General features: G+C 67.1%; 60 protein-coding genes (2 of these 60 running past the window's edge). 32 read left to right on the top strand and 28 right to left on the bottom strand.

Features of this window, described 5'->3' with window-relative positions:
- Nucleotides 1-828, bottom strand: partial view of a [protein-PII] uridylyltransferase gene (locus ILT42_RS13495; RefSeq protein ID WP_204216130.1) — the beginning only. 1,920 nt of this gene lie to the left of the window's left edge; the window shows 828 of its 2,748 coding nt (coding positions 1-828); the start codon lies at nucleotides 826-828; its stop codon lies beyond the left edge, outside the window.
- A gap of 372 nt (nucleotides 829-1,200) precedes the next feature.
- Between ILT42_RS13495 and ILT42_RS13490 the strand changes: the two genes are divergently transcribed.
- From ILT42_RS13490 to ILT42_RS13470, 5 genes are all read left to right on the top strand, one after another.
- Nucleotides 1,201-2,166: an aliphatic sulfonate ABC transporter substrate-binding protein gene (locus ILT42_RS13490; protein ID WP_204216129.1), complete on the top strand. Its 966-nt coding sequence runs from the start codon at nucleotides 1,201-1,203 to the stop codon at nucleotides 2,164-2,166.
- 90 nt (nucleotides 2,167-2,256) lie between these two features.
- Nucleotides 2,257-3,123: an ABC transporter permease gene (locus ILT42_RS13485; protein ID WP_204216128.1), complete on the top strand. Its 867-nt coding sequence runs from the start codon at nucleotides 2,257-2,259 to the stop codon at nucleotides 3,121-3,123.
- Nucleotides 3,124-3,290: 167 nt separating this feature from the next.
- Entirely contained in the window at nucleotides 3,291-3,461 is a 171-nt protein-coding gene (locus ILT42_RS13480) for a hypothetical protein (protein ID WP_204216127.1), read from the top strand.
- Nucleotides 3,455-4,240, top strand: coding sequence for an ABC transporter ATP-binding protein (locus ILT42_RS13475; RefSeq protein WP_204216126.1), 786 nt, complete (start codon nucleotides 3,455-3,457; stop codon nucleotides 4,238-4,240). The genes ILT42_RS13480 and ILT42_RS13475 overlap by 7 nt, the downstream gene beginning before the upstream one ends.
- Nucleotides 4,241-4,257: 17 nt before the next feature.
- Nucleotides 4,258-4,767, top strand: a complete 510-nt coding sequence (locus ILT42_RS13470) for an OsmC family protein (protein ID WP_204216125.1) — start codon at nucleotides 4,258-4,260, stop codon at nucleotides 4,765-4,767.
- On the opposite strand, the gene ILT42_RS13465 is transcribed toward ILT42_RS13470, so the two are convergent.
- Both ILT42_RS13465 and ILT42_RS13460 read right to left on the bottom strand, forming a co-directional pair.
- The gene (locus ILT42_RS13465; protein WP_204216124.1) at nucleotides 4,764-6,005 is read right to left on the bottom strand and encodes a DUF2254 domain-containing protein; all 1,242 of its coding nucleotides are present in this window, start codon (nucleotides 6,003-6,005) and stop codon (nucleotides 4,764-4,766) included. The genes ILT42_RS13470 and ILT42_RS13465 overlap by 4 nt on opposite strands.
- Before the next feature lie 70 nt (nucleotides 6,006-6,075).
- Nucleotides 6,076-7,374 carry a penicillin-binding protein activator gene (locus tag ILT42_RS13460; RefSeq protein WP_407664572.1) on the bottom strand — a complete coding sequence of 433 codons (1,299 nt, stop codon included), beginning with the start codon at nucleotides 7,372-7,374 and terminating at the stop codon, nucleotides 6,076-6,078.
- Nucleotides 7,375-7,573: 199 nt separating this feature from the next.
- On the opposite strand from ILT42_RS13460, the gene rsmI reads away from it, so the two are divergent.
- Entirely contained in the window at nucleotides 7,574-8,518 is a 945-nt protein-coding gene (rsmI, locus tag ILT42_RS13455) for a 16S rRNA (cytidine(1402)-2'-O)-methyltransferase (RefSeq protein WP_204216122.1), read from the top strand.
- Nucleotides 8,515-8,892, top strand: coding sequence for a YraN family protein (locus ILT42_RS13450; protein WP_204216121.1), 378 nt, complete (start codon nucleotides 8,515-8,517; stop codon nucleotides 8,890-8,892). The genes rsmI and ILT42_RS13450 overlap by 4 nt, the downstream gene beginning before the upstream one ends.
- A 228-nt stretch (nucleotides 8,893-9,120) precedes the next feature.
- Here the strand turns inward: ILT42_RS13450 and ILT42_RS13445 are convergent, their stop codons facing one another.
- Entirely contained in the window at nucleotides 9,121-9,993 is an 873-nt protein-coding gene (locus ILT42_RS13445) for a LysR family transcriptional regulator (RefSeq protein WP_204216120.1), read from the bottom strand.
- Nucleotides 9,994-10,093: 100 nt separating this feature from the next.
- Here ILT42_RS13445 and ILT42_RS13440 point away from each other — a divergent pair, with 100 nt between their 5' ends.
- Entirely contained in the window at nucleotides 10,094-10,252 is a 159-nt protein-coding gene (locus ILT42_RS13440; RefSeq protein WP_204216119.1) for a DUF1127 domain-containing protein, read from the top strand.
- On the opposite strand, the gene ILT42_RS13435 is transcribed toward ILT42_RS13440, so the two are convergent.
- Complete coding sequence (locus ILT42_RS13435) at nucleotides 10,246-11,124, bottom strand: lipid kinase (protein WP_204216118.1); 879 nt, start codon at nucleotides 11,122-11,124, stop codon at nucleotides 10,246-10,248. The genes ILT42_RS13440 and ILT42_RS13435 overlap by 7 nt on opposite strands.
- Nucleotides 11,125-11,308: 184 nt before the next feature.
- On the opposite strand from ILT42_RS13435, the gene gshB reads away from it, so the two are divergent.
- Nucleotides 11,309-12,253, top strand: a complete 945-nt coding sequence (gene gshB, locus ILT42_RS13430; protein WP_204216117.1) for a glutathione synthase — start codon at nucleotides 11,309-11,311, stop codon at nucleotides 12,251-12,253.
- Nucleotides 12,254-12,354: 101 nt separating this feature from the next.
- Here the strand turns inward: gshB and hemW are convergent, their stop codons facing one another.
- Nucleotides 12,355-13,518 carry a radical SAM family heme chaperone HemW gene (gene hemW / locus ILT42_RS13425; RefSeq protein ID WP_204216116.1) on the bottom strand — a complete coding sequence of 388 codons (1,164 nt, stop codon included), beginning with the start codon at nucleotides 13,516-13,518 and terminating at the stop codon, nucleotides 12,355-12,357.
- 131 nt (nucleotides 13,519-13,649) lie between these two features.
- Between hemW and ILT42_RS13420 the strand changes: the two genes are divergently transcribed.
- Nucleotides 13,650-14,297 carry a TetR/AcrR family transcriptional regulator gene (locus tag ILT42_RS13420; protein WP_204216115.1) on the top strand — a complete coding sequence of 216 codons (648 nt, stop codon included), beginning with the start codon at nucleotides 13,650-13,652 and terminating at the stop codon, nucleotides 14,295-14,297.
- Nucleotides 14,298-14,735: 438 nt separating this feature from the next.
- On the top strand, nucleotides 14,736-15,221 hold the full coding sequence (locus ILT42_RS13415; protein WP_204216114.1) for a DUF2852 domain-containing protein: 486 nt from the start codon (nucleotides 14,736-14,738) through the stop codon (nucleotides 15,219-15,221).
- A 121-nt stretch (nucleotides 15,222-15,342) separates the two neighbouring features.
- Here the strand turns inward: ILT42_RS13415 and ILT42_RS13410 are convergent, their stop codons facing one another.
- Nucleotides 15,343-15,990, bottom strand: a complete 648-nt coding sequence (locus tag ILT42_RS13410; RefSeq protein ID WP_204216113.1) for a non-canonical purine NTP pyrophosphatase — start codon at nucleotides 15,988-15,990, stop codon at nucleotides 15,343-15,345.
- A 236-nt stretch (nucleotides 15,991-16,226) separates the two neighbouring features.
- Nucleotides 16,227-16,940, bottom strand: a complete 714-nt coding sequence (gene rph, locus ILT42_RS13405) for a ribonuclease PH (protein ID WP_204216112.1) — start codon at nucleotides 16,938-16,940, stop codon at nucleotides 16,227-16,229.
- Nucleotides 16,941-17,104: 164 nt separating this feature from the next.
- Between rph and hrcA the strand changes: the two genes are divergently transcribed.
- On the top strand, nucleotides 17,105-18,184 hold the full coding sequence (hrcA, locus tag ILT42_RS13400) for a heat-inducible transcriptional repressor HrcA (protein WP_204216111.1): 1,080 nt from the start codon (nucleotides 17,105-17,107) through the stop codon (nucleotides 18,182-18,184).
- A 160-nt stretch (nucleotides 18,185-18,344) separates the two neighbouring features.
- Here hrcA and ILT42_RS13395 read toward each other — a convergent pair whose 3' ends face one another.
- Nucleotides 18,345-18,881, bottom strand: coding sequence for a Dps family protein (locus ILT42_RS13395; protein ID WP_204216110.1), 537 nt, complete (start codon nucleotides 18,879-18,881; stop codon nucleotides 18,345-18,347).
- A gap of 208 nt (nucleotides 18,882-19,089) precedes the next feature.
- On the opposite strand from ILT42_RS13395, the gene lepA reads away from it, so the two are divergent.
- Complete coding sequence (gene lepA, locus ILT42_RS13390) at nucleotides 19,090-20,895, top strand: translation elongation factor 4 (RefSeq protein WP_204216109.1); 1,806 nt, start codon at nucleotides 19,090-19,092, stop codon at nucleotides 20,893-20,895.
- Between the two features lie 21 nt (nucleotides 20,896-20,916).
- On the opposite strand, the gene ILT42_RS13385 is transcribed toward lepA, so the two are convergent.
- Together ILT42_RS13385 and ILT42_RS13380 are read right to left on the bottom strand one after the other, a co-directional pair.
- Nucleotides 20,917-21,285, bottom strand: a complete 369-nt coding sequence (locus ILT42_RS13385) for a cell division protein ZapA (protein WP_204216108.1) — start codon at nucleotides 21,283-21,285, stop codon at nucleotides 20,917-20,919.
- Between the two features lie 11 nt (nucleotides 21,286-21,296).
- Entirely contained in the window at nucleotides 21,297-21,617 is a 321-nt protein-coding gene (locus ILT42_RS13380; protein ID WP_204216107.1) for a DUF4164 domain-containing protein, read from the bottom strand.
- Between the two features lie 222 nt (nucleotides 21,618-21,839).
- Here ILT42_RS13380 and tkt point away from each other — a divergent pair, with 222 nt between their 5' ends.
- The 9 genes from tkt to ILT42_RS13335 all read left to right on the top strand — a co-directional run bounded on the left by tkt (nucleotide 21,840) and on the right by ILT42_RS13335 (nucleotide 32,027).
- Entirely contained in the window at nucleotides 21,840-23,774 is a 1,935-nt protein-coding gene (gene tkt / locus ILT42_RS13375; RefSeq protein WP_229428658.1) for a transketolase, read from the top strand.
- 47 nt (nucleotides 23,775-23,821) lie between these two features.
- A complete protein-coding gene (gene gap, locus ILT42_RS13370; protein ID WP_204216106.1) occupies nucleotides 23,822-24,829 on the top strand; it encodes a type I glyceraldehyde-3-phosphate dehydrogenase in 1,008 nt (335 codons plus the stop codon).
- Between the two features lie 38 nt (nucleotides 24,830-24,867).
- Nucleotides 24,868-26,064, top strand: a complete 1,197-nt coding sequence (locus tag ILT42_RS13365; protein ID WP_204216105.1) for a phosphoglycerate kinase — start codon at nucleotides 24,868-24,870, stop codon at nucleotides 26,062-26,064.
- Nucleotides 26,065-26,118: 54 nt separating this feature from the next.
- The gene (fba, locus tag ILT42_RS13360) at nucleotides 26,119-27,207 is read left to right on the top strand and encodes a class II fructose-bisphosphate aldolase (protein WP_204216104.1); all 1,089 of its coding nucleotides are present in this window, start codon (nucleotides 26,119-26,121) and stop codon (nucleotides 27,205-27,207) included.
- 287 nt (nucleotides 27,208-27,494) lie between these two features.
- On the top strand, nucleotides 27,495-28,145 hold the full coding sequence (locus ILT42_RS13355; RefSeq protein WP_204216103.1) for a thiamine phosphate synthase: 651 nt from the start codon (nucleotides 27,495-27,497) through the stop codon (nucleotides 28,143-28,145).
- Nucleotides 28,145-29,044, top strand: coding sequence for a tetratricopeptide repeat protein (locus tag ILT42_RS13350; protein WP_204216102.1), 900 nt, complete (start codon nucleotides 28,145-28,147; stop codon nucleotides 29,042-29,044). Before ILT42_RS13355 ends, ILT42_RS13350 begins: the two co-directional genes overlap by 1 nt.
- An 85-nt stretch (nucleotides 29,045-29,129) precedes the next feature.
- A complete protein-coding gene (locus tag ILT42_RS13345) occupies nucleotides 29,130-29,924 on the top strand; it encodes an inositol monophosphatase family protein (protein WP_204216101.1) in 795 nt (264 codons plus the stop codon).
- Nucleotides 29,925-30,039: 115 nt separating this feature from the next.
- Entirely contained in the window at nucleotides 30,040-31,002 is a 963-nt protein-coding gene (locus ILT42_RS13340) for a hypothetical protein (RefSeq protein WP_204216100.1), read from the top strand.
- Between the two features lie 5 nt (nucleotides 31,003-31,007).
- A complete protein-coding gene (locus ILT42_RS13335) occupies nucleotides 31,008-32,027 on the top strand; it encodes a peptidoglycan -binding protein (RefSeq protein ID WP_229428657.1) in 1,020 nt (339 codons plus the stop codon).
- A 140-nt stretch (nucleotides 32,028-32,167) separates the two neighbouring features.
- Here ILT42_RS13335 and ILT42_RS13330 read toward each other — a convergent pair whose 3' ends face one another.
- Both ILT42_RS13330 and ILT42_RS13325 read right to left on the bottom strand, forming a co-directional pair.
- Complete coding sequence (locus ILT42_RS13330; RefSeq protein ID WP_204216098.1) at nucleotides 32,168-32,347, bottom strand: DUF3606 domain-containing protein; 180 nt, start codon at nucleotides 32,345-32,347, stop codon at nucleotides 32,168-32,170.
- Nucleotides 32,348-32,430: 83 nt separating this feature from the next.
- On the bottom strand, nucleotides 32,431-34,230 hold the full coding sequence (locus ILT42_RS13325; RefSeq protein ID WP_204216097.1) for an ABC transporter transmembrane domain-containing protein: 1,800 nt from the start codon (nucleotides 34,228-34,230) through the stop codon (nucleotides 32,431-32,433).
- A gap of 160 nt (nucleotides 34,231-34,390) precedes the next feature.
- On the opposite strand from ILT42_RS13325, the gene rpmE reads away from it, so the two are divergent.
- Nucleotides 34,391-34,627, top strand: a complete 237-nt coding sequence (gene rpmE, locus ILT42_RS13320; protein ID WP_204216096.1) for a 50S ribosomal protein L31 — start codon at nucleotides 34,391-34,393, stop codon at nucleotides 34,625-34,627.
- An 81-nt stretch (nucleotides 34,628-34,708) separates the two neighbouring features.
- On the opposite strand, the gene rcdA is transcribed toward rpmE, so the two are convergent.
- Together rcdA and ILT42_RS13310 are read right to left on the bottom strand one after the other, a co-directional pair.
- Nucleotides 34,709-35,257 carry a protease adaptor protein RcdA gene (gene rcdA, locus ILT42_RS13315; RefSeq protein ID WP_324617735.1) on the bottom strand — a complete coding sequence of 183 codons (549 nt, stop codon included), beginning with the start codon at nucleotides 35,255-35,257 and terminating at the stop codon, nucleotides 34,709-34,711.
- Between the two features lie 130 nt (nucleotides 35,258-35,387).
- Nucleotides 35,388-35,594, bottom strand: coding sequence for a DUF1192 domain-containing protein (locus ILT42_RS13310; protein ID WP_204216095.1), 207 nt, complete (start codon nucleotides 35,592-35,594; stop codon nucleotides 35,388-35,390).
- Between the two features lie 151 nt (nucleotides 35,595-35,745).
- On the opposite strand from ILT42_RS13310, the gene ILT42_RS13305 reads away from it, so the two are divergent.
- Nucleotides 35,746-36,744, top strand: coding sequence for an NAD(P)H-quinone oxidoreductase (locus ILT42_RS13305; RefSeq protein ID WP_204216094.1), 999 nt, complete (start codon nucleotides 35,746-35,748; stop codon nucleotides 36,742-36,744).
- Nucleotides 36,745-36,909: 165 nt separating this feature from the next.
- Nucleotides 36,910-37,629, top strand: a complete 720-nt coding sequence (locus tag ILT42_RS13300; protein ID WP_204216093.1) for a DUF1013 domain-containing protein — start codon at nucleotides 36,910-36,912, stop codon at nucleotides 37,627-37,629.
- A gap of 55 nt (nucleotides 37,630-37,684) precedes the next feature.
- Here ILT42_RS13300 and ILT42_RS13295 read toward each other — a convergent pair whose 3' ends face one another.
- On the bottom strand, nucleotides 37,685-39,595 hold the full coding sequence (locus ILT42_RS13295) for a propionyl-CoA synthetase (RefSeq protein ID WP_204216092.1): 1,911 nt from the start codon (nucleotides 39,593-39,595) through the stop codon (nucleotides 37,685-37,687).
- 61 nt (nucleotides 39,596-39,656) lie between these two features.
- On the opposite strand from ILT42_RS13295, the gene ILT42_RS13290 reads away from it, so the two are divergent.
- Complete coding sequence (locus ILT42_RS13290) at nucleotides 39,657-40,478, top strand: sulfite exporter TauE/SafE family protein (RefSeq protein ID WP_204216091.1); 822 nt, start codon at nucleotides 39,657-39,659, stop codon at nucleotides 40,476-40,478.
- 82 nt (nucleotides 40,479-40,560) lie between these two features.
- Here ILT42_RS13290 and ILT42_RS13285 read toward each other — a convergent pair whose 3' ends face one another.
- Nucleotides 40,561-40,746 carry a YdcH family protein gene (locus tag ILT42_RS13285; protein ID WP_204216090.1) on the bottom strand — a complete coding sequence of 62 codons (186 nt, stop codon included), beginning with the start codon at nucleotides 40,744-40,746 and terminating at the stop codon, nucleotides 40,561-40,563.
- Between the two features lie 196 nt (nucleotides 40,747-40,942).
- On the opposite strand from ILT42_RS13285, the gene ILT42_RS13280 reads away from it, so the two are divergent.
- From ILT42_RS13280 to ILT42_RS13255, 6 genes are all read left to right on the top strand, one after another.
- Nucleotides 40,943-41,143: a YdcH family protein gene (locus ILT42_RS13280; protein ID WP_324617734.1), complete on the top strand. Its 201-nt coding sequence runs from the start codon at nucleotides 40,943-40,945 to the stop codon at nucleotides 41,141-41,143.
- Between the two features lie 102 nt (nucleotides 41,144-41,245).
- Nucleotides 41,246-41,737, top strand: a complete 492-nt coding sequence (gene purE / locus ILT42_RS13275; RefSeq protein WP_204216088.1) for a 5-(carboxyamino)imidazole ribonucleotide mutase — start codon at nucleotides 41,246-41,248, stop codon at nucleotides 41,735-41,737.
- A gap of 4 nt (nucleotides 41,738-41,741) precedes the next feature.
- A complete protein-coding gene (locus ILT42_RS13270; RefSeq protein WP_204216087.1) occupies nucleotides 41,742-42,821 on the top strand; it encodes a 5-(carboxyamino)imidazole ribonucleotide synthase in 1,080 nt (359 codons plus the stop codon).
- Nucleotides 42,822-42,989: 168 nt separating this feature from the next.
- A complete protein-coding gene (gene rpsU, locus ILT42_RS13265) occupies nucleotides 42,990-43,256 on the top strand; it encodes a 30S ribosomal protein S21 (RefSeq protein ID WP_204216086.1) in 267 nt (88 codons plus the stop codon).
- A gap of 165 nt (nucleotides 43,257-43,421) precedes the next feature.
- Nucleotides 43,422-44,282 (top strand): tetratricopeptide repeat protein, encoded by an 861-nt coding sequence (locus ILT42_RS13260; protein WP_204216085.1) that lies wholly within the window; start codon nucleotides 43,422-43,424, stop codon nucleotides 44,280-44,282.
- 9 nt (nucleotides 44,283-44,291) lie between these two features.
- Nucleotides 44,292-44,846: a nucleotidyltransferase family protein gene (locus ILT42_RS13255; protein ID WP_204216084.1), complete on the top strand. Its 555-nt coding sequence runs from the start codon at nucleotides 44,292-44,294 to the stop codon at nucleotides 44,844-44,846.
- Nucleotides 44,847-44,861: 15 nt separating this feature from the next.
- Here ILT42_RS13255 and ILT42_RS13250 read toward each other — a convergent pair whose 3' ends face one another.
- The 11 genes from ILT42_RS13250 to ILT42_RS13200 form a co-directional block, all read right to left on the bottom strand.
- Nucleotides 44,862-45,353, bottom strand: coding sequence for a type II toxin-antitoxin system YhaV family toxin (locus ILT42_RS13250; RefSeq protein WP_204216083.1), 492 nt, complete (start codon nucleotides 45,351-45,353; stop codon nucleotides 44,862-44,864).
- A complete protein-coding gene (locus ILT42_RS13245; protein ID WP_204216082.1) occupies nucleotides 45,353-45,685 on the bottom strand; it encodes a type II toxin-antitoxin system PrlF family antitoxin in 333 nt (110 codons plus the stop codon). The genes ILT42_RS13250 and ILT42_RS13245 overlap by 1 nt, the downstream gene beginning before the upstream one ends.
- Nucleotides 45,686-45,760: 75 nt before the next feature.
- On the bottom strand, nucleotides 45,761-46,237 hold the full coding sequence (locus tag ILT42_RS13240) for a GNAT family N-acetyltransferase (protein ID WP_204216081.1): 477 nt from the start codon (nucleotides 46,235-46,237) through the stop codon (nucleotides 45,761-45,763).
- Nucleotides 46,238-46,307: 70 nt separating this feature from the next.
- The gene (locus ILT42_RS13235; RefSeq protein WP_204216080.1) at nucleotides 46,308-47,708 is read right to left on the bottom strand and encodes an NAD(P)(+) transhydrogenase (Re/Si-specific) subunit beta; all 1,401 of its coding nucleotides are present in this window, start codon (nucleotides 47,706-47,708) and stop codon (nucleotides 46,308-46,310) included.
- Between the two features lie 4 nt (nucleotides 47,709-47,712).
- Nucleotides 47,713-48,138 carry a proton-translocating transhydrogenase family protein gene (locus ILT42_RS13230; RefSeq protein WP_204216079.1) on the bottom strand — a complete coding sequence of 142 codons (426 nt, stop codon included), beginning with the start codon at nucleotides 48,136-48,138 and terminating at the stop codon, nucleotides 47,713-47,715.
- Nucleotides 48,139-48,159: 21 nt separating this feature from the next.
- Nucleotides 48,160-49,296: a Re/Si-specific NAD(P)(+) transhydrogenase subunit alpha gene (locus tag ILT42_RS13225; protein WP_204216078.1), complete on the bottom strand. Its 1,137-nt coding sequence runs from the start codon at nucleotides 49,294-49,296 to the stop codon at nucleotides 48,160-48,162.
- A gap of 138 nt (nucleotides 49,297-49,434) precedes the next feature.
- Nucleotides 49,435-49,725 (bottom strand): aa3-type cytochrome c oxidase subunit IV, encoded by a 291-nt coding sequence (locus tag ILT42_RS13220; RefSeq protein WP_204216077.1) that lies wholly within the window; start codon nucleotides 49,723-49,725, stop codon nucleotides 49,435-49,437.
- 126 nt (nucleotides 49,726-49,851) lie between these two features.
- Entirely contained in the window at nucleotides 49,852-51,072 is a 1,221-nt protein-coding gene (locus ILT42_RS13215) for a glycosyltransferase (RefSeq protein ID WP_204216076.1), read from the bottom strand.
- Nucleotides 51,073-51,185: 113 nt separating this feature from the next.
- A complete protein-coding gene (locus ILT42_RS13210; protein ID WP_204216075.1) occupies nucleotides 51,186-52,553 on the bottom strand; it encodes an ABC1 kinase family protein in 1,368 nt (455 codons plus the stop codon).
- A gap of 75 nt (nucleotides 52,554-52,628) precedes the next feature.
- Complete coding sequence (locus tag ILT42_RS13205) at nucleotides 52,629-53,951, bottom strand: adenylate/guanylate cyclase domain-containing protein (RefSeq protein ID WP_204216074.1); 1,323 nt, start codon at nucleotides 53,949-53,951, stop codon at nucleotides 52,629-52,631.
- Nucleotides 53,952-54,023: 72 nt separating this feature from the next.
- A protein-coding gene (locus tag ILT42_RS13200; RefSeq protein WP_204216073.1) for a M3 family oligoendopeptidase crosses the window boundary here: on the bottom strand, nucleotides 54,024-54,241 show its 3' end. Its footprint extends 1,639 nt past the window's final position; 218 of the gene's 1,857 nt are visible here — the last part of the coding sequence; its start codon lies beyond the right edge, outside the window — the gene reads right to left on this strand; it ends in the stop codon at nucleotides 54,024-54,026.

Genomic DNA, 54,241 nt, shown 5'->3' with positions numbered 1-54,241 from the left:
CACCCGCCACAGGAACTCCTCGCAGCGGGAGAACAGTTTCAGCTCCTCCGGCGTGAACAGGCCAGCCTTGACGAGCTGCTCCGGCTGCCGAACCCGGTAGACGTATTTGGCGATCCAGAACAGCGTGTTGAGGTCGCGCAAGCCTCCCTTGCCGTCCTTCACGTTGGGCTCGACCAGGTAGCGGGAGGCGCCGGCCTTCGTGACGCGCGCATCGCGCTCTTTCAGCTTCGCGTCCACGAACTCGGCGGGCGAAAGGGCGACGATTTCGGCATCGAAGCGCTTCATGAGGTCGTCGTAGAGCGTCCTTTCGCCGAAGAGGAAGCGCGCTTCCAGGACGGAGGTGCGAATCGTCATGTCGGCCTGGCTCTCGCGCAGGCACTCGTCCACTGAACGGGTGGCGTGGCCGACCTTCAGCTTGAGATCCCAGAGCACATACAGCATCGCCTCGACGACGCTCTCGCTCCAGGGCGTCTTCTTGTAGGGCAGCAGGAAGAGCAGGTCGACATCCGAGCCCGGCGCCATGGTCCCGCGCCCGTATCCGCCCGTGGCCACCACCGCCAGGCGCTCGCCGGAGGTTGGATTGTCCACCGGGTAGAGGTGGCGGATCACCGCCTCGTAGACGGCCCGCACCAGAGCATCCATCTGAGCCGACAGCCGCCGGGCGCAGGAGAGGCCGTTGCGTTTCTCCAGCAGGTGCAACTCCGCCGCCGCGTGCCCCTCTTCCAGGTAGGCTCTGAGACCCGGCACAAGGGCGGCCCGCAGGGCGGCGGGATCGCCGATGGGGCGCTCGCCAAGAGACTGGAGAAGGGCTTCGAGGGTTGGGGTCATGGATCAGTGTGCCGGTTTGCTGCCTTCCGCTTAGCACTTCCGGAGCAGCGCTCCTATGCGTCCGTTGGGCTGGGTTTCGGGGACCCTGCGGGGAGGCCTCAAGCGGCCGCAAGAGAATGTGCTGTACCTACAGGGGGTTGAGGGCTCGGAGAGAATAAAACACTCTCGATGCGAGATTCTGGAGATAAAAATCCCACGATCAGGCGTGGATTGAGTGTTCTTTCCTTCGCTCTTTATTTGACGCAACAAACGATGCGTTCTATAAAAAGGACACGCGCCGATTTGAGCATGCAGCTTGCGGGCGCGAAACAAGTGCAGCTAAAGCGCGGGGTGCCGGACGAAGCCCCATGCGCCCAACATGGGACGAACGATATGAGCCTTTCCCGCCGCCTTTTCCTGGCCGCCTCCCTTGCCGCCGGTCTCGTTTCCGCCACCGCCGCATCCGCGCAGGTGAAGGAGATCCGCATCGACTACGCGACCTACAACCCGGTCAGCCTCGTGCTGAAGGACCAGGGCTTCCTGGAAAAGGCGCTGGAGAAGGACGGCATCAAGGTCCGGTGGGTGCAGTCTTTGGGCTCCAACAAGGCGCTCGAGTTCCTGAATGCCGGTTCCCTCGACTTCGGCTCGACGGCGGGCGCCGCGGCCCTCATCGGCAAGATCAACGGCAACCCGATCAAGTCGATCTACGTCTATTCGCGGCCCGAATGGACCGCACTGGTGACCCGAAAGGACACGGGCATCGCGAAGGTCGAGAACCTGAAGGGCAAGCGCGTGGCCGTGACCCGCGGCACCGATCCGCACATCTTCCTGGTGCGCGCCCTGCAGGATGCCAAGCTCACCGAGAAGGACGTGAAATTGGTTCTCCTCCAGCATCCGGACGGCCGCACGGCGCTGGAGCGCGGCGACGTGGACGCCTGGGCGGGCCTCGATCCGCTGATGGCGGCCGCCGAGGTCGAGAGCGGCGCAACGCTCTTCTACCGCAATGCCGGGGCCAACACCTGGGGTGTCCTGAACGTCAGCGAGTCCTTCGCGAAGGACAACCCAGCCCTCGTCGGCACCGTGCTCAAGGCCTACGAGCAGGCCCGGGCCTATGCGCTCGCCAACCCGGCCGACCTCAAGAAAAGCCTCGTGACCTACACCAAGCTGCCGGAGCCCGTGATCGACCGCCAGCTCGAGCGCACTGAACTGACCCATTCGGCCATCGGGCAGCCGCAGGTGGACACCATCCTGGCCGCAGGCCTCGCGCTCCAGCAGGCCGGCGTGATCACGCCCGAGACGAACGTGAAGGCCGCCGTCGACGACCTCGTCGACCGCCGCTTCGCCACTGCGTCCCGCTGATCGAAGGCTCCGCTCGATGGTGATGTCTCGGTATCGAGCGGATAACCGCTTCTCCGGGCAGCAATGCCCGGTCTCGCACGGGAGAGCGCCGTGACAGGCCAAGCCTCGGGTCGCGCCGCGGGCGACGCCTGGTCCTCCCCTGAAGGTGCCGCCGCTCTCGCGGCGCCTCACTCGGCCGAGAAGCGCCGCGCGGTCGACCTGCGCGTCCTTCTCGGCCTTTTTCTTCCCGTGGCGATCGCGCTGATCTGGGAGGGCATCGTCTCGATCGGCTGGGCCCAAGGCCGTCTCGTACCGCCCCCGAGCCGCATCGTCGCGACGCTCTGGGGCCTGTCGGAGACGGGCGAACTCTGGACCCATGTCTGGGCGACCCTCTGGCGCGTGGCCGCAGGCTTTGCCATCGGGGCGGCCGCCGGAATCGTGCTCGGCGCACTCTCGGGGGCCAGCGACACGATCCGCCGCCTGCTCGACCCGACGCTCCAGGCCCTGCGCGCCATCCCGTCCATCGCCTGGGTGCCGCTCTTCATCCTCTGGCTTGGGATCTTCGAGGCCTCGAAGGTGGCTCTGATCGCGGTCGGCGTGTTCTTCCCGGTCTATCTCGGCATCGCGGGCGCGATCCTGTCGGTGGACCGCAAGCTCGTGGAGGTCGGACGCGTGTTTCGCCTCTCCCGCTTCAAGCTCGCCCGCCGCATCCTTTTGCCGGCCGTTCTGCCCGAAGCCGTCATCGCGCTCCGCTCGGGCCTCGGGCTCGGCTTCATGTTCGTGGTGGCGGCCGAGTTCATGGGCGCGTCCGAGGGGCTGGGTTACCTGCTCGTCGACGGCCAGCAGATGGGCAAGCCGGACCAGATCCTGGCCGCCATCATCGCCTTCGCGCTTCTCGGCAAGCTCGCCGACAGCCTTCTGATGCTCGGCACGAAGCCCCTCGTGCGCTGGCAGGACACGGTGCGGGAGCGACTGTGATGCGAGAGCCGACACCGTTCTCGCCCCCTCTCTGCCCTTATCCTGAGGGAACGGGACAGCCATTCGTCTCGAAGCCTCACCCTGAGGGGGCCGTTAGGCCCGTCTCGAAGGGTGCCTTCCGGGCTCTCTGGAACTTCCTTCGAGACGCGGCTGCACCGTTTCTCAGGATGAGGGCAGAGAGAGCGGCCGCCAGCAACCAGTCCCAAGTGCTGATGATCGATTGCGGATCGGAGATCAGGGGATTCCTGCCACTGGCGGATCCGGGTCCTGGTCCCGAGCCGCGCCCCGCCCACGAGCGCGACGGCATCGCCGCCCTGTGCTGGACCGTGCCATGCTGAATCTCGAACATCTGTCCAAAACCTACGCGGACGGCACGCGGGCACTCTCCGACATCAACCTGTCCGTCCGTGAGAGCGAGATCGTGGCGCTCATCGGCGGCTCGGGCTGCGGCAAGACCACGCTGCTGCGCCTCATCGCGGGCCTCGACCGGGCGAGCGCCGGCGCGATCCGCCTCGACGGCACGACGATCACCGAGCCCGACGCGGCCATCGGCATCGTGTTCCAGGAACCGCGCCTGCTGCCCTGGCTCACGGTCACCGACAACATCGCGTTCGGACTCGACGGGGTGGGCGCCGCCGAGCGCCGCGAGCGCGTCGGTCATGCCCTGGCGAAGGTTGGCCTCTCCGAACACGCGGATCGCTGGCCGCGCGATCTCTCGGGTGGCCAGCAACAGCGCGTGGCCATCGCGCGCGCCTTCGTGACGAACCCGAAGGTGCTGCTGTTGGACGAGCCCTTCTCGGCCCTCGATGCCTTCACCCGGGCCAGCCTGCACGAGCATCTGCTGGGCCTGTGGGAGGAGACGCGCCCCACCGTGGTGCTGGTCACCCACGACGTGCAGGAGGCCGTGACCCTCGCCGACCGGGCGGTCGTGATGCAGCCCAAGCCTGGGCGCATTTTCGACGAGCTGCCCTTGAGTCTGGCTCGCCCTCGTGACAAATCCGGTCCGTCGTTCGACTCGGCGGTTCGGCGGGTGCTTGCCGCGCTCGACCAGTCGCTCCAAACGCAACATGCGCCAAAGCGTGAGCAGGACCGTCAGGCCGCAGCGCTCTGGTGGTAGAACCCGAGGACAAGCCCATGGACGCCACGACTCTTCGCGCCACGCAGGCGCCGATCAAGGACCAGTACCGCGCCGATCCGGCCTCGGCCGTGATCACCCTCAAGGCGCATGGTACGCTGGACGACCAGCACATCGCCTGCAAGGTCGAGACGGGACGGGCGCTGGCCGTCGCGGGACTTCATCCGGCATCGGGCGGTTCGGGCGCGGAGCTGTGCTCCGGCGACATGCTGCTGGAGGCCCTCGTGGCCTGCGCGGGCGTGACCCTCAAGGCCGTGGCCACCGCCATCGAGGTGAACCTAAGGAGCGGCACGGTGCGGGCCGAAGGCGATCTCGATTTTCGCGGAACGCTCGGCGTCGACAAGGCAGCGCCGGTGGGATTCAAGGCCATCCGCCTGGATTTCGACATCGATACCGATGCGCCCCAGGAGAAGATCGATCAGCTCCTCAAGCTCACCGAACGCTACTGCGTGGTGTTCCAGACCCTCAACCACAAGCCCGAACTCAGCGCTCAGCTGACACGGGCTTAGAGTCCGCCCGGGGCCGTGGCGCTCTCGCGCCGGAGCCGTTCGCGGTCATCCGCATCCGAAAGCGCCGCCAACGCCCTCCGCAGGGCATGGTCAGCGTGGCGGCGAGCGGCCGTGCCGAAGAGCTCGGGCGACAGGGCGGCCAGCGAGGCCAGCGCCTTCTGGAGTCGGATGCCGACCTCGAGCGTTCCGGCCCCATAACGGGCGATGGGAGCGAAGAAGTCGTCGAACATGTCATCGATGCTCAACGGCGGGAGGCGTACATGCTCGTGCGTCACCTCACTCCCGTCGTCCCTTTCGCGCAGGACCGCGAACAGCCGGACGCCTGTTCCGATCACGTCGATGGCCGTCCCCGGGTCGTTGATGGCCGACGAGAGCGCTCGCGAGGCCACTTCGGCCAGCACCACGAAGCCGAAGCGGGGATCCTGCTCGAAGCTCCGCTGATCGCCGATCAGAAAGCAGTCGCACAGGCTTCCACGAACCTCATCCCCCGGCGCGCCTTGAAGGAATGCGATCGGGCGCGACGGATCGACGAAGGCGCCCGGCAACGCGTTCACGTCGATGACGAGCCCATGCTTCCGGGCCAGATCCTCACGCCGGGGCACGTCCACGTTCTGGAGATAGCCGATGGCCTCCGCTCGCAGCGCGAAGGGGCCTGCTGGCCCGGTCCGCCGGGCCGCGCCCTGGAAGGGTGACCGGCACCAGCGACGCAGGGAGTCGGAGGCCGCTTCCTCGACCCGGTCGACGGTCTGACCTACGCGGCCGAAAGAGGCGAGATGGTGGATCCATCGCAGGAGGGTCACCACCACGACGCAGATGACCAGCACCGTGGCGATCAGCAGCACGAGGCGACCCCGAGCCCCATAGATTCCCGTCGAAAGCGCGATGATTCCGACGATGCTGAACAGGAAGGCGCCGATGAAGGTGGCAAGCGCATTCTGGGCCGTGCTGTCCTGGGTCAGCAGCGTCGTCGCCCGCGGGGTGCCGCTGTTGCTGGCCGAGGTCAGGGCGGCCACCATGGTGGTCAAGGAAAACGTCGTGACGGCCAGCATGCTGGATGCCATCACGCCCAGGATGTTGCCGACCGAGTCGGCGCCGACGCGAACGGCGACGTCTTCGGAAATATAGGGCTGAAGCCGCGCCGCCAGCAGAGCGGCGGCGATCCCGGCCAGGCCGTAGATCGCGCTGCGCAGCCAGGCTTGACGCATCAGCCTGAGAAGGATGAATTTCCAGCGCTCCATCGACCCCGCCGCGACCTGATCACCTCGAAGGTGGTTCTGTGGCCAAGCGCGAGGCTGTCAAGGACGCACCCTATTGCGCCGCCGCGAGGGTGCGCGGCGAGGCGCTCACGATGGCGATCGTGCCGCCGCGAATCTCCTGTACGGCGAGACCCCGACTGTTGGTGCCGTCCGGGTTGAACCGGAACACGCCGTCCGCGCCCGCAAAGCCCGCCGGGTTGGTGATCACGTCCTCCTGGAAGCGGCGGGATCCTTGCGTGCGCGAGAGCGCCGCCGCGAGCGTGACGGCGTCGTAGGACAGCGTTGCGAGCCGCGTCGGGTCCATGTTGAAGCGCGCCCGATAGCGCTGGGAGAAGGCCTCGAACCCGCGTCCGTCCGGCGCCGCGAACCAGCCCCCCTGGAGCGCCGGGAGCGCGAAGACGCGGGGCTCGTTCCACACCCCCGTGCCGAGCGGCTTCACGCGCCCCGGATCGAAGCCGATGCCGGCGAGCGCCTGCGCCACGGTGGGCAGGCCGTCCCCGTTGTCGGGAATGAACAGGGCATCGGCCTGGGGCGACGCCCCACCGATGACGCCCGCCAGACGCCGGACCGCGGCGGCGGCCCCGCCGGAGGCATAGCGTTCGATGGCCACCACGCGCACGCCGTGGCGGCCCGCCGCCTCGCGGAAGGCGGCATCGACCACGCTGCCATAGGTCGTCTCCGGGATCAGGGCCGCGATGGAGCGCCGGTTCTGCGAGGCCGCATAGGAGACGATGCGCTCCACCTCCTCCTGCACCAGGAAGCTCAAAAGGTAGACGCCCCGGGCGGCCACGTTGGAATCCGACGAGAACGCCACCACGGGCCGGCCGGCCTGCCGCGCCACCCCTGCGGTGGCCTGGACCGAGCCCGCGTAGAGTGGACCGATGATGAGTTCCGCTCCCTCCGCGATGGCTTCGCCGGTCGCTTGGCGGGCCCCATCCGGGGTGCCGCGATCGTCCTTGACGAGGAGCTGCAGGTCCGAGCCCTGGAAATCGGTCAGCGCCAGATCGGCCGCGTTCCGCATGCTCTGGGCCGCCACGGCACCCTGGCCTGGCCCCGAGAGCGGAAGGATCAGCGCAACCTTCACCGAACCGGCACCGAGAGCGGCGCCCCCGACCGGCGCCCCCTGCCCCGGCACGGCATCGATGGGCTGCGCCGTAATGGAGCCCATGGGCGCGGGCGGGACGGAATCGCTCATCGGCGCGGAGCCGCCCCCGACTCGGCCCGGTGGCAACAGGCTGCCGGATCCGACGCAGGCGGCCAGAAGCAAAGGCAGTCCCAGGAGGACCAAGCCACGGAATCGGCTCTTGCGCCTTGCCGACCATTCAGACCCGGGCGAAATCGGACGCGCCATTCCCAAACTCTCCGTCGCAGCGCCCTTGACGCTGCGCAAGCTGCCGCTTGGCACACAGGCCGAGGATGGCTGCTAAAAGTAAATATTGTTTCTCAGCATCTTACGACGCGATCCGCCGTTCGCGCAGGAATGAGGCCGAATGATAATCCGCGCGTTCAGGCTTTCGTGATCGAGCGCCCTCGTGCGACAGTGACACTGCATGAACCAGAGAATCGACAACCGCACCCGACGCCGGGACCCCCAAGCTCGCAACGCCACCTTCACGGCCTTCGGGCTCGCCGCCGAGGCCAAGGCGCTATCGCCGGGGCTCTATGTCGTCGCCACCCCCATCGGCAACTTGCAGGACGTCTCGTTCCGGGCGCTGAGCGTGCTGGCGGCGGCGGACGCGGTGCTGGCGGAAGACACGCGGGTCACGAAGACGCTGCTCGCCCATTACGGCATCACCACGCCCCTCGTGGCCTATCACGAGCATTCCAACGACGCGGTGCGCGAACGCATGGTCCATCGCATCCGCGAGGGCCAGGCCCTGGCGCTGGTCTCGGACGCGGGCACGCCGCTCGTGTCGGATCCAGGCTACAGGCTGGTGCAGGTGGCCATCGAAGAAGGCCTGCCCGTCACGCCGATTCCGGGCCCGTCCGCCATCTTGACCGCGCTGGTGGTGTCGGGCTTGCCCACGGACAGCTTCTTCTTCGAAGGCTTCCTGCCTGCCAAAACGGGCGCGCGCCGGGCGCGGCTGGCGGAAATCGCGTCGATTCCCGGGACGCTCATGCTGTTCGAGGGGCCGCATCGCCTGCCCGACATGCTGGCGGACGCGGCCGAAGTCCTCGGCGAGCGCCAAGCCGTGGTGGCGCGGGAACTCACCAAGATGTTCGAGACCATCCGGCGCGGCTCGCTCGCGGACCTCGCCCGGCAATTCGCCGAGGAGGGTCCGCCCAAAGGCGAAATCGTGGTGCTGATCGGCCAGGCCTCCGGGGAAGCGCAAGCGGCGGAGGTCGACGCGGCTCTCGACGGCAAGCTCGAGGCCGCCCTCAAGGCACATTCCATCAAGGACGCGGCGGCTCTCGTGGCGGCGGAACTCGATCTGCCCAAGCGCGAGGTCTATGCCCGGGCGCTGGCCATCGCCAAGGACAGGCAGGCCGAGTGAGCATCGGCCTCGAACGCCGCCGCGCCACGTATCTGCGCGGCCACGCGGCCGAGCGGCGGGCGCTGCTGTTCCTGATGCTCAAGGGCTATCGGCCGCTCGCGCGCCGCTACAGCGCGGCCGGCGGCGAGATCGACCTGATCGTGAAGCGAGGGCAGACCATCGCGTTCGTGGAGGTGAAGGCCAGGGCCGCCATGGACGACGCGCTCACGGCCATCACGCCCGCCAAGCGCCGCCGCTTCTCCCGCGCGGCCCGCGCCTGGCTCTCGCGCAATCCCTGGGCGGGCGGCCTGACCTGGCGGGCGGACGCGGTGTTCATCGCGCCAGGGCGCTGGCCGCAACATCTGGTGGCAGCGTTCGAATTGGAGATGGGGTAGCGCCGCGCAGACTGAGCTTGAAGAAGGAAGCAGTTCAAAGCCTCATCCTGAGGGAGTTGTGAAGCAACTCGTCTCGAAGGATGGCTCATCCAGCACCGCAAGTACTCCGCTAGAGCCCTCCCTCGGATCAAGTCCGAGGGCAGGCTCTTCGAGACGGGCCTAACGGCCCTCCTCAGGATGAGGTCGAGGGGAGGACGGAGCCCTTCGCAGGGAGGGTGAAGGGTCTCATCAAGCCGCGATCCGGTGCCGGTCCGCCACCGCCTCGCGGATATGGCGGGCCATCTCCTGCACGATGTGGTCGCCGCCGTCCCGGGGCAGGTAGAGGTTGACCGTGAACGCCGGAAGCGGCGGCAGGCCGGATTCGCGGCCGAGTACGTCGAAGCCCTGCGGGACCGTGGAGGCCATCCAGGCCATGACGGCGATGTCGGCCGCGACCGTCGCCACCTGGGCGGTGGTGTTCGTGACCTCCGAGGTGGAACGCCAGGGGATGCCCGCCTCCTGCAGAACCTCGCGGATGGGCGCCCGGAAGGCGCAGTCGGAGCAGCCGATGGACACCGGCAGCGGACGCTGCCCCGCCGCCTCCCCGCCCTTGGCGCCGACCCAGACCAGCCTGTCCATGACGAGGTTCTCGCCCTCCGGGTCGCAGGACATCTCCGTGGCCAGAACGATATCGACCTTGCCGGCTTGAAGTTCTCGCCGCAGCTTGGCGCTCGATCCGCTATTCAAGGAAATCTGCACGCGCGGGTAACTCTTGGCGAAATCCTTCAGGAAGGTGGGCAGGTACGTGGTGATGATGTCGCTCGGAATGCCGAGGCGCACCTCGCCCTCGTATTCCGGCGTCGTCATCTCGGCCCAGATCTCGTCGTTGAGGGCGAGCATCCTCTTGGCCTTGGGAAACAGGCGTTCCCCGCCGCGCGTGAGCGTCATGCCGCGGCGGTCGCGGGTGATGAGCGTCTCGCCCAGCGTCTCTTCCAGGCGCTTGATCTGCTGGCTCACCGCCGCCTGGGTGAGGTTCAGGACGCCCGTCGCGGCGGTCATGCCGCCCGCATCGGCCACGGCTACGAAAGCCCGGAGAAGGCTGACGTCGAGATTGCGTGTCATGGTCGGCCTCGATCACGTTTCATTATCGAAGCAATAATGAACATTCGTTTCACTTATGCAAGGGGCAGACTTAGATTCTCGTCATCAGAGGAGTTCAGTCATGTCCCACAGCATCAAGGAGATTTTCGAAGCCTTCGTCCGCGAGTTTCGCGTCTGGCAAGCCATGCGCGAGGTCGGCACCCTGGACGACGGAGCGCTCCACGACATCGGCATCGACCGTGGCAACATCGAGGACGCCGTCCGGTGCGGCCGTCACTGATCGGAGGGCGCGAACACCGTCACGGCCCCGGGCCGGATGGAGAAATGGGCGGGCGTGTGGGTGACGATCTCACCGTCCGCGTTGATGGGCTTGGGTCTCCGGGTGCGGATATCGAATTCCTGAGCCCGCACGGCCCGCACCTCCCGCCAGGCGCCGTGCGCTCCGGCCCGGAAGGAGCGTGCCATGAAGGCGAGCTTCCAAGCACGCTGGAGTTCGAGGCTGTAGAGATCGAGATGCTCGTCGTCGATGGCCGCATCCTTCTCGACGGCGTTGCCACCGCCGTAATAGCGACCGTTCCCGACCGCGATCTGCAAGGTCTTCACGCGGGCCGTCTCGGTGTCGCTCGAGATGACGGCGCTGAAGGGGCGGGCCTGCGACAGCACTTTCATGGCCACCATGGCATACCCGAAGCGGCCGAACCGCCGCTTGATGTCCTTCGTCAGCTTCTGGGCGAGTTCCGCCGAGAGGCCGAGGCTCGCCACGTTGAAGAAGGGCTGGTCGTTGACGAGACCGAGGTCGATCCGGCGGGTGTGCCCCGCCACGATCACGTCCACGGCCTGGTTGAGATCGAACGGGATGCCTAGGGTGCGGGCGAGATCGTTGGCCGTGCCCAGCGGCAGGACGCCGAGCGGCAGCCCGGTCTCGATCACGCCCAAAGCCGCCGCGTTCATGGTGCCGTCGCCGCCTCCCACCACCACCATGTCGACCTCGTCCCGATGCTTCACGATCATGGGCGAGAGCTCGTCCCGGTGGCCGCATTCGCGGTGAAGGGGCTCGATGCCGTGAGACGTGAGCGCCTCGACGGAAGCCTGGAGATTGGCTTCGCCGCTGCGGCTTTTGCCATTGACGATGAGAAGGGCGCGCTGGGGCATGGAGCCTCAATGTGGGGGCGGGAAGCTTGACTGCAAGGCCGGGCCGGATCCGACGGACCAGCCTCGCTATGAACGCCGCCGCGCGCCAATCCGTTCAACCGATTCCCGGGGCGGTTGCCATTCGGGTCGTCCGGCCCGATAACGCCGCTTCCCGACCATCCCGCTTCCCCTGGGAGAGTGACGCATGAGCCTGACCGTGGCGGTCCAGATGGACCCGATCCAGCGCATCAAGATTACCGGCGATTCCACCTTCGCGATGCTGCTGGAGGCGCAACGGCGCGGCCATCGCCTCCTTCACTACACGCCCGAGCGCCTCACCCTGCGCGACGGCAAGGTCACGGCCATGGCGGAGGCCCTCGAGGTCAGGGACGTGGAGGGCGACCACTACACCCTCGGGACGCCGGAGCGGGTCGATCTGGCCGGCGTCGACGTGGTGCTGCTGCGCCAGGACCCGCCCTTCGACATGGCCTACATCACCACCACCCACCTCCTGGAGCGCATCCACCCGCAGACCCTGGTGGTGAACGACCCGGCTCAGGTGCGCAACGCGCCCGAAAAGATCTTCGTGCTGCAGTTCCCGCACCTGATGCCGCCCACCATGGTGACCCGCGAGAAGGCCGAGATCGAGGAATTTCGGGCCGAGCACGGCGACATCATCATGAAGCCGCTCTACGGCAACGGGGGCGCGGCGGTGTTCAAGGTCGGCCGGGAGGACCCGAATTTCGGCTCCCTGTTCGACCTGTTCAGCGCCACGTTCCGGGAGCCCTGGATGGTGCAGCGCTTCCTGCCGAAGGTGAGCGAGGGCGACAAGCGCATCATCCTCATCGACGGCGAGGCCGCCGGCGCCATCAACCGGGTGCCCGCCGCCAACGACATCCGCTCCAACATGGTACGAGGCGGCGCCGCCAAGCCCACCGAGCTCTCCGAGCGCGAGCGCGAGATCTGCGAGACCATCGGGCCACACCTCAAGGCCATGGGCCAGATCTTCGTGGGCATCGACGTGATCGACGGCAACCTCACCGAGATCAACGTCACGTCCCCCACGGGCCTACGCGCCATCAAGCGCCTCGGCGGGCCGGACCTCGCCGTGACGCTCTGGGACGCCATCGAGAGCAAGGTGGCGCGGTAGGACGATCGTCATCCCGACAAAGGCCGGTGCGGACGCTCAGACACTGCAGATTGTCAGACGATCCCGGATCGGCTGCGCCGTCCGGGATGACAAGCCATCATTCACGCCGCCAGCTCAGCGATCACCGAATTCAGCACCGGAAAGCCCTTCTTGGTCACGGCGAGGCGCGTGTTCGCGTGGCGGGCGATCAGGCCTTCTTCCTCCAGGATCCGGGCGCGCCGCTCGTTGATGGCGCGGCCCGTGAACGCCTCGAAGCGGCGGGGGTCGATGCCCTCTTTCAGGCGCAGGCCCATGAGGAGGAACTCGTCGCCCTCGGCGGTCGAGGACAGGATCTCTTCGTCCACGATCCCATGCCCGTCGCGCTCCACCCGCTCCAGCCAGGTTTCGGGATGCAGCTCGGTCGAGGTGGCGAGGCGGGCGTTGCCGGTGACGAGCCGGCCATGGGCGCCGGGGCCGATGCCCGCGTACTCGCCATAGCGCCAATAGACCAGATTGTGCCGCGATTCCGCGCCCGGCCGGGCGTGGTTCGAAATCTCGTAGGACGGTAATCCGAGCCGGTCGCAGGTCTCCTGGGTGATGTCGTAGAGGGCGCGGCCCGTCTCCTCGTCCGGCATGGTGAGCTTGCCGGCGTTGTACAGGCGCTCGAACCAGGTGCCGGGCTCGATCGTGAGCTGGTAGAGGGACAGGTGCTCCACGGCGCGGGCGATGGCGCGCTCCAGCTCCGCCTTCCAGGCCTCGGGGGTCTGGTCCGGGCGGGCATAGATCAGATCGAAGGAATAGCGCTCGAAGATCGAGGCCGCCACATCCACTGCCGCCAGGGCCTCGTCGACGGAATGCATGCGCCCCAACCGGCGCAGGTCCGTGTCGTTCAAGGCCTGCACGCCGAGCGAGACCCGGTTGACCCCCGCCGCCCGGTAGCCGCGAAAGCGCTCCGCCTCGACGCTGGTCGGGTTGGCCTCGAGGGTGACCTCCGCCTTCGGGTCCACGGCCCAGGTGCCGCCGACGGCATCGAGGATCGCGCCCACGGTCTGAGGCTTCATGAGCGAGGGCGTACCGCCGCCGAAGAAGATGCTGGTCACGGTCCGGCCCGGAACCCGCGCCGCAACATGGGCAATCTCGCGCCGGAACGCCGCGAGATATCGCTCCTGGTCCACCGGCTGGTGGCGCACATGGCTGTTGAAGTCGCAATAGGGGCACTTGGAAGCGCAGAAGGGCCAGTGGAGATAGACGCCAAAGCCCACATCGCGCGTCGGATGATCGATCATGGGCGCTATATGGCAGCTTCGCACCAGATTTTGAACATCTTTGCACTGGGGCGGTTCCTCCCATGCGGCCCCGCGCCTAGCCTCCCCTCACGGATTGGCCTAGGGTCGCCCGAACACGACAAGGACCCACGATGCGGCATTGGCGCGGCCCGTTCGACCGGCAGGGCTACCACCACGGCAACCTGAAGGAGGCGCTGATCGAGGCGGCTCAGCGGTTCATCGCGGAGCGGGGCCTGGGCGGCTTCACGCTCGCGGACGCCGCCAAGCTCGTGGGCGTGACCCCCGCCGCCCTCTACCGCCATTTCCGGGGCCGCGACGCGCTGGTGGCCGAGGTCGCCTTCCGGGGCTTTTCCGACCTGGCCGAGCGCTTGGGACGGGCCCTCAAGAGCGACGGCACGCCGCTGGAGCGCTTCACCCGCATGGGCGAGGCCTATCTGGCCTTTGCCGAGCAGGAGCCGGGCTTCTACACCGCCATGTTCTCACCCCGCCCGGCGGACGGGGACCCCAAGGCCTCGGCCTGCGACGGCAAAGCGGACAAGCCCTCTCCTCCGGGGGCCTTCGACCTCCTGGTCAAAGCGCTCTCCGAGACCTTCCCGGACGGCTTCAAGGACGTGGACACCCGCTTCATTGCCGTCGAGGTCTGGGCCCTGTCCCACGGGATCGCCACCCTGGATGCGGCCGGACAGCTCCCGAAGGGTCCCGGCATGCCGGATAAGTACGAGTTGCTGCGCGCCGGCGTGCTGGCGCTGGTGCATGGGGCGCTGAAGCGCGGTGCCTAGACTCCCTCTCCCGGACGGGAGAGGGCTGGGGTGAGGGCGTGCGGGTTGTCGTGACACACACCTGAGCCGATTCACGCTGCAGCTCTCCTCCCCGTGGATATGGGGCCTGCCTGATATGCGATTTGATGGGCGCAAGTCCGAAGCATCCGACTTGCGATGGCGAGGGTTCGGAGGTGTGACCGCGCGCATTCATGGGTCCGGAGCCAGCACCCCCACCCTAACCCTCCCCACAAGGAGGAGGGGATAGCGTCTTGAGTCCTCGCGCAGTCCCGAAAGGTCTCTCCCTCACCCCTGCCCCTCTCCCGCCCGGGAGAGGGGATTCCCCCGCACTTGAATTTTCCTCAAAAAATATTCCATCACCGCCACCCCGCCACCTCTTGAAAGCCTTGGCCGGGCCCCGCATGTAAATGTTGTTAGCATTAACATGCGGGAGCCAACATGACGTTTTCGACTTCCACCGCCTGGAACACGGGCACCCCCTCGCGCCGCTGCGGGCGGCCGCCACGCCGGACGCTGGAGATCGTCGGCATCGTCGTGGCCTTCGTGTGGTTCTGGCCCGTGGCCTTGGCCTACGTGGTCTGGAAGATGATGGGCTATCCGAAGTCCGACCAGCTGCGCGGCTATTTCCAGGATGCCTTCGGACGCTTCGAGCAGGCCTTCAAGGGCTCGGGCCGGGGCTTCGGCGGCGGCGGGTTTGGCGGCGGCTTCGGCCCTGGCTCGACCGGCAACGCCGCCTTCGACGAATACCGCCGCAAGGAGATTGAGCGCCTCGAGGCTGAGCGCCGCAAGCTCGACGAGGAGGCCCGTGCGTTCTCCGACTTCGTCGAAGAGCTGAAGCGCGCCAAGGACCGCGAGGAGTTCGACGCCTTCATGGCCAAGCGTCGCGCGGACCAGACCGGTCCCGCAACCGACGCTTCGATCTAAGCCTCGAACAGCGAGGGCGCCCCCGGGCGCCTTTTCGGGAGCCGGTTCCACCGCCGTGGAGCCGGCTCTCTTCCTATTTGCGCCGGTCTCGCGTGGACCGAGGCTGCGCCGGAGGCAGGCCTCAGGCGCGCTTGAGGCTCCCCTCGGCCAGCTTCACGAAGGCCCGCGCCCGATGCGACAGGGCCTTTGCGCCATCCTTGACCCAATCCACGCCGTGCTTCGTCTCGGACGGCATCTCGCCGAAGGTCTCGTCGAACCCTTCCGGCTGGAACATGGGATCGTAGCCGAACCCCTTCTCGCCGCGCGGCGGCCAGATCACCTGCCCATGAACGCGGCCCTCGTAGAGCTCCTCGTGCCCGTCCGGCCAGGCGATGACGAGGGCCGATACGAAATGAGCCCGCCGGGACGCCGGATCGTCGGGCACGTGGCGCTTCCGGAGCTCCCGCTCCACCCGGCTCATGCCGGCCATGAAATCCTTGTTCGGCCCGACCCAATCCGCCGTGAACAGCCCCGGCGCACCGTCCAGCGCCTCGACGCACAGGCCGGAATCGTCGGAGAGCGCGGGCAGGCCCGTGGCCTTGGCGGCCGCATGGGCCTTGATGGCGGCGTTCTCGGCGAACATGTGCCCGGTCTCGTCGGGCGACGGCAGGCCGAGATCCCCGGCCGACACGGCCTCGACCCCGAACGGAGCCAGCAATTCCTGCATCTCGCGCAGCTTGCCCGCGTTGTGGGTGGCGATGACGACCTTGCCGGTAAGCTGACGGGGCATTCGTTTTGTCCTTATACGGTCAGGTAGGCCCTCATCCTGAGGGAATGGCGCAGCCATTCGTCTCGAAGGATGGTCCAGCGGAGTGTTTCCAGTGCCAACTGGAGCCCTCCTTCGAGACGGCCTGACGGCCTCCTCAGGATGAGGCCTTCGAGATGGCCAGACGGCCTCCTCAGGATGAGGTCTTCGAGACGGCCTGACGGCCTCCTCAGGATGAGATCGAGTTATTTTGGAGAAGCTTACGCCACCGCCTTCTTCTGCAGGTCCACAAGCTGGTTCACCCCGGCCTTGGCGAGCCGCAGGAGGCTCAGGAACTCGTCCTCGGAGAAGGGCTTGCCCTCCGCCGTGCCCTGCACCTCCACGATGCCGCCCGAACCCGTGATCACGAAGTTGGCGTCCGTTTCGGCGGAAGAATCCTCTGCATAGTCCAGGTCGAGCACCGGGGTCCCCTGGTAGATGCCGCAGGAGACCGCAGCTACGGGTTCGCGCAGCGGGTTGATGGAGATGATCGACCGGCCCTGCATCCAGGCGAAGCAGTCGTGCAAGGCCACCCAGGCGCCCGTGATGGAGGCCGTGCGGGTGCCGCCATCCGCCTGGATCACGTCGCAATCCACCACGATCTGGCGCTCGCCCATGGCGGGCAGGTTCACGACGGCGCGCAGGCTGCGCCCGATGAGGCGCTGGATTTCCTGGGTGCGGCCTGACGGCTTGCCCGAATTGACCTCGCGGCGGGTGCGCTCGTGGGTGGCGCGGGGCAGCATGGAATACTCCGCCGTGACCCAGCCCTTGCCGGTGCCCCGCAGCCAGGGCGGACCCTTCTCCTCGAGCGAGGCGGTGCACAGCACGCGGGTGTTCCCGAAGGAGACGAGGCAGGAGCCTTCCGCATAGCGGGCGACGCCGCGCTCCAGGGTGACGGGGCGCAACTCGTCGGGCGCGCGCTTGGATGGCCGCATGGCGGAAACTCCTTGGGGGGCGATCAGGTGGCTGGCGTCTTAAAGTCTGCGCCGGGGCGCCGCAAGGCCGCGAGCCCCGAAAGACTTGCCTAAAGCGTCGTCCGACCGCACATAATGCGGTTCGATCCGACCCCTGTGGACGCGTTTCAAGTACCTGGATGCACGTGAGCGGCTTCAATCCCTTCGAGACCCGCGCCATCGCGGACCTGAACGACCGCTCGCGCGAGATCTTCCGCCAGATCGTCGAGAGCTATCTCGTCACGGGCGAGCCGGTGGGATCGCGCAACCTCTCGCGCATCCTGCCCATGCCCCTCTCGCCCGCCTCGATCCGCAACGTGATGGCGGACCTGGAGGCGGCCGGGCTCATCTTCGCGCCCCATACCAGCGCCGGACGCCTGCCCACCGAGACGGGCCTGCGCTTCTTCGTGGACGCCATGATGGAGATCGGCGACGTCACCGCCGAGGAGCGCGCCCGGATCGAGGCCCAGATGAAGGCCGCCGCCTCCGGCCACACCCTGGAGACCGCCCTGGCGGAGGCCTCCGCGCTCCTGTCGGGCGTCTCCCGCGGGGCTGGCGTGGTGGTGACGTCGAAATCCAACGCGCGCCTCAAGCACATCGAGTTCGTGCGCCTCGACCCGGCCCGCGCCCTCGTGGTGCTGGTCTCGGACGACGGCTCCGTGGAAAACCGCCTGCTCGACCTGCCGCCCGGCCTGCCGGCCGGCGCCCTGATCGAGGCCGGCAACTTCCTCAACGCCCGCATCCAGGGTCGGACCTTGGGCGACCTGCGCACCGAAATCCAGGCCCGGCGCGACGAGATGGAGCGGGAGCTCGACACGCTCACGGCGCGTCTCGTGGAGGCGGGGCTCGCCACCACGGTCGGACCGTCCGGGGCGCGACAGCTCATCGTGCGCGGTCAGGCCAATCTCCTGGAGGACCTGAAGGCCGTCGAAGACCTGGACCGCGTCCGCCTGCTCTTCGCCGATCTCGAGACCCAGACCGACGTGATCGATCTCCTGACCCGCGCCGAGGGCGGCGAAGGCGTGCGCATCTTCATCGGTTCGGAGAACAAGCTCTTCTCGCTCTCGGGCTCCTCGATGATCGCCGCGCCATTCCGTGACGGAAACCAGAAGATCGTGGGCGTGGTGGGCGTGATCGGCCCGACCCGGCTCAACTATGCCCGCATCGTGCCCATGGTGGATTATACCGCCCGGGTGGTCTCGCGCATCCTCGAGCAGGGCCGCTGAGGCTCCACCGGCGGCGTTACGCGTTGGGGGACCCTCAGGACCACAGGTTGGCCCTCCTCAAGAGCCAAAGTTTCGAAAGGAGCCGCGATGGTGCGCGCGAGCGGCGCGACGATCCCCGCTCGCCTCCCGCCCGGTTCGGGTTGAACCGGCCCGTAGCGGGCTAGTGGCCGGTCTGGTCCGCCCCGCGCGCGGCCTCGAACAGGAACCACGTCCGGCGCTCGGTCTCGTCGATCCAGTTCTCGATGAGGCTCGCGGTGGCCACGTCGCCGTTCTCGTCGCAGAGTTCGTGAGCCTCGCGCAGGTTGGCGGCGAAGTCCCGGTTGTCGTTCATCAGCTCGCGCAGCATGTCGAGGGGCGCCACGAATTCTTCGTTGTTATCCTTCACCCGCTGGAGCGAGGCGATCTGGCCGATGGACCGGAGGGTGTTGCCGCTGATCTTGCGCACGCGCTCGGCCATGTCGTCGGTGGTGGCGAAGATCTGGTCGGCCTGCTCGTCGAGCAGCAGATGGTAGTCTCGGAAATGCGGACCGCTCATGTGCCAGTGAAAGTTCTTCGTCTTGAGGTAGAGCGCGAAGGTATCGGCCAGGAGCACGTTCAGGGCCTGCGTGATGGCCTGAACGCCGTTGGACTTCAGATCGGTGGGCGTATCGAGTTGGGGCGCCTTCTTGCGGGTCGGCACGACGCGGTCCTTGGCCATGGGGGGTCTCCTGGGGTTGGGAGGGTGCGACCGGGCCATCCCGGCCGGATGAACACGGATCAACGCCGTGTGTAGGAAAGCGTTGCCCTAACGGTAACACCGGCCGTGCCCCTAGGAAAGACTTCCGCCGCACGTGACACCGGCTTCCCTTGGCTTTGAGGGCCCACCCTGCTATTGCGGCCGGGTCCTTCCTATATTTTGCAGCATTATGACCGCCCGCACCTTCGACAACATCCGCAACTTTTCCATCGTGGCCCATATCGACCACGGGAAATCGACCCTGGCCGACCGGCTGATCCAGACGACCGGGGCGCTCTCGGCGCGCGAGATGACGGAGCAGGTGCTCGACAACATGGATATCGAGCGCGAGCGCGGCATCACCATCAAGGCCCAGACCGTGCGCCTCAACTACCTGGCGCAGGACGGCAAGACCTACATCCTCAACCTGATGGACACCCCCGGCCACGTGGACTTCGCCTACGAGGTCTCGCGTTCGCTCGCAGCCTGCGAGGGCTCGCTTCTCGTGGTGGACGCCTCTCAAGGCGTGGAAGCCCAGACGCTGGCCAACGTGTATCAGGCCATCGACGCCAACCACGAGATCGTGCCCGTCCTCAACAAGATCGACCTGCCTGCCGCCGATCCGGACCGGATCAAGGAGCAGATCGAGGAGGTGATCGGCATCGACGCCTCGGAGGCCGTGCCGGTCTCGGCCAAGAGCGGGCTCAACATCGAGGGCGTGCTGGAGGCCATCGTCACCAAGCTGCCGCCGCCCAAGGGCGACCCGGATGCGCCGCTCAAGGCCCTGCTGGTCGATTCCTGGTACGACGCCTATCTGGGCGTCGTGGTGCTGGTGCGCATCATCGACGGCACGATGAAGAAGGGCCAGACCATCAAGATGATGGGCACGAACGCGTCCTACGGCCTCGACCGCGTCGGCGTGTTCTCGCCCAAGATGCAGGAACTGGCCCAGCTCGGTCCTGGCGAGGTCGGCTTCTTCACGGCCTCCATCAAGGAGGTGGCCGATACCCGCGTGGGCGACACCATCACGGACGACCGCAAGCCCACCGCGCAGGCGCTTCCGGGCTTCAAGCCCGTGCAGCCCGTGGTGTTCTGCGGCCTCTTCCCGGTGGACGCCGCCGAGTTCGAAAACCTGCGCGCCGCCATGGGCCGCCTGCGCCTCAACGACGCCAGCTTCTCCTACGAGATGGAAAGCTCGGCCGCTTTGGGCTTCGGCTTCCGCTGCGGCTTCCTGGGCCTCCTGCACCTGGAGATCATCCAGGAGCGCCTGGAGCGCGAGTTCAACCTCGACCTGATCTCCACGGCCCCGTCCGTGGTCTATCACCTGAACCTGCGCGACGGCTCGAAAATCGAGTTGCACAATCCGGCCGACATGCCGGACGTGATGAAGATCGAGACCATCGAGGAGCCGTGGATCCGCGCCACGATCCTCACCCCCGATGAATATCTCGGCTCGGTGCTCAAGCTGTGCCAGGAGCGGCGAGGCGTGCAGATCGACCTGAACTATGTCGGCAAGCGCGCCATGGTGGTCTACGACCTGCCGCTGAACGAGGTGGTATTCGATTTCTACGACCGCCTGAAGTCGATCTCGAAGGGCTACGCGTCCTTCGACTACCACATCTCCGACTACCGCGAGGGCGACCTCGTGAAGATGTCGGTGCTGGTGAACGCCGAGCCCGTGGACGCGCTCTCCATGCTGGTCCACCGGGACCGGGCCGAGGGCCGCGGCCGCGCCATGTGCGAGAAGCTGAAGGAACTCATCCCGCCGCACATGTTCCAGATCCCGGTCCAGGCCGCCATCGGCGGCAAGATCATCGCCCGCGAAACCATCCGGGCCCTTCGCAAGGACGTGACCGCCAAGTGCTACGGCGGCGACGCCTCGCGCAAGCGCAAGCTGCTCGACAAGCAGAAGGAAGGCAAGAAGCGGATGCGCCAGTTCGGCAAGGTCGACATCCCGCAGGAAGCCTTCATCGCCGCGCTGAAGATGGACAGCTGAGGGCGATCCGGCGGGTCCGGCTCACCCCTGCGCCGCGGTGCTCAGACCCCGGGCGATCTTCTCGATCCGCTCGGCCGCCAGGGTGAGGCCATCCGCGAAGCGGGCTTCCGCCGCCTCGATGCGCTCGTCTCCGGCGGATGCGGCCCGGCGCAGCCCCGCAAGCTCGGTCTCGAGGGCGGCGATCCGGCGCTTGGTTTCGGCCATCTCGTCCGCGATGGTGATGGCCGCCATCACGTGGAGGCGCATGTCGCCGATTTCGCCGAAGGACCGGCGCATCTCCTCGATCTTGCCGTCATAGAAAGCCGCAAGACCTTCCAGATGGCTCTCCTCCCCGTCCCCGCAGGCGATGCGGTACGTCCGGCCCGCGATGTTGACTGCCACCTGCGCCATCTCCGGCCTCCTCAGCCGTCCTGGGGCTCGAGAGCCCGGGCCCGTTCGAGAACGCCCCGCACCGCCCCCATGGCGGACGCCACCCGGCGGCCCACATCGTCCGTCACGGCCTCGAAGCGGGCCAGGCGGGTCAGGGCCCCGTCGAGCTCCACGGCGAGGCGCGCCCGGTCGTCCTGCATGATCTGAAGCTCCGTCTCCAGGCTGCCGCGGCTGCGCTCCGCCTCCAGGCGGCGCGCGATGGACGCCTCCAGCAGGCCCAGCGCGCCGTCCAGCCGTTTCAACGCATCGTCGAGCCGCGAACTCATCATGCCTCCGGGAATCGGCTTCGACACTAGGCCTCCCCGGCCGTAGCGGCAACGGTTCTTAAGGAGATCGTCCGTCTCCAGCCTTTGACTCGGCATAGCCCCGTGTTAAGGGAGCCCCAATCCTTCCCCACCGGCCAGCCTCACGTGGGATGGCCGCTCCAGACCTTTGGATCACGAGCCGTGACTGACACCGTTTCCGCCGATCGCATCCCCCACGCCGATCTGGCGAACGCCGTGCGCGTCCTTGCCATGGATGGCGTCGAGCAAGCCAAGTCGGGGCATCCGGGCCTGCCCATGGGGGCGGCCGACATGGCCACCGTCCTGTTCACGCAATTCCTGAAATATGACGCCGCCGACCCGAAATGGCCCGACCGCGACCGGTTCGTGCTCTCGGCGGGCCACGGCTCCATGCTGATCTACGCCCTCCTCCACCTGACGGGCGTCGAAGGCGTCACCATCGACGAGCTGAAACGCTTCCGCCAGCTCAACTCCAAGACCCCGGGCCACCCCGAGAACTTCATGACGCCGGGCGTCGAGACGACGACCGGACCCCTCGGCCAGGGCATCGCCACGGCGGTCGGCATGGCCATCGCGGAGCGGATGCTCAACGCCGAGTACGGCGACGATCTCGTGGACCACCACACCTACGTGATCGCCTCCGACGGCGACCTCATGGAGGGCATCAGCCACGAGGCCATCGCGCTGGCGGGCCACCTGAAGCTCAACCGCCTTATCGTGCTCTTCGACGACAACGGCATTTCCATCGACGGCCCCCTGTCGCTCTCCGACTCGGTCGACCAGGTGAAGCGCTTCGAGGCTGCCGGCTGGGCCGCCGTGCGGGTCGACGGTCACGATCCGAAGGCGATCGCGGAGGCTCTCGCGGCCGCCAAGGCCTCGGACCGCCCCACCCTCATCGCGGCCAAGACCACCATCGGCTACGGCGCTCCCAAGAAGGCCGGCACCTCCAAGGCCCACGGCGAGCCCCTGGGCGCCGAGGAGATGGCAGGCGCCAAGGCGGCCTATCGCTGGACCCACGCGCCCTTCGAGATCCCGGCCCCCATCAAGGATGCCTGGAGCCAAGCAGGCCGCAAGAGCGGGGGTCAGCGCAAGGCATGGGCGGATCGCCTCGCCGCGTTGTCGCCCGACAAGCGCGCCGAGTTCGAGCGCCGGATCGGGGGCGAACGCCCCAAGGCGCTCGCCGAGGCGGTGGCCAAGCTGAAGGACAAGCTTCTGGCCGAGCCCCAGAACGTCGCGACCCGCAAGGCGAGCGAAATCGCCCTGGAAGTCATCACCGAGGCCGTGCCGGAGCTGGTGCTCGGCTCCGCCGACCTGACGCCCTCCAACAACACCAAGACCAAGAACCTGACGGCGATCTCGCCCGGCCAATACGCGGGCCGCTATATCCATTACGGCATCCGCGAGCACGGCATGGCGGCGGCCATGAACGGCATCGCGCTCCATGGCGGCATCATTCCGGCGGGCGCGACCTTCCTGGTCTTTGCCGATTATGCCCGCCCCGCCATGCGCATCGCGTCGCTCGCCGGGATCCCGGTCGTCTACGTGATGACGCACGATTCCATCGGCCTCGGCGAGGACGGCCCGACCCACCAGCCCGTGGAGCACCTGGCCTCCTTACGCTCCATGCCGAAGATGCGGGTCTACCGCCCTGCCGACGCCATCGAGACCGCCGAGTGCTGGCAGCTCGCCCTCGAGCGCACGGACGGCCCGAGCCTCCTGGCGCTCACCCGCCAGAATCTGCCGCAGGTTCGCAAGGAGGGCGGCGCCGACAACCGCTCGGCCACCGGCGCCTACGAGCTTTCGCCCGCGCGTGAGAAGGCCCGCGCCACGATCTTCGCGTCCGGCAGCGAGGTCGAGATCGCGCTCGCGGCCCAGAAGCTGCTGGAAGAGAAGAACTTCCCGGCCCGCGTGGTCTCCGTGCCGTCCCTGGACCTGTTCCTGGCCCAGCCCGAGGACGTGAAGAAGCGGATCATCGGCGATGCGCCCGTCAAGGTCGCGGTCGAGGCCGCCGTGCGCTTCGGCTGGGACGCGGTCATCGGCTCGGACGGAATCTTCGTCGGCATGAGCGGCTTCGGGGCCAGCGCGCCCTATAAGGACCTCTACAAGTACTTCGGCATCACGGCGGAGGCCGTCGCCGAGAAGGTGCTCAGGACGCATAACCTCTAAACGTTCGGGGTCCTCTCGGACCGGATTTTGCTCAAGGGAGACAGATTATGACGGTGAAGGTTGCCATCAACGGCTTCGGGCGCATCGGGCGCAACATCCTGCGCGGCATCGTGGAGAGCGGCCGCAAGGACATCGAGGTCGTGGCCATCAACGACCTCGGCCCCATCGAGACGAACGCCCACTTGCTCCGCTTCGATTCCGTCCACGGGCGCTTCCCGGCCGAGGTGAAGGTCGATGGCGACAACCTCGTCATCAACGGCCAGAAGATCCGCGTCACGGCCATCAAGGACCCGGCGACTCTGCCGCACAAGGAACTCGGCGTCGACATCGCGCTGGAATGCACCGGCATCTTCACCTCGAAGGACAAGGCCTCCGCGCACCTGACGGCGGGCGCCAAGCGCGTCATCGTGTCGGCACCGGCGGACGGCGCCGACCTCACGGTCGTGTACGGCGTCAACCACGACAAGCTGACCAAGGACCACCTCGTCATCTCGAATGCCTCGTGCACCACGAACTGCCTCGCGCCCGTCGCGAAGGTGCTCCAGGACACGATCGGCATCGAGAAGGGCTTCATGACGACGATCCACTCGTACACGAACGACCAGCCCACCCTCGACCAGATGCACAAGGACCTCTACCGCGCCCGCGCGGCGGCCCTGAACATGATCCCGACCTCCACCGGCGCCGCCAAGGCCGTGGGCCTCGTGCTGCCGGAGCTGAACGGCAAGCTCGACGGCTCGTCGATCCGCGTGCCCACCCCGAACGTGTCCGTGGTCGATTTCAAGTTCGTGGCCAAGAAGAACACCTCCGTCCAGGAGATCAACGCGGCCATCAAGGCGGCGGCCGACGGCCCGCTCAAGGGCATCCTGGGCTACACGGACCAGCCCAACGTCTCGTCGGACTTCAACCACGATCCGCACTCTTCCGTGTTCCACCTCGACCAGACCAAGGTCATGGAGGGCAACTTCGTGCGCGTGCTGTCCTGGTACGACAACGAGTGGGGCTTCTCGAACCGCATGGCGGACACCGCCGTCGCCATGGCGAAACTGATCTAGAGCCGTTTCGCCGAAGACCGTTCCGACCCGAGGCCACCATGACCGCTGCACCCTTCAAGACTCTCGACCAAGCCAGCCTGAAGGGCCAGCGCGTCCTCGTGCGCGTGGACCTGAACGTCCCGATGGAAAACGGCCGGATCACCGACGCGACGCGCATCGAGCGCGTCGTGCCGACGATCCGCGAAATCGCCGACAAGGGCGGGCGGGTGATCCTGCTCGCCCATTTCGGGCGGCCCAAGGGCCGCGATCCGAAAGAATCGTTGAAGCCGGTCGCGGAAGCGGTTTCCCAGCATATCGGCCAGCCGGTGGCCTTCGCGGATGACTGCGTCGGCGAGCCCGCCCAAAAGGCCGTCGCGGCCCTCAAGGACGGCGACGTGCTGCTGCTCGAGAACACCCGCTTCCACGCGGGCGAGGAGAAGAACGACCCTGCCTTCGTGGCCGAACTCGCCAAGCTCGGCGACCTCTACGTGAACGACGCCTTTTCGGCGGCCCACCGGGCCCATGCCTCCACCGAGGGGCTGGCTCGCGCGCTTCCGGCCTTCGCGGGCCGCACCATGCAGGCCGAGCTGGAAGCGCTGTCCAAGGGCCTCGAGGCTCCGGCCCGGCCCGTGGTCGCCATCGTGGGCGGCGCGAAGGTCTCGACCAAGATCGACCTGCTCGAAAACCTCGTCACCAAGGTCGACGCCCTCGTGATCGGCGGCGGCATGGCCAACACCTTCGTGCACGCGACAGGCCTCGGCATCGGCAAGTCGCTGGCCGAGAAGGACCTGGCCGCCACCGCCCAGCGGATCATCGACAAGGCCCGCGAGGCCAACTGCGCCATCATCCTCCCGGTCGACGGCGTGTGCGCCTACGAATTCAAGGCGGGTGCCGCCAATCACACTTACGGCATCGACGCGATCCCCGAGGACCAGATGATCCTCGACGTGGGCTCGCAATCGGTGGAGCGCGTGAACGCGGCCATCAACGACGCCAAGACGCTTGTCTGGAACGGCCCGCTCGGGGCCTTCGAGATCGCGCCCTTCGACCAGGGCACGGTGGCGGCGGCCCGCCATGCGGCGCAGCGCACCAAGGAGGGCAAGCTCGTCTCGGTGGCGGGCGGCGGCGACACGGTCGCGGCCCTCAACCATGCTGGCGTGGCGGACGATTTCACCTATGTATCGACGGCAGGCGGCGCCTTCCTCGAATGGCTCGAAGGCAAGCCGCTGCCGGGCGTGGACGCCCTGAAAGCCTAAAACGATCAAGGGGCCGCACAGCCGGCTCGAACGCGCAACAACCAGGAGGACGACGTGGCCCGCATTACCTTAAGACAGCTCCTCGATCACGCTGCCGAAGAAGGCTACGGCGTGCCCGCCTTCAACATCAACAACATGGAGCAGGCGCTGGCCATCATGGCGGCCGCCAGCGAGGTCGACGCCCCGGTCATCATCCAGGCTTCCCGCGGCGCGCGCTCCTACGCCAACGACGTCATGCTCAAGCACATGATGGACGCCGTCACCGAGATCTATCCGCAGATCCCGGTCTGCGTGCATCTCGACCACGGCAACGAGGCCGCCACCTGCATGACCGCCATCCAGGCGGGCTTCACCTCCGTAATGATGGACGGCTCGCTCAAGGCCGACGGCAAGACCCCGGCCGATTGGGACTATAATGTGGGCGTGACCCGCAAGGTCACCGAGATGGCCCATCTGGGCGGCATCTCGGTCGAGGGTGAGCTCGGCGTTCTGGGCTCCCTGGAGAGCGGCGAAGGCGAGGCCGAGGACGGTCACGGCGCCGAGGGCAAGCTCTCCCACGACCAGCTCCTGACCAACCCGGACGAGGCCGTGAAATTCGTGGCCGAGACCAAGGTCGACGCGCTCGCCATCGCCATGGGCACCTCCCACGGCGCCTACAAGTTCACCCGCAAGCCGGACGGCGACATCCTCGCCATGAAGGTGATCGAGGAGATCCACGCGAAGCTCCCGAACACCCATCTGGTGATGCACGGCTCGTCCTCGGTGCCGCAGGACCTCCAGGACATCATCAATCAGTACGGCGGCCAGATGAAGCCGACCTGGGGCGTGCCCGTGGAAGAGATCCAGCGCGGCATCAAGAACGGCGTGCGCAAGATCAACATCGACACGGACAACCGCATGGCCATGACGGGCCAGATCCGCAAAATCCTGTCCGAGAGCCCCGGCGAGTTCGACCCGCGCAAGTACCTGAAGCCCGCCATGGAGGCGATGACGAAGCTCTGCAAGCAGCGCCTGCAGGAGTTCAACACCGCCGGCCAGGCCTCCAAGATCAAGCGCGTCCTGACCCCGGCCGAGATGGCTAAGCGCTACGCCTCGGGCGAACTCGACCCGAAGTTCGGCGCCAGCCGCCAGGCCGCCGAGTAGAAGCCTGCACCTCCAGTGCCCTCATCCTGAGGGCCCGCGCAGCGGGCGTCTCGAAGGATGATCCAGAGAGCACTGGAGACGCCACATCCTTCGAGACGAATTGCTCCGCAATTCCCTCAGGATGAGGCTTCGAGGCGAGACCTTGGCCCGAGCATGAGGGCCCTAGGAAACGCTCCTTCACCCGACCCGGCTTTCGCCGCAATCGTCATCGAGAAAACGGGGCCTCGCAAGACGGCCCCGTTTTCATTAGAACAGCCCTGTCCTATTCTCTGACCCCACGACGGAACATGGCCGAGCCCGCCTCCCGCCTCTATCTCATCACACCCCTCCTGGACGACGCCTCCTTCGCGCCCCGCCTCACTGAAGCCTGCGCGGCCGGGGACGTGGCCGCCGTGCTGCTGCGCCTGGCGCCGTCCGACGAGCGGGGCCTCATCAACCAGGTCAAGGCCCTGGTGCCCGCCGTGCAGGAGCATGGGGCCGCCGCCATCGTGAGCGTCGAGGGCGAGGCCGACCTCGCCACGGTTGCGGCCCGGGGCGGCGCGGACGGGGTCCACTTGACCGGCCCCCGAACCTCGGTCCGAGAGCTGCGCGAGCGCCTGAAGGGCGAGCGCGCCATCGGGGTCGGCGGAATCCGCACCAAGGATGACGCCATGGTTCTGGGCGAAGCCGGGGTCGATTACCTGCTCTTCGGCGAGCCCCGCCCCGACGGATCCTTGCCCGCCTTCGAGTCCACCCTCGAACGGGCGGCCTGGTGGGCCGAAATCTTCGAGACGCCGGGCGTCGCCTTCGCGCCGAGCCTCGACGACGTGGCGGCCCTGTCCGAGACCGGGATCGAGTTCGTCGCCCTCGGCGATGCGGTTTGGTCGCATTCCGAAGGACTCGCCAAGGCCGTCCAGGCGGCCGTGAAGAGCCTCGCCGAACGGGAGGCCCGCGCCTGATGGTGCGCCTTTCCGCCGCCCTCCTGGCCCTGGCCCTCTCCTCCGGGGTGGCCCTCGCCGCGACCGAGCCGGACCTGGCTTACGGCGCCTATCAGCGTGGCCTCTACGTGACAGCCCTGCGCGAGGCGACCTTGCGCCTGGAGAAGAACCCCAATGACGGTTCGGCCCTGACTCTCCTGGGGGAAATCTACAACCAGGGCCTCGGCGTCCCCATGGACCCGAAGCGGGCCGCGAGCTGGTATCAGCTCGCCGCCAAGCAGGGCGACGCCCACGCCCTGGCGTCGCTCGGGCTCATGGCCCTGGACGGGCGCGGCATCGACAAGAACCCCGCGCAGGGGCGCGCCTGGCTCGAAGAGGCCGCCGCCAAGGGCGAACCCACGGCCTCCCACAACCTCGCCCTGCTGCTTCTCACCAGCAATGCCGATTCCGACCTGAAGCGGGCCGCGGCGCTCCTGCGCAAGGCCGCCGATTTCGAGATCGCGGACGCCCAGCATGCCCTGGGGGTCCTCTACCTGCGCGGTCGGGGCGTGGCCAAGGACCCGAAGGAAGCCGCCCGCTATTTCGAGCGCGCGGCCCGCAACGGCAGCTCCGTGGGCGAGGTCGAGTACGCGATCCTGCTTTTCAACGGGGATGGCGTGAAGGCCGACGAGGCCCAAGCCGCGCGCTACTTCCGCCGCGCCGCCGCCAAGGGCAACGCCATCGCCCAAAACCGCCTCGCCCGGATGCTGGCGGCGGGACGGGGCGTGCCGCAGAACAAGGTCGACGCGGCCGCCTGGCAGCTCATCGCGGCCGGCCAGGGCCTCAACGACGCCTGGCTCGACAACGCCCTCAAGGACATGAGCGCGGAGGACCGCACCCGGGCCGAGAAACTCGCCGCCGAACGGCTGGGCGCCCGGTAATTCTACCCCTGCCGCGCTTGACGCGCGCGCGCTGCCGTGATCATCACCCACCCCTCTCCCGCTCTTCGACCAGGACCGCCCGACCATGATCCGCTCGCCCCTCATGACCGTCATGACCGATGCCGTGATGAAGGCCTCGCGTTCCCTCAAGCGTGATTTCGGCGAGGTCGAGAACCTGCAGGTGTCTCGCAAAGGCCCCGGCGATTTCGTGTCGGCGGCGGACCGCAAGGCCGAGAGCATCCTGCGCGAGGCCCTGGAGAAGGCCCGTCCGGGCTACGGATTCGTGATGGAGGAGAGCGGCGTCGTGCACGGCACCGACCCGGACCACCGCTGGCACATCGACCCGCTGGACGGCACGACGAACTTTCTCCACGGCCTGCCCCATTTCGCCATTTCGGTCGGCCTGGAGCGGGACAACCAGATCGTGGCCGGCGTGGTCTACGACCCGGCCAAGGACGAGATGTTCATCGCCGAGAAGGGCAAGGGCGCGTTCCTGAACAACCGCCGCATCCGCGTGGCGGCCCGCAACGCCATGGACGACGCCGCCATCGGCTGCGGCCTGCCCCATATCGGCAAGGGCGACCACGGCCTCTGGCTGCGGGAGGCCGCCGCCGTCATGGGCGAGGCCGGCGGCATGCGCCGCTGGGGGGCTGCGGCGCTGGATCTGGCCTATGTGGCCTGCGGCCGCCTCGACGCCTATTGGGAGCGAGGCCTCAATTCCTGGGACATCGCGGCCGGAATCATCCTGATCCGGGAGGCGGGCGGCTACGTGTCCGACGCCGATGGCGGCCCTGACCCGCTGCTGAAGCGCTCCATCGCCTGCGGCAACGAGTTTACCCACCGCGAGCTGCTCAAGCTTCTCAAGAAGGCGAAAAGCTGAGCCCTCGCCCCATATTCCTGTTGTTGGCGCAAGAGCCACGCCCGGCTGTGCTTGATCCCAGGCGGTCGGGCCGTCACAGTAACGCCCGTAACGTAACAGGATGAGCGCGCCGGAGATGAACTCCCAACCCCTGACACCGCCACGCATCTACCTGATCCGCATGGCGGTCTTCCTGGTGCTGGCGGGCTTCATCGCCTTCATTCTCTACAAGCAGATCCTGGAAGCGTTCCTGGCCAATCCCGGCCTCAACGCTCTCATTCTCGGCGTGATGGTCATCGGCATCGTGCTGGCGATCCGGCAGGCCTGGCGGCTCTATCCCGAGATCCACTGGGTCAATGCCCTGCACCGCTCCGAGGACGGCATCGCGCTGCCGGAGACCCCGACCCTGCTGGCCCCCATGGCGGCCCTCATCGGCAACCGGTCGAACCGCTCCGCCCTGTCCGTCACGGCGACCCGCTCGCTCCTGGACTCCGTGGGCGCCCGCCTCGACGAGAGCCGGGAGATCGTGCGCTACCTCGCGGGCCTCCTGATCTTCCTGGGCCTGCTGGGTACCTTCTGGGGCCTCATCGAGACCGTGGGCTCGGTCGGACGCATCATCGCGTCCCTGCGCACGGGCCAGGACGCGAACGTGCTGTTCGACGAGCTGAAGAATTCGCTGGCCGGTCCGCTCCAGGGCATGGGCCTGTCCTTCTCGGCCTCCCTCTTCGGCCTCGCCGGGTCCCTGGTGCTGGGCTTCCTCGACCTTCAGGCCGGCCAGGCGCAGAACCGCTTCTACACCGAGCTGGAGGACTGGCTCGCGGTCTCGACCCAGGACACTCCGGTGGACCTGAACAACCGCCCAACCACCTCCAACGATCTCGCGCTCGCGCTCAACCGCCTCACCGCCGCCGTGAACGACGGCGCCGGGGGCCGCGCCTCCACCCAGGCCATGGCGAACCTTGCCGAGGGCGTGCAGGGCCTCGTCCAGCACATGCGCTCCGAGCAGCAGATGATCCGCGACTGGGTCGAGGCTCAAGCCACCCGTGAACGGGAGCTGAAGCAGGTGCTCGACCGCCTGTCCCGTGAAAGGCTGCCCTGATGCCCATGGCCAGCGGCGGACGGCGCAGGGGCGGCCGGAGCGAGATCAATTATTGGCCGGGCTTCGTCGACGCACTCTCGACCCTGCTGCTTGCCATCGTGTTCCTGATCTCGATCTTCATGATCGGCCAGTTCTTCCTGTCCCGCGAATTGTCGGGCCAGAGCACGGTGCTCGACCGGCTCAACCGCCAAATCTCCGAGCTGACGGATCTTCTGGCCCTGGAACGCTCCGGCCGCCGCACCGCCCAGGACAGCATCAACGCTCTCCAGACGACCCTTCAGGCAGCCGAGGCCGACCGCGCCCGCCTTCAAGGCCTCATCGAGAGCGGCGCTTCGCAGCAGGCCCAGGCCGGGGAGCTGAACGCGGCCCTCGACGCCGAGAAACAGGCGACCGGGCGGGCGCTCAGCCAGGTTGAGATCCTCAACCAGCAGATCGCCGCCATGCGCCGCCAGCTCGCGGCGCTCGAGGAGGCCCTCTCGGCCTCGGAATCCCGCGACAAGGACAGCCAGGCCCGCATCGCCGATCTCGGCAGCCGGCTGAACGTGGCCCTGGCCCAGCGGGTGCAGGAGCTGGCCCGTTACCGCTCCGACTTCTTTGGCCGCCTGCGCCAGATCCTCGGCAACCGCCAGGACGTGCGCATCGTGGGCGACCGCTTCGTGTTCCAGTCGGAGGTGCTGTTCCCGGCCGGCCAGGCGAACCTGCGGCCGGAAGCGGCGGGCGAACTCGACCGCATCGCCAGCGCGCTCGTCGAATTGGAGCGGCAGATCCCGCCCGATATCCCCTGGGTGATCCGCGTGGACGGCCACACGGACAACCGCCCCATCGCGACCCCGCAATTCCCGTCCAACTGGGCCCTGTCGGCTGCCCGGGCCATCGCGGTGGTGCAGGCGCTCGCCGCGCGGGGTATAGCGCCCCAGCACCTCGTCGCGGCGGGGTTCGGGGAGTACCAGCCCCTGGATCTGGGCGCCACGGACGAGGCCTTCGCCCGCAACCGCCGCATCGAGCTGAAGCTCACGGAACGGTAGAAACTAAGTTTTGCGTGTTTCTGACCTCATCCTGAGGGAATTGCGAAGCAATTCGTCTCGAAGGATATGTCCAGTGTTCTCCGAGCCCTCCTTCGAGACGCCGCTTTCGCGGCTCCTCAGGATGAGGTCGAGGGTTGGAATTAAGATTTCCCCAGCGCCTTCGCGACCGCCGAGGCGCTGACCCCGACCCGCTTGACGGTGTCGGCCAGTTGCTCCTTGGACACGCCGAATTTGCCAGTCCAGTAACGGACCTCCCAATCCTCGTTCATGTTGATGCGGGAAGCGTCCTGGGGGGCTTTCTTGCTCATGCTGTCGGGCATGGGATTTCTCCTCTGGCGGAAAAATGCCAGGCTTGGCTGGCGCCAAACCAACAAGCGTGAGCGTCGATGGTTCGAGCTTGGCCTTACTCCGCCGCTTGCGCCGGCCCCTCGTCCCCCGTGAACTGGAGCCGGGCGAGGCGGGCGTAGAGGCCGCTCTTGGCGAGGAGCGCCTCGTGGGTGCCCTCCTCGACGATCCGGCCGTGGTCCATCACCAGGATGCGGTCGGCGGACCGGACGGTGGCGAGGCGATGGGCGATGACCAGGGTGGTGCGGCCTTCCATGAGCCGGTCGAGGGCCTGCTGCACCTTGCGCTCGCTCTCGGCGTCGAGGGCCGAGGTCGCCTCGTCGAGGAGCAGGATCGGGGCGTCCTTGAGGATGGCGCGCGCAATCGCGATGCGCTGGCGCTGGCCGCCTGAGAGCGTCACGCCGCGCTCGCCGATAATCGTGTCGTAGCCGTTCGGCAGGGCCTGGATGAAGCCGTCCGCCGAGGCGAGCGCCGCAGCAGAGCGCACCCGCTCCTCCGTGGCGTCCGGGGAGCCGTAGCGGATGTTCTCCAGCACGGTCGTGGCGAAGATGGTCGATTCCTGCGGCACGAGAGCCATGCGGGCGCGAAGCGCGTCCGGGTCGGCCTCGTTCACCGGAACGCCATCCACCAGGATCGTGCCTTCTTGGGGATCGTAGAAGCGCAGGAGCAGCTGCAGGACGGTGCTCTTGCCCGCGCCCGACGGCCCCACCAGGGCGACCCTTTCGCTTTGGGCGACCCGGAAGGTCAGGCCGTGCAGGGCCGACTGCTCGCGTCGGGTCGGATAGGAGAAGCCCACATTCTCGAACGCGATGGTGCCGAGCGGCGGCTCCGGCAGAGGCTTCGGCTTGGGCGGTGCCGCGACGGCGGGCTCGGTGGCCAGGATCTCGCCGATACGCTCGGCGGCGCCCGCCGCCTGGGCGAGTTCGCCATAGACCTCCGAGAGCTGGCCGAGCGAACTCGCGGCGAAGACCGCGTAGAGCACGAATTGCGACAGGGTGCCGGCCGTCATGGTGCCGGCCATGACCCCTTGGGCCCCGTACCAGAGCACGCCCACCACGCTCGCCGAGACCAGGAACAGCCCCACGCCCGTGAGATAGGACCGCATGGTGGTGGACAGCCGGGCCGCCTCGAAGGCCTCCTCGGCGGCGCCCTGGAAGCGCGCGGCCGTGGCGCCCTCCATGCCGAAAGCCTGCATGGTGCGCACCGCGCCGACCGCCTCGGCCGCATAGGCGGAGGCGTCCGCCAGCCGGTCCTGCGCGGCCCGGGAGCGGCGGCGCACGGCCCGGCCCGACATCACGAGGGGCAGGACGATGACGGGAATCGCGATGAGCACCAGGGCCGAGAGCTTGGGGCTCGTGACGATCATCAAGGCGGCGGCGCCGATGAACAGCATGGCGTTGCGCAGCGCGATGGAGATGCTGACCCCGAAGGCCATCTTGACCTGGGTGGTGTCGGCGGTGAGGCGCGAGACCAATTCGCCGGTCTTCGACCGGTCGAAGAAGGCGGGGTCGAGGATCGTCAGGCGGCGGAAGACGGCGGCGCGTAGGTCCGCCACGACCCGCTCGCCGAGGGTGATGACGCAGTAATAGCGCAGCGCGCTCGCGCCTGCCAGGACGCCCACGATCACCAGCAGCATGCCGAAATAGGCGTTGATGAGGCTCCGGCCTTCTTCCGAGAACCCGAAATCGATCACGCGCCGCACCGCGATGGGCATCACCAGGGTGGCGCCGGACGCCGCGATAAGCGCCAGAAGAGCCGCCAGGATTCGGCCCTTATAGGCCAGCGCGTAAGGCACGAGCGGCCGGAGGGAGCCGAGGGGCGCCTTGGCGCGGGACGGGGTGTCGCGGGTTGCGGCCATGGAACTTTCGAATCAGGTGTTTTCAGCCGAACGAGGCCTTACCACCTTCATGGCGGCTTGTTTCAGGGTTCCAAGTGAGGTATAGGCGCGCAATCTTCAAGAACAGGTTCGACCTAAGGCGGCAGGTCGCCGTATCGGCAGACCGCGAAAGGACATGGCAATGGCTAAGGCTCCCACGGAACACCCGGACTACCACTACATCAAGGTCGTGATGACCAACGGCACCGAGTTCACGACCCGGTCGACCTACGGCAAGGAGGGCGACACCCTCAACCTCGACATCGACCCCAACACCCATCCGGCCTGGACCGGCGGCACCCAGCAGCTGCTGGACCGCGGCGGCCGCCTGTCGCGCTTCAACTCGAAGTTCGGCAACATGGCCTTCGGCAAGAAGTAAGCCGGTCGAGCCCCTCCGGCTCCCTGCAAAAAAGCCCTGCTCACGCAGGGCTTTTTCTTTGTCTGTCCTCGATGGAGCCGCTCAATCGGCCCCCACGCGGTCCAGCCCCCCGAAAGCACGGGCCAGCAGGGAGTGCTGCACGGCCACCGGATTGGCGTCGCAGGCCCTGGGCTTGGCCGCCTCGCCGTCCGTGATCAGCTGCTCCAGATGGATGATCCGCGCCTGGAACCGGGCCGCGAAGCCGATCAGCTCGCGCAGGCGGGCCGGCAGGGCCTCGAAATCGTCCACTGACGTCGTGGTGTCTCCGGAGGGCAGCCGGACCCGGTTGCGCTCGGCCTGGGCCTGGCCCGGCGACATCTCGCCCTCGGCCACCGCGCGCTGCAGGAGCAGCCAGGACGCGACCTGCATCAGGCGCGTCGTCAGCCGCATGCTTTCGCTCGCATAGGCCACCACCGCGCCCCGGGGCAGGCCTCTGGAATCCTCTCGCCCCTGCCCGTCCAGATAGGCGGCCGTCTCCTCGACAAGCTCCATGCCCTCCTGGAACAGGGCCCGGAACGCCTCCGAGCGCACGAAGTTGCGCCCGAACCGAACCGGATCCTGACTCAGCGTGATCACATCGGGTTCGCTCACCCACCGCCTCCCGGAAATTCGCCCAGGCCGCCCGCCTGGGACATCGTCACGGGATCACTATAGAGGCTTGCAGGCGGGGGCGCTCCGGTAACCCGATCTTAACGTTAAGGCCGGGATGGCGACGCGGCCGTCACGTGGAGCCCAGGTTGAAGATCGCGCTGGCGGCGTCGCGGGAGGTCTCCTTGCTGGCCTTGGCCTCTTTCAGCCGGCCGATCTCCCTCTCCAGGAGTTCGACCCGTTCATCGAGTTCATGGATCGACAGCAGGGACAGATCCTGACCGATCTCGTGTCCCGCGGCGGTTCTGGCGGGCTCGTCGGCGAAGGGATCGAAAGCCATGGCGTTGTTCTCCTCGATGGCCTCAAGAGGTTAGGGCACTTTTCCGCAAAGAGGACCCTCTTTCCGGCATACCCGACCCGACGCGGATCCTCGGCCGGCCTTCCCGCCGCCCTATAACCCGCTCACGGTGGAATCAGGGAAAGCGAAAACCATGGCAAAAATTCCGGAGACCATGCGGGCCGTCATCGCCCAGGGCGCCGGCGGACCGGAGGTGCTGCGGATCGTCGACCGTCCGGTGCCGCGGCCCGGGTCGGGCGAAATCCTGGTCAAGGTGGCGGCGGCGGGCATCAATCGCCCGGACATCGCCCAACGCGAGGGGCGCTACCCCCCTCCCCCCGGCGCGCCCGACATCATGGGCCTGGAAATCGCCGGCACGGTCGTGGCCCTTGGCGAGGGCGCGGCCCGGTTTCCGGTGGGCACGACGGTCATGGCCCTCGTGCCCGGCGGCGGTTACGCGGACTACGCCATCGCCCATGAGAGCAATGCCCTGCCCGTCCCGGACGGCCTCACGGTCGAGGAGGCGGGGGCGGTGCCGGAAACCTTCTTCACGGTATGGTCCAACGTGTTCGAACGTGGTGGTCTCAAGGCGGGCGAGACCTTCCTGGTCCATGGCGGCACCTCGGGCATCGGCACCACGGCGATCCAGCTGGCCAAGGCTTTCGGCGCCAAGGTGATCGCCACCGCCGGGAGCGAGAGCAAGTGCGACGCTTGCCGGGGGCTCGGCGCGGACGTGGCGGTGAACTACCGGACGACGGATTTCGTCGCGACCGTGAAGGACGCCACCGGCGGCCAGGGCGCGAACCTGATCCTCGATATGGTGGGCGGGCCCTACATCCCCCGCAACTACGAGGCCGCCGCCCGTGACGGGCGAATCGTCCAGATCGCTTTTCTCCAGGGCGGCACGGCCGAGGTGGATTTCACCCGGCTCATGGTGAAGCGCCTGACCCATACCGGCTCGACCCTGCGTCCCCGGCCGGTCTCGGAGAAGACGGCCATCGCCCAGGCCCTGGAGGCGCAGGTCTGGCCGCTTCTGGCGGACGGACGCTGCCGCCCGGTGATGGATTCGGCCTTTCCGCTCGACGATGTGGCCAAGGCCCATGCCCGCATGGACGAGGGCGGCCACATCGGCAAGATCGTGCTCAAGGTCTAGAAATTGACGCCCATAAAGTTTGCAACATCGGGACACCGCCCTTATAATGATCGCGTTTCCCTCACATCGTGAGACGAGATGCTCCGGACCAGCCGGTTCGGAGCGCAAGAGAGTTTTGCCGTGCGGCGCTCCCCGTCCAGCGCCCGGCCACCAGGAGGTTCGCCCATGTCCCAAGGTCCGTTGATGCCGAAAGCGACGGCCGTTTGGCTCGTCGAGAACACGTCCTTGTCGTTCGACCAGATCGCCGATTTCTGCAAGCTTCATCCCCTCGAGGTGAAGGGCATCGCCGACGGCGAGGTCGCGGCCGGGATCAAGGGCTTGGACCCGATCACCACGAACCAGCTCACCCGCGAGGAGATCGAGAAGGCGCAGGACAATCCCGATCACCGCCTTCGTCTGGCCGAGTCCAAGGTCAAGCTTCCGGAGCGTAAGCAGGTCAAGAAGGGCCCGCGCTACACGCCCGTGTCCCGCCGCCATGACCGCCCGAACGCCATTCTCTGGCTCGTGCGCAACCATCCCGAGCTCAAGGACGCGCAGATCATGCGCCTCGTGGGCACCACCAAGTCCACGATCCAGCAGGTGCGCGACCGGACCCACTGGAACTCCGCCAGCCTCTCGCCCATGGACCCGGTGACGCTGGGCCTGTGCTCGCAGATCGACCTCGACTTCGAGGTGCAGCGCGCCGCCAAGGACCGCCCGCAATACGAGACGCAGGACACCGGCGGTACCCTCATGCCCGCCGAGGTGACGACCGCCCAGGAAGAGCGCAGCGAGCCCTTCGCCGATATGAGCGCGCCCAAGCGGCCCGCCGAGGAAGAGATCGACGTCAACTCGGTCTTCGCCAAGCTCAAGCAGCTCAAGCGCGACGACGAGGACGAGGAATAAGCTGGCACGCGAGACAATGTTGAGGCCCGGAGCGATCCGGGCCTTTTTTGTTGGTTCAAGCCAGGCCCCTGCCCCGCAGCGCGTCCCCGATCTCGTCCAGGATCGCCGGGTCGTCGATGGTGGCCGGCACGGTCCAGGTGTCGCCGTCGGCGATCTTCTTCATGGTGCCGCGCAGGATCTTGCCGGAGCGGGTCTTGGGCAGGCGGCCGACCGTGATGGCGAGCTTGAAGGCCGCCACGGGTCCGATCCGCTCGCGCACCATCGCGACGAGTTCCGCCTCAATGTCCGAAGGCGTCCGGTTCACGCCGGACTTCAGCACCACGAAGCCGCAGGGCACCTCGCCCTTGAGGCTGTCCTTCACGCCGATCACGGCGCATTCGGCCACGGCCGGATGGGAGGCCAGCACCTCTTCCATGCCCCCCGTGGAGAGCCGATGGCCCGCCACGTTGATGATGTCGTCGGTGCGGCCCATCACCCAAAGGTAGCCGTCCTCGTCGAGGAAACCTGCATCCGAGGTGTTGTAATAGCCCGGATAGACCGAGAGATACGATTGCCGGAACCGGTCGTCCGCCTGCCACAGGGTCGGCAAGGCGCCGGGCGGAAGGGGCAGCTTGATGACGATGGCCCCCATGGTGCCCGGCGCGACGGGCTTTCCGCCCTCGTCCAGCACCTCGACCCTGTAGCCGGGCAATGGGACGGTGGGGGAGCCGTGCTTCACGGGCAGCGCCCCGATGCCCAGCGGGTTGCCCACCACGGGCCAGCCCGTCTCCGTCTGCCACCAATGGTCGATGACCGGCACGCCCAGAATGGTCTCGGCCCATTGGACGGTGTCCGGATCGGCCCGCTCCCCCGCCAGGAACAGGGCGCGGAAGCGCGACAGGTCGTAAGCCTTCAGGAGTTCCGCCTTCGGGTCCTCCTTCTTGATGGCCCGAAAGGCCGTGGGCGCCGTGAACTGGGTGACGACACCGTGCTGCGCGATGACCCGCCAATAGGCGCCAGCGTCGGGCGTCCCCACGGGCTTGCCCTCGTAGAGAATGGCGGTGCAGCCATGAAGCAGCGGCCCATAGACGATGTAGGAATGGCCCACCACCCAGCCCACGTCCGAGGCGGCCCAGAACACCTCGCCGGGCTTCACGCCGAAGAAATGCTCCATCGACCATTTGAGCGCGACCATGTGGCCGCCATTGTCGCGCACCACGCCCTTCGGGATTCCCGTGGTGCCGGACGTGTACAGCACATAGAGCGGATCGGTGGCCGCCACGGGCACGCACGCGGCCTCGCGTCCCTCGGCCTTGGCCTGCCCCACGGCGGAAGCCCAGTCCCGGTCCCGCCCTTGCGTCAGCTCACAGGAGAGCTGCGGCCGCTGCACGATCAGGCAGCCCTCGGGCTTCACGGACGAGAGCGCGATGGCTTCATCCAGCAGGGGCTTGTAGGGGATGACCCGCCCGCCCTCGACACCGCAGGAGGCCGAGAGCACGATCTTCGGCCGGGCGTCGTCGATCCGGGTGGCGAGTTCCTTCGCGGCGAAACCGCCGAACACCACGGAATGCACCGCCCCGATCCGGGCGCAGGCCAGCATCGCGAAGGCCGTCTCCGGGATCATCGGCATGTAGATGACGACCCGGTCCCCGCGCTCGACGCCCATGTCCCGGAGAACGGCCGCGAGCGTGGCGACCTCGTGCCGGAGTTCGCGGTAGGTGATCGCCCGCACCACCCCCGTGACGGGGCTGTCGTAGATCAAGGCGGCCTGGTCGCCCCGGGAGGCCACGTGGCGGTCGACGGCATTGAAGCAGGTGTTGCACTCGGCCCCGACGAACCAGCGGCCATAGACGCCCGCTTCCGGATCGAAGACCCGGCTGGCGGGCCGGAACCAATCGATGTCCCCCGCGGCCTCGGCCCAGAAGCCCTCAGGGTCCGCCTGCCAGGCGGCGTAAGCCTCGTGATAGGGGCTGCGGGTTGACGTCATGGCATTGCTCTCTGTCACTGGCGCATGGGACTTGCGGGCCGCCTCGTGGTAGCAGGCAGGATTGCCGTGGTCAGCGGCGACTTTCGGCGAGGCCTGGAGCCTCCTCCACCATGGCCCCAACCCCATGATCACCGAACCGCTCTTTTATGCCGCCGCGATCCCGGCCGTGATCCTGATGGGGCTCGCCAAGGGCGGGTTCTCGGGCTTAGGCCTCCTGTCCCTGCCGCTCATGGCCCTGGTGATCTCGCCCGTGCAATCCGCCGCGATCATGCTGCCGATCCTGATCGTGCAGGATGTCGTGTCGGTCTGGGCGTTCCGGCACAGCTGGAGCGGGCGCAACCTCGCGATTCTGCTCCCCAGCGCGGTGGTGGGGATCCTGACGGGCTACCTTCTGGCCGCCAAGGTGTCCGATGCCGCCGTCGGGCTCACGATAGGGGTCATCTCGATCGTGTTCGCGGTTCGGCGCCTGATCGCGGAGCGGGCCGCCGCGCCCGTGCCGACCCGGGCCGACGTACCCCGTGGCCTCGTCTGGGGCTGGGTGGCGGGCTTCACCAGCATGATTTCCCATGCGGGCGGCCCGCCCTTTCAGATTTACGTGATGCCCCAACGCCTGCCGAGGGACGTGTTCGTGGGAACGGGCGCGATCGCGTTTGCCCTCATCAACTGGATCAAGGTGCCGCCCTACATGGCCCTGGGCCAGTTCACGGCCGCCAATCTGTCGACCTCCGCGGCGCTCTTTCCGGTGGCGATTCTCTCGACCTGGGCAGGGGTTTGGCTCGTGCGGCGGGTCTCGGCGGAGCGGTTCTACACCCTGGTCTACCTCCTACTGATTTTGGTGAGCGTGAAGCTGATCGTGGACGGCCTGCGGGCGCTCTGGGCCTGATCAAGGAAAAGCCGCCGCCTCAGGGAGCTGAGACAGCGGCTCTCGCATGGGAATTTCGTGGAAGGTGTCGCAATCGCGATGGCTAGTGCACCGCCGGGGCGCTTACCTCCTTCAGCCGGGCAATCTCGTCCTTGAGCTGAAGTTTCTTGCGCTTGAGTTCTGCCAGCGTCATGTCATCCGTAGACGAATGGTTGAGCGCATCCTGAATTTGGCGTTCGAGAGCCTGATGCTTGCGCTCCAGTTCCGTCACGTGATTCATCAGTGGCATGTCGGTACCTCCTATTTGTTAGCCGACAGCCGGAGTGTGACACAGGGTTTGTGGCGAGTCGAAGGCAATCGATGCTGCAAGGCACCATTGTGGGTAACGACAATGCACCTTGCCGAGGCAGGAGGCGCGGCGCATAATCCGGCCTCATACGCCACGAGCCGAAACGGGCAGGCACACCAGAATGCCAGGGTCATACATGGACGACAGGGCCGAACTCGAGACCGATCTCGCCCGTTTGAAGCAGGAACACCGCGATCTCGATACCGCGATCGAAGCCTTGGAGCACATGATCACGGGGGATCAGCTCCAGGTGCAGCGTCTCAAGAAGCGCAAGCTCGTCCTGAAAGACCAGATCATCCGGCTCGAAGACCAGCTCACGCCCGACATCATCGCCTGAAAATCCTTGAGGAACCGGCCCGTCGCAGCCTTGCGGCAGCGGCACGGCTTCGCTATTCCGGCTGGGTTGTCGATCCAATTCTCGACCCCTGGGAGCCGCACCATGGCGCAAGCGCCCGTCGCCATCATCATGGGCAGCCAGTCCGACTGGGCCACCATGCGCCACGCGGCCGAGACCCTCGACGCCCTCGGGGTGTCCCATGACGCCCGGATCGTCTCGGCCCACCGCACCCCGGACCGGCTCGTGGCCTTCGCCAAGGGCGCCAAGGCGGCAGGTTTCAAGGTGATCGTCGCGGGCGCGGGCGGGGCCGCCCACCTGCCCGGCATGGCGGCCTCGATGACGCCGCTTCCCGTCTTCGGCGTGCCCGTGGAATCCAAGGCCCTTTCGGGCCAGGACAGCCTCCTGTCCATCGTCCAGATGCCCGCCGGCATCCCGGTCGGCACGCTCGCCATCGGGCGGGCCGGAGCGGTGAACGCGGCGCTTCTCGCAGCCGCCGTGCTGGCCCTGACCGACGAGGCCCTGGCGGAGCGTCTCGATGCCTGGCGGGCGCGCCAGAGCGCGGCGGTGGCCGAGCGCCCCTCCGACGAGACGTGAACCGATGATCCGACCCGGTTCCACCCTCGGCATCCTCGGTGGCGGCCAGCTCGGCCGCATGATCGCCATCGCGGCGGCGCAGCTCGGGCTGCGCGTGCACGTCTACGCCCCGGAGGACAACAGCCCCGCTTTCGAGGTTGCGGCCGAGCACACCGTGGCGGCTTATGACGACGAGGCGGCCCTCGTGCGCTTCGCCAAGGCCGTGGACGTCATCACCTACGAGTTCGAGAACGTGCCCGGCGCCACCGCCGCGACCCTGAGCGCCCACGCGACGCTCGCTCCCAACGCCCGGGCGCTCGCGATCACCCAGGACCGGTTCGAGGAGAAAAGCTTCATCGCGGATCTCGGCATCCCGGTCGCTCCCTTCGGCTTGGTCTCCAGCCCCTCGGAGCTCCAGGACGCCGTGGCGGCCATCGGCGTGCCATCCGTGCTGAAGACGCGCCGCTTCGGGTATGACGGCAAGGGCCAGGCCATGATCAGGCCCGGCGACGACCCGGCCGCCGCCTGGGACGCGCTCGGACGGGCGCCCGCGATCCTGGAGGGCTTCGTGCCCTTCGAGCGGGAGGTGTCCGTGGTGGCCGCCCGGACCCGGGACGGGGCCTTTGCGGCCTATGACCTGTGCGCCAACGAGCACCGCGATCACATCCTGGCCTTGACCCGCGTGCCGGCAGGCGTTTCCGCCGAGACGGAGGCGCAGGCCATCCTGATCGGCCGGCAGATCGCCGACGCCCTCGATTATGTGGGCGTGCTGGCCGTGGAGATGTTCCTGGTGCGGGAGCCGGGTAGCGAAAGGCTCGTGGTGAACGAGATCGCGCCCCGGGTCCACAATTCGGGTCACTGGACTCTCGGCGGCGCGCGGACGTCCCAGTTCGAGCAGCATGTGCGAGCCGTCTGCGGCTGGCCCCTGGGCGCCACGGAGAGGCTCGGACGGGTCGAGATGGAGAACCTCATCGGGAACGACGCCGACCGGTGGGAAGCTTTTCTGGCCGAGCCTGGGGCCCAGCTCCACCTCTACGGCAAGGCTCAGGCCCGGCCCGGACGCAAGATGGGGCACGTCACGCGGGTTTTTCCCGAAGAAGCCTGAAACCTTTGGCCGGGCGGGCCGTTGAGTCTGTTCGCGCGGCGCTTTTGTCAGGATGATGCCTGGACATTTCCGGCTCCTTCTGGTAACCACCCCGCCAACGAGAGGTGCGCCCAGCGTGCCTCATTTGTTTTTAGTCACAGTCGAACAGCTGAAATACGAGGAAATCGCGTGCAGGTTCTTGTCCGGGATAACAACGTCGATCAGGCGCTCCGCGCCCTCAAGAAGAAGATGCAGCGCGAGGGCATCTTCCGCGAGATGAAGCTTCGTGGCCACTACGAGAAGCCCTCTGAGAAGAAGGCTCGCGAGAAGGCCGAAGCCGTTCGCCGTGCCCGCAAGCTGATCCGCAAGCGCATGCAGCGCGAAGGCCTGCTGCCGTCCAAGCCGCGTCCGGCTGCCGCCGCCGGCCGTCCCGGCGCTCCGCGCCCGGCCCGGTAAGCTCATCTGAGCCGCAAGGCTTGAGCATGATCGATTGTGATTCGGCGCCCGTCTGCGCAAGCGGGGCGCTGATTGCATTTCTGGAGCTCATGTGAGGCGACCGTTTCGGGACCGTTAAGGTTTTTGCGTCACGGTGCGGTTCTCCCCCATTCTCGGAGTTGCAAGGTGCCAGCCCTACCGATTCGCCGTCTTGCGCCATTGGCCCTGATCGCCCTGTCCGCCGGACTTGCCGGTTGCGAGACCATCAGCCAGGGATCGACCCAGCGCATTGCCGTGGTCGAGGAGGATACCCAAGGGGTCAGCAAGGTGAACATCGCGTCCCTCACGGACGTGATCCAGCGCAACCCCAACGATCCCAGCGCCTACAACACCCGGGGGGCCGCCTATGCCCGGGTGGGCCGCTACAGCGACGCGATCTCCGACTTCTCCAAGGCCGTGCAGATCGACCCGAACTACGCCCCGGCCTATACCAACCGGGCGCTGGCGCTGCGCCAGACGAACCGCAACGACCAGGCCTACGCGGATTTCACCCGCGCGATCCAGGCGGACCCGAATTACGGCCCCGCTTATATCGGGCGCGGCAACCTGCTCCGGGCCCAGAACCAGTACCAGGAAGCTCTCAACGACCTGAGCGTGGCCATCAAGCTGCTGCCGGAATCCGCCGAAGCCCTCCATGCCCGCGGCCTGCTCCACCAGCGCCAGGGCCAGCACCCCCAGGCCATCCTGGACTTCGACGCCACCATCGACCGCAACCCCTTCGTGGCGGCTCCCTACGCGGCGCGCGGCCAGAGCTACGTCGTCACGGGCCAGTACGAGAAGGCCATCGAGGACTTCAACGCAGCCCTCAACGTGAACGCCAATGACGCGGATTCCTGGGCCTGGCGCGGCGTCGCCTACGACAAGATGGGCAACAAATCCGCCGCGGCCGAGAGTTTCCAGCGCGCCCTCTCGCTCGACAGCAACAATACGGTCGCCCGCAACAAGGGGCTGGCCAGCAGCGGCGGCGGCGGGTTATTCCGGAGCTGAGATACGCCCGTGAGGACGCAAGCCGAGCTTGCGGCCTTCATCCAGAGCCAAGCCTATTTGATGAGCCTCCTCGCCCGTGTGGAGGCTCTTTTCTTGCCGGATGCGTGGATCGCGGCTGGGATCCTTAGAAACGCGGTTTGGGATCGCCTGCACGGCAGAACACCCGCCTACGATCCGAACCAGGACGTGGACGTGGTCTATTTCGACCGCGCCGATGCCTCACCCGAGCGAGACCGTGCGTTGGAAGCCGAGCTCTTGACTCGTCACCCAGGCGTTCGATGGTCCGTGAAGAACCAAGCCCGCATGCATGTCCGAAACGGCGATGCGCCCTACCAGGATACGGCGGACGCCATGCGGCACTGGCCGGAAACCGCCACGGCCATCGGAGCGCGGGCTCGGGAGGCACGACTGGAACTCGCCATGCCATGGGGATGGGACGACCTCTTCGACCTCGCGGTCAGGCCGACGCCACGCTTCGAGCAGAAGCCGGACATCTATCGCGATAGGCTGAAGGCCAAGGACTGGCGCACCCGCTGGCCGAAGTTGACGTTCCACGGCATATGACGCGTGATGCCGCCCTCATGGCTCAGGCGGTGAAATATTTCTCCAGCGATCCAGAACGGCAGGATCCGACGCAGTTTTCTTCAACATCTCCCAATCACTTGGCGGATTACCGTCCGCCAGCATCTTTCGAAAGACCGCGTAAGCATCAGTCCCGCTTTCATATGCGCGCTTGCTGTCGTCATCGTTGACCCAAGCCAGGACGATGACTTTCTCTTGAGCCGCGAAACGGAAGAAGACGCGATACTGCTGAAGAAATTTAGCCCTGAACCAGTTCTTGTTCAAAGCACCGAGCGTATTGCCCTGTCGAAAGGCTTCGGCCGCGGGATTACTTGGGATAACCTCGAAGATAACCTTTAGAAGAGCCGCATAAAGTTTTGTGGCTCTCTTCTTTTTGTACTCGTCCGGAAACCGATGGCGTATGCGCCGGTACTCTTCGCGATAACTCTCCAGTTGGTCCAGGAAGAGCGGATGGGCATAGATCGTCCATCCCCCATTGGTAGGCAGCATCACGCCTCGTCATCCACCAACGGCTCATCCAGGTCGATTTCGATGTCGCTCAGATGCCGGTGATCCTCGGCAAAATGGTCGGGGAGCAAGGACATGGCCTGAGGCCGAGTTAAAATGTCATTGGCAATGAAATCCAGAAAGTTGCGCAGAACGAGATCCTCCGGAACCGTATCGTCCTTCTTCTCGACCACAACCGTTCCGTCCGCCAAGCTCCGGAAAACGATGTGATCGTGTTTTCTGAGCGCCAGCACCTTGCGGATGGCAGCCGGAATCGTTGTCTGGCCCCGCTCGGTCACGGTCGCTTCAACTTCAAGGATCGCAAGCTTCGCCAAGGACCGACCTCCAGAAATAATGCATTTGCATTGTAAGGATACGAAAAGCACAACACAAGCCTCGGCTTTCCGACCTCAAAGCTCCTTCGTCAAAATCTCCACATAGGGCGCGAATCCGAAGGCCTCGTAGGTGCGCCGGGCCCGCTCGTTCGCGGCCAAAGCCCCGATCATGAGACGCTTGAACCCGGCTTCGCGGGTCAGGCGCTCGGCCTCCTGCAGCAGGGTCTGGCCCACGCCCCGCCCGCGCCATTCCTCGGCCACGACGAGATCCGTCACGGTGCCGTGGCGGCGCACGTCGTCGGTGATGTAGGCGGCGTCCTCGTCCAGGGAGAAGCCCATGATTCCGATGACCTGACGGTCCGCGATGGCCAGCACGATGCGGCCGCCGTTGCGGGAGATGCGCTGCTGCAATTCGCCGTAATAGCCCCGCGCGGCCCCGTAATCCTGGCGCCGGTCCCCCGTGAGCGCGGCCTCGAAGACGTTCAGCCGGTGGATGAACTCGACCACCGCCTCCCGGTCGGCCGGAACGGCGGCACGCAGCCTGATCGTCATGAAGGGCCTCAACGAAAAAGGGCCGGATCGCGATCCGGCCCCTTGTCGATAGGTGGGTTCGGGCGGCGGATCAATCCAGACTTTTCAGGATCGTGTCGACCATCTTCTTGGCGTCACCGAACAGCATCATGGTGTTGTCCTTGAAGAACAGCTCGTTCTCCACGCCCGCATAGCCTGAGCCCATGCCGCGCTTGATGAACAGCACCGTCTTGGCCTTCTCCACGTCCAGGATCGGCATGCCGAAGATGGGCGATTTCGGATCGGTCTTGGCGGCCGGGTTGGTGACGTCGTTGGCGCCGATCACGAAGGCCACGTCGGCCTGGGCGAACTCGCCGTTGATGTCCTCCAGCTCGAAGACCTCATCGTAAGGGACGCTGGCCTCGGCCAGGAGCACGTTCATGTGGCCCGGCATGCGGCCCGCCACCGGGTGGATGGCGTACTTGACCTCGACGCCCTCGGCTTTGAGCTTGTCGGCCATCTCACGCAGGGAGTGCTGAGCCTGGGCCACCGCCATGCCGTAGCCCGGCACGATGATGACCTTCTCGGCGTTCTTCATGATGAAGGCCGCGTCGTCCGCCGAACCCTGCTTCACGGGCCGGGTTTCCACGGCTCCGGCAGCGCCTCCGGACGTCTCGCCGCCGAAGCCGCCGAGGATGACCGAGATGAAGGAGCGGTTCATGCCCTTGCACATGATGTAGGACAGGATCGCGCCCGAGGAGCCCACCAGGGCGCCCGTGATGATGAGAGCGAGGTTGCCCAGGGTGAAGCCGATGCCCGCCGCCGCCCAGCCCGAATAGGAGTTGAGCATGGACACCACCACCGGCATATCGGCGCCGCCGATGGGGATGATGAGGGTCACGCCCAGCACGAACGACACCAGCACGACGAGCCAGAACACGAAGTGGCTCTCGGTGCGGATGAAGGCGAAAAGCAGCACGACCAGCAGGACGCCAAGCGCGATGTTGATGAGGTGCCGGCTCGGCAGCATGATGGGCTTGCCGGACATGCGCCCGTCGAGTTTCAGGAAGGCGATGACGGAGCCCGTGAAGGTGATCGCGCCGATGGCGACGCCCAGGCCCATCTCGAACAGGGATCCGCCATGGATCAGTCCCACCGAGCCGATGCCGATGGCCTGAGGGGCATAGAGCGCCGCCGCCGCCACGAACACGGCCGCCAAGCCGACGCCCGAGTGGAAGGCCGCCACGAGCTGGGGCATGGCCGTCATGGGCACCCGGCGGGCCACCACCGCGCCGATGCCGCCGCCGATGGCCAACCCTAAGATCACCAGGCTCCAGCCGCTGAACCCGGCGGGCCGCGTGAAGGCGAGCGTGGTCAGGATGGCGAGCGCCATGCCGGCCATGCCGTAGACGTTGCCCTGCCGGGACGTGGTGGGGTGCGACAGGCCGCGCAAGGCCAGGATGAACAGGACGCCCGCGACGAGATAGAGAAGGTTGGAGACGTTTTCCGACATCGCCTCAGCCCTTCTTCTTGTACATGGCGAGCATGCGCTCGGTCACGAGGAAGCCGCCGAAGATGTTGATGCCCGCCAGCACCAGGGCGATGAACCCGAAGGCGCGGGCCAACCCCGTGCCTTCCACGGTGAGAGGCACCCCCACCGCCAGCAGCGCCCCGACCACGATTACGGACGAGATCGCGTTGGTGACGGACATGAGGGGCGTATGGAGCGCCGGTGTCACCGACCAGACCACGTAATAGCCCACGAAGATCGCCAGGACGAAGATCGCGAGGCGGAAGACCGTAGGGTCGACCGCGCCGTGGGTAGCCACGGACATCCCCGTGGCGAGCTGGTCGGCGAGCGACGAGGCGGTGTCGGCGGCGCGCTGGGCGGCCTCCGCCGCGTTGCGGGCCTGCTCGGCCGCTTGTTCAGGCGTGAGTGCCATAGGTGTCCCCCCTCGATGACGTTAAGCGGCTGGCTGGAAGGCGCTGTGCACGATGGCGCCGTCGCGGGTGAGGCACGTGGCCCGGACGAGCTCGTCGTCCCACTTCACCGCGATGGTCTTGGTGTCCTTGTCGATCAGCGTCTCGACGAAAGCGTAAAGGTTCTTGGCGTAGAGGCTCGAGGCCGTTGCGGCGAGACGGCCCGGCACGTTGAGGTAGCCGACGATCTTCACGCCGTTATGGTCCACCACCCGGCCGGGCTCGGCCAGCTCCACGTTGCCGCCGCGCTCCACCGCGAGGTCGACGAGGACGGAGCCGGGCTTCATGGATTCCACCATCGCGCGGGTCACCAGCTTGGGAGCGGGACGTCCGGGGATGAGGGCCGTGGTGATCACGATGTCCTGCTTGGCGATGTGGGAGGCCACCAGGGCGGCCTGCTTGGCGCGGTACTCGGCGGACATCTCCTTGGCGTAGCCGCCCGCCGTCTCGGCCTGCTTGAACTCTTCGTCCTCCACGGCGATGAACTTGGCGCCCAGGCTCTCCACCTGCTCCTTGGCGGCGGGGCGCACGTCGGTGGCGGTCACCACGGCGCCGAGGCGGCGCGCCGTCGCGATCGCCTGGAGGCCGGCAACGCCCGCCCCCATGACGAAGACGCGGGCCGCCGGGACGGTGCCGGCCGCCGTCATCATCATCGGCATGGCGCGGCCGTACTCGGTGGAACCGTCGATAACGGCCCGGTATCCCGCCAGGTTGGCCTGGGAGGAGAGCACGTCCATGACCTGGGCGCGGGTGATGCGGGGCATCAGCTCCATGGAGAAGGCCGACACCTTGGCGTCCGCCAGGGCCTGGAGGGCCTCGGTCTGGCCGTAGGGGTCCATGATGGCGATGACGAGGGCACCGGGCTTGAGGTCCTGGAGCTCGCCCGCGGCCGGGCGGCGGACCTTCAGGACGATGTCGGCGTTGCGGGCGGCTTCAGTGGCGTTCGGCGCGATGGTCGCGCCCGCGGCCTCGAATTCCGCGTCCGGAATGCCGGCCGTCGTGCCGGCGCCGGACTGGACCGCCACGTTGGCCCCGAGAGCCTTGTATTTCTTGACGGTTTCCGGGGTGGCGGCCACCCGCGTCTCGACCCCCGTATCCTCCGAGAGAACAGCGACCTGCATGCAACCCCCCGTATGGCGACCGTCAGGCGCCGCTTTTGTTTAGGCTAGACCGTTCCGATGCTCGGGATCCGGGCCTGGTGCCGGGTCCCCGTCGTCTTCCGGGCGCGGCAGGCGTCCTGCCTCGCCCTGCCATCGCGCTCAGTAGAGGAGCAGCGCCAGAGCGAGCAGCACCGCCACCGCGCCGGGAGCCTTCGGACCGAGGCTCGTCATGGCGCCGATGGCGCCGGCCGCCAGGGACAGGATCACGCCCACGATGGCGGTCAGCCACGCATGACGGATACCGCCGACGGCGAGAGCGAGCACATGGCAGATCACGACGACCGAGGCGATCTCCACGAAGCGGATGAAGCCGTGATAGGTGGTCTCGTGGGTCTCGGCATCCATTTCCGGGCTGTAGCCCCCGAAGGACGCGTGTTTGGTATCGGCCATCGTTCAAAGCACCGTAGTGAGGATCAGTTGTTATGGTTGCGTTTAACCCATGGTGGGGGACGCCGCAATCTTTGGAATGGTTCCGCCGTCAAGTTTGTGAAGGCAGACTCCCGCAACAAAATTACGCTAGCGCACCCCCAGGAAGTCGCGCCATTGCGGCAAACAGACCGTTTCGTAATCGTAGCGTTCGAGGGCGATCCGCCGGGCTTCCTGGGCCATGGCGGCGGACTTGTCCTTCTCCGAGAGCGTCTCGCCCACCCGCGCCGCGAGCGCCTTCTCGTCGAAGAAGTCGAATAGGCGTCCGTTGACCCCGTCGGTGACGATCTCCCGCACCGGCTCCGTGTCGGAGGCCACGATCCGGCATTCCAGGGCCATGGCCTCGATGGAGGACCAGGACAGGACGAACGGATAGGTCATGTAGATATGGGCGGAGGAGACCTGCAGCACCTTCACGAACTGGTCGTAGGGCAGGCTCCCCACCAGATGGACCCGGTTCCAGTCCACGGGCCGCTCGATCTTGGCCTTGAACACGTCGAACCAGGTCTGCCCGTTCGGAGCTTGGCCCGAATAGCTCGTGCCCTTGCCGCCGATGATCACCACCTGAAGGCTCGGATCGAGGTCGAGCAGGTAGGGCAGCGCCCGGAACACGATGTGGGCGCCCCGCATCGGCTCGATGTTGCGGGTCACGAAGGTGACGACGGGGGCCTCCCGGCTGAGCTTCGGGCCCTTCTGGCCGATCTGGATCGCCACCTTCGGGTTCGGCCTCAGGGCCTGGGCGTCGATGCCGTCATGGATGATGGCGATCCGGTCGCGCAGATAGGTCGGGAAGGTGTCGCGCTGGTACCGGGTGGGCGCCACCGCGAGGTCGGCGGCGTCGAGGGCCCCGAGCTGCATGGAGTTCTTGAGACGCAGCCGCCAGATGATCTCCTCGTTCGTGACGGGAAATTCCGGGTCGAAATCCAGGTCCTGGCCGGTGGGCGCGTAATAATACTCGAAATAGGCCACGTGCTTGGCCTTGGGCCACACGTCCTTGAGAAACAGGTTCTCGCCCCAGCCGGTATTGACCACTACGAGGTCGGGCTCCAGCCCCTGCTCCTTCAGGGTCTTGGCCATATGGGCGGCCCCATAGGCCCGGCGCAGGCGGGGGATGACGGGCGAGAAGCGGCTCTGGTAGGGCGCATCGTCCGGCCCCGGCACCGCATCGTAGGCGACGTATTTCACGCCGGCCGGCACCTTGGCGTTGCGTGTCATACCCAGGCCGACGACCTCATGTCCCTCCGCCACGAAGCTCTTCGCCAGGCGGACGAACTGGCCCGGAAAGTTCTGGTGGACGAAGACGATTTTCATGGCGGCCCCCGGATCGCTCCGTCGAGGGAGCGGTCAGTTCGTTTCTGAGCGGGCGCGAGGCCCTGACCTGCAGTCACCTTTCCTAAGGCCAAGCGTGCCCGGATGCAACCTCGTTACGTCGGAACGGGCAGGCCCGCGCGGCGCAAGGCATCCGCCTGGGTGGCCGCGAGGCCGTCGAGGGAGAACCGCGCGATCTCGTCCTCGAACAGCTGATGGTAGTTCAGCTCCGCCTTCAGGTGCAGGAACACCGCGCCGAGGCCCACGGCTGCGCGGTCCATGAACACGAATTCCCGCGGCACGGTCACGGGCCCGCGCTCCTTGAGGGCCTTGTGGACCTCGAAGGCCTGGCGGCGGCCGTACTCGCCGGGCTTGACCCCGTCCGCCACGGTGCGCACCCGGTCGTCGAGGAGCGGGCCGTAGATGAAGCGGGCCCAGATGTTGAGGATGTCGATGAGCTCGTTCGACAGGTTCTTGAAGCCCCAGGTCTCGTAGGCGTGAACGATACGGGCGCGGTCGTCGCCCTGAAGGCCCCGGTAGAGATCGACGACGCCGCCGACGAATTTCGGATGGAAGATGCGAATGCAGCCGTAATCGAGCAGGTTGATGCCCCGCGCCTCGCCGCCCTCCGAGAACACCGTGTAGTTCCCCAGATGCGGATCGCCATGGATGATCGCCGCATGGCTGAAGGGGTGCCACCAGGCCTTGAACATGGCCACCGCCAGCCGGTTGCGGATTTCCACATCGGCTTCCGTGAAGCTCAGGATCTTCTCGCCCTCGAGCCAGCTGAGGGACAGGAGCCGCTTGGTGGACAACGCGCGGTGGACGTCCGGCACGCGCACCTCGGCCACGTCCGACAGGGCGAGCTTGTAGAGGTCGGCGTGCTTGGCCTCGCGCTCGTAGTCCAGCTCCTCGCGCACCCGTTCGCCGATCTCCTGGGAGATCTCGCGGGTGTCGATGGAGGGATCCATGCGGCGGTGGACGGCAAAGACCAGGTCGAGCTGTTTCAGGTCCGCCTCCACGGCGGATTGCATGTCGGGGTATTGCAGCTTGCAGGCCAGCGGCGCCCCGTCCTTGGTGGTGGCGCGGTGCACCTGTCCTAGGGATGCAGCGGCGGCGGGCTGCAGATCGAAGGAGCCGAAACGGCTCTGCCACGCGGGCCCGAGCTCCGCCTGCATGCGTCGCTTGACGAAGGCCGCCCCCATGGGCGGAGCCTCGCTCTGGAGCTTTTGTAATTCGGAGGCATATTCCGGCGGCACGAGATCGGGAATCGTGGCGAGCAACTGCGCCACCTTCATGATCGGGCCCTTCAGCCCCCCGAGCGCCTGCGCAAGCACCGCGGCGTTGGAGGCGTGTTGGCCCTCGCCCCCGAAGAGACGGGCCCCCGCGATGCGCGCCGCGACCCCGCCCACATTGGCGCCCACGCGGGCATAGCGGGCCGCGCGGGCGGAGAAGCGATTGGCCTCGCGGTCGGAATCGGACATGGCGGGGGGATCTCTTGCGTTGGAACCGAAGCGCTTAAGATATGGCGGGGCGCTGCGGACACCAGACCAGCCGGCTCAAGTCCCCTGGCTGCCGGCAGCGGCAAAGAGCGGCATGCTCTCGCTCAGGCCCTTGAGGGCGAAGGCTCCACGGTCCTCCAGATGCAGGTTGGAGCCCGCCACGAGGTCGCGCACGGTGCGCGAGACCAGAACCTCCCGGCCGTCCGCCAGCGCGGCGATGCGGGACGCGATGTGAACCGCGATACCGCCGATGTCATCGCCCTTCACCTCGATCTCGCCCGTGTGGACGCCGCACCGGATCCTGAGGTCCAAGGCCTTCAGGGCCTCGATGATGGCTCCCGCGCAACGGACGGCGCGGGCCGGGCCGTCGAAGGTGGCCAGGAATCCGTCGCCCAGGGTCTTGATCTCCCGCCCCCGGAAGCGGTCGATCTCACCGCGCACGATCCTGTCGTGCCGGTCGAGAAGGCTGCGCCATCGGCGGTCGCCCAGGGTCTCGGCTTGACGGGTGGAATCCACGATGTCGGTGAACAGGACCGTGCTCAGCACGCGGTCGGGCTCGAAATCCGTGTTCGTGCCGGTCAGGAACGCCTCGATCTCGTGGGCGACCGGGCTCGCATCGTCGGCCCACAGGACATGATTGGTCCCGGGCAGCTCGACATATTTCGCGCCGGGAATGTGCGCTGCGATGTAGCGTCCGCCCTCGACGTCGACGCGGGTGTCCCCGGAGCGATGCATGACGAGGGTCGGGACGCGGATCGTCGGCAGGATGTGCCGCAGGTCGATCTGGCTGTTCATGCGCATGAGGGCGATCACCGCCGATGGGCTCGCGCCCAGGCGCTCGAAGCGCGCCCACCACTGCCGGAAGCGCTCGTCCGCCACGCGCGTCGGCGCGAAGGCATGGAGACTTTCGCCCTGCCCCCAGCTCCGGTCGATCCTGTCCAGAAACGTCTCGAACCGCGCCGGCGGCAGCACCCAGGTGTGAAACTCCGCATAGGTGCCGTAGAGCATCAGTCCCTGCGTCCGCTCCGGATAGGTGGCGGCGAACAGCATGCTCAGGGCGCCGCCCTCGGAGATCCCGAACAGGGCCGCCTTCCTGCTCGATACCGCGTCCATGACCGCGCGCACGTCGTCCATGCGCTCCTCGAGGCTGGGCAGGTTGCCCATGCGGTCCGAGAGGCCGGTGCCGCGCTTGTCGAAGAGGATCAGGCGGCTGAACGAACTCAGCCGGTCCAGGAAGTGAGCCAGGTTCGGCTCGTCCCAGGAATGGTCCAGGTTCGAGATGAAGCCGGGCACGAAGACGAGGTCGAGGGGACCGTCGCCGACCACCTGATAGGCGATGCGAAGATCGCCGCTCTTTGCATAATGGGTCCCGACCGGCATGACGGGACCGGAGCCTCCGGCGGTTCGGAAATGTTCCGCCCGAAGCCCGACCCTGTCAATGCGGGCATAAGTTCAGGCGGATGCGTTCTCCATAGCCTCCAGCTCGCCGATCAGCCGCTCGATCATCGACAGGCCGATCTGCCAGAAGGCCGGATCCTTGGCGTCGAGGCCGAAGGGGGCGAGAAGCTCGTTGTAATGCTTGGTTCCGCCCGCCGACAGCAGCGCGAAATAGCGATCAACGAAACCGTCGCTGGACCGCTCGTAGACACCATAGAGCGAGTTTACGAGAC

The sequence above is a fragment of the Microvirga pudoricolor genome, assembly GCF_016892705.1.
Classification (GTDB): domain Bacteria; phylum Pseudomonadota; class Alphaproteobacteria; order Rhizobiales; family Beijerinckiaceae; genus Microvirga; species Microvirga pudoricolor.
The sequence above is the reverse complement of the archived record's forward strand: the minus strand, read 5'-3'. Positions and strand labels throughout refer to the sequence as shown.

Excerpts from the sequence above, each read along its gene's own strand:
- gshB (WP_204216117.1), top strand. The coding sequence starts at position 11,309 with ATGAGCCTGACCGTGGCGGTCCAGATGGACCCGATCCAGCGCATCAAG.
- ILT42_RS13395 (WP_204216110.1), bottom strand. The coding sequence starts at position 18,881 with ATGGCCAAGGACCGCGTCGTGCCGACCCGCAAGAAGGCGCCCCAACTC.
- ILT42_RS13470 (WP_204216125.1), top strand. The coding sequence starts at position 4,258 with ATGGACGCCACGACTCTTCGCGCCACGCAGGCGCCGATCAAGGACCAG.
- ILT42_RS13365 (WP_204216105.1), top strand. The coding sequence starts at position 24,868 with ATGACCGCTGCACCCTTCAAGACTCTCGACCAAGCCAGCCTGAAGGGC.
- ILT42_RS13490 (WP_204216129.1), top strand. The coding sequence starts at position 1,201 with ATGAGCCTTTCCCGCCGCCTTTTCCTGGCCGCCTCCCTTGCCGCCGGT.
- ILT42_RS13310 (WP_204216095.1), bottom strand. The coding sequence starts at position 35,594 with ATGGCTTTCGATCCCTTCGCCGACGAGCCCGCCAGAACCGCCGCGGGA.
- ILT42_RS13345 (WP_204216101.1), top strand. The coding sequence starts at position 29,130 with ATGATCCGCTCGCCCCTCATGACCGTCATGACCGATGCCGTGATGAAG.
- ILT42_RS13420 (WP_204216115.1), top strand. The coding sequence starts at position 13,650 with ATGCGGCATTGGCGCGGCCCGTTCGACCGGCAGGGCTACCACCACGGC.
- ILT42_RS13205 (WP_204216074.1), bottom strand. The coding sequence starts at position 53,951 with ATGCCGGTCGGGACCCATTATGCAAAGAGCGGCGATCTTCGCATCGCC.
- ILT42_RS13435 (WP_204216118.1), bottom strand. The coding sequence starts at position 11,124 with ATGCCCCAGCGCGCCCTTCTCATCGTCAATGGCAAAAGCCGCAGCGGC.
- ILT42_RS13305 (WP_204216094.1), top strand. The coding sequence starts at position 35,746 with ATGGCAAAAATTCCGGAGACCATGCGGGCCGTCATCGCCCAGGGCGCC.
- ILT42_RS13295 (WP_204216092.1), bottom strand. The coding sequence starts at position 39,595 with ATGACGTCAACCCGCAGCCCCTATCACGAGGCTTACGCCGCCTGGCAG.
- ILT42_RS13225 (WP_204216078.1), bottom strand. The coding sequence starts at position 49,296 with ATGCAGGTCGCTGTTCTCTCGGAGGATACGGGGGTCGAGACGCGGGTG.
- ILT42_RS13480 (WP_204216127.1), top strand. The coding sequence starts at position 3,291 with ATGAGGGCAGAGAGAGCGGCCGCCAGCAACCAGTCCCAAGTGCTGATG.
- ILT42_RS13215 (WP_204216076.1), bottom strand. The coding sequence starts at position 51,072 with ATGAAAATCGTCTTCGTCCACCAGAACTTTCCGGGCCAGTTCGTCCGC.
- ILT42_RS13445 (WP_204216120.1), bottom strand. The coding sequence starts at position 9,993 with ATGACACGCAATCTCGACGTCAGCCTTCTCCGGGCTTTCGTAGCCGTG.
- ILT42_RS13475 (WP_204216126.1), top strand. The coding sequence starts at position 3,455 with ATGCTGAATCTCGAACATCTGTCCAAAACCTACGCGGACGGCACGCGG.
- tkt (WP_229428658.1), top strand. The coding sequence starts at position 21,840 with ATGGATGGCGTCGAGCAAGCCAAGTCGGGGCATCCGGGCCTGCCCATG.
- ILT42_RS13300 (WP_204216093.1), top strand. The coding sequence starts at position 36,910 with ATGTCCCAAGGTCCGTTGATGCCGAAAGCGACGGCCGTTTGGCTCGTC.
- hemW (WP_204216116.1), bottom strand. The coding sequence starts at position 13,518 with ATGATCGATCATCCGACGCGCGATGTGGGCTTTGGCGTCTATCTCCAC.
- ILT42_RS13340 (WP_204216100.1), top strand. The coding sequence starts at position 30,040 with ATGAACTCCCAACCCCTGACACCGCCACGCATCTACCTGATCCGCATG.
- ILT42_RS13270 (WP_204216087.1), top strand. The coding sequence starts at position 41,742 with ATGATCCGACCCGGTTCCACCCTCGGCATCCTCGGTGGCGGCCAGCTC.
- ILT42_RS13250 (WP_204216083.1), bottom strand. The coding sequence starts at position 45,353 with ATGCTGCCTACCAATGGGGGATGGACGATCTATGCCCATCCGCTCTTC.
- purE (WP_204216088.1), top strand. The coding sequence starts at position 41,246 with ATGGCGCAAGCGCCCGTCGCCATCATCATGGGCAGCCAGTCCGACTGG.
- ILT42_RS13385 (WP_204216108.1), bottom strand. The coding sequence starts at position 21,285 with ATGGCGCAGGTGGCAGTCAACATCGCGGGCCGGACGTACCGCATCGCC.
- ILT42_RS13460 (WP_407664572.1), bottom strand. The coding sequence starts at position 7,374 with ATGGCGCGTCCGATTTCGCCCGGGTCTGAATGGTCGGCAAGGCGCAAG.
- ILT42_RS13210 (WP_204216075.1), bottom strand. The coding sequence starts at position 52,553 with ATGTCCGATTCCGACCGCGAGGCCAATCGCTTCTCCGCCCGCGCGGCC.
- ILT42_RS13440 (WP_204216119.1), top strand. The coding sequence starts at position 10,094 with ATGTCCCACAGCATCAAGGAGATTTTCGAAGCCTTCGTCCGCGAGTTT.
- ILT42_RS13350 (WP_204216102.1), top strand. The coding sequence starts at position 28,145 with ATGGTGCGCCTTTCCGCCGCCCTCCTGGCCCTGGCCCTCTCCTCCGGG.
- ILT42_RS13410 (WP_204216113.1), bottom strand. The coding sequence starts at position 15,990 with ATGCCCCGTCAGCTTACCGGCAAGGTCGTCATCGCCACCCACAACGCG.
- rsmI (WP_204216122.1), top strand. The coding sequence starts at position 7,574 with ATGAACCAGAGAATCGACAACCGCACCCGACGCCGGGACCCCCAAGCT.
- ILT42_RS13465 (WP_204216124.1), bottom strand. The coding sequence starts at position 6,005 with ATGGAGCGCTGGAAATTCATCCTTCTCAGGCTGATGCGTCAAGCCTGG.
- ILT42_RS13280 (WP_324617734.1), top strand. The coding sequence starts at position 40,943 with ATGGACGACAGGGCCGAACTCGAGACCGATCTCGCCCGTTTGAAGCAG.
- lepA (WP_204216109.1), top strand. The coding sequence starts at position 19,090 with ATGACCGCCCGCACCTTCGACAACATCCGCAACTTTTCCATCGTGGCC.
- ILT42_RS13240 (WP_204216081.1), bottom strand. The coding sequence starts at position 46,237 with ATGACGATCAGGCTGCGTGCCGCCGTTCCGGCCGACCGGGAGGCGGTG.
- ILT42_RS13325 (WP_204216097.1), bottom strand. The coding sequence starts at position 34,230 with ATGGCCGCAACCCGCGACACCCCGTCCCGCGCCAAGGCGCCCCTCGGC.
- rpmE (WP_204216096.1), top strand. The coding sequence starts at position 34,391 with ATGGCTAAGGCTCCCACGGAACACCCGGACTACCACTACATCAAGGTC.
- gap (WP_204216106.1), top strand. The coding sequence starts at position 23,822 with ATGACGGTGAAGGTTGCCATCAACGGCTTCGGGCGCATCGGGCGCAAC.
- ILT42_RS13335 (WP_229428657.1), top strand. The coding sequence starts at position 31,008 with ATGGCCAGCGGCGGACGGCGCAGGGGCGGCCGGAGCGAGATCAATTAT.
- ILT42_RS13235 (WP_204216080.1), bottom strand. The coding sequence starts at position 47,708 with ATGTCGGAAAACGTCTCCAACCTTCTCTATCTCGTCGCGGGCGTCCTG.
- ILT42_RS13285 (WP_204216090.1), bottom strand. The coding sequence starts at position 40,746 with ATGCCACTGATGAATCACGTGACGGAACTGGAGCGCAAGCATCAGGCT.
- ILT42_RS13355 (WP_204216103.1), top strand. The coding sequence starts at position 27,495 with ATGGCCGAGCCCGCCTCCCGCCTCTATCTCATCACACCCCTCCTGGAC.
- ILT42_RS13415 (WP_204216114.1), top strand. The coding sequence starts at position 14,736 with ATGACGTTTTCGACTTCCACCGCCTGGAACACGGGCACCCCCTCGCGC.
- ILT42_RS13330 (WP_204216098.1), bottom strand. The coding sequence starts at position 32,347 with ATGCCCGACAGCATGAGCAAGAAAGCCCCCCAGGACGCTTCCCGCATC.
- rph (WP_204216112.1), bottom strand. The coding sequence starts at position 16,940 with ATGCGGCCATCCAAGCGCGCGCCCGACGAGTTGCGCCCCGTCACCCTG.
- ILT42_RS13220 (WP_204216077.1), bottom strand. The coding sequence starts at position 49,725 with ATGGCCGATACCAAACACGCGTCCTTCGGGGGCTACAGCCCGGAAATG.
- ILT42_RS13230 (WP_204216079.1), bottom strand. The coding sequence starts at position 48,138 with ATGGCACTCACGCCTGAACAAGCGGCCGAGCAGGCCCGCAACGCGGCG.